The 57179-nt window shown below is 40.6% G+C and carries 64 protein-coding genes (2 of these 64 only partly in view); 15 read left to right on the forward strand and 49 right to left on the reverse strand.

Annotation, left to right across the window (positions count from 1 at the left end; genetic code table 11):
- The 5 genes from BABA_RS09340 to BABA_RS09360 form a co-directional block, all read right to left on the reverse strand.
- On the reverse strand, positions 1–734 hold the 5' portion of the coding sequence (locus BABA_RS09340; protein ID WP_007084923.1) for a superoxide dismutase. 157 nt of this gene lie to the left of the window's left edge; 734 of the gene's 891 nt are visible here — the first part of the coding sequence; it begins with the start codon at positions 732–734; its stop codon lies beyond the left edge, outside the window.
- Between the two features lie 130 nt (positions 735–864).
- A complete protein-coding gene (locus BABA_RS09345; protein ID WP_007084924.1) occupies positions 865–1353 on the reverse strand; it encodes a DUF3907 family protein in 489 nt (162 codons plus the stop codon).
- A gap of 39 nt (positions 1354–1392) precedes the next feature.
- Positions 1393–1812 carry a hypothetical protein gene (locus BABA_RS09350; protein WP_007084925.1) on the reverse strand — a complete coding sequence of 140 codons (420 nt, stop codon included), beginning with the start codon at positions 1810–1812 and terminating at the stop codon, positions 1393–1395.
- 92 nt (positions 1813–1904) lie between these two features.
- The gene (gene scpB, locus BABA_RS09355) at positions 1905–2489 is read right to left on the reverse strand and encodes an SMC-Scp complex subunit ScpB (RefSeq protein ID WP_007084926.1); all 585 of its coding nucleotides are present in this window, start codon (positions 2487–2489) and stop codon (positions 1905–1907) included.
- Positions 2476–3246, reverse strand: a complete 771-nt coding sequence (locus BABA_RS09360; RefSeq protein ID WP_007084927.1) for a segregation/condensation protein A — start codon at positions 3244–3246, stop codon at positions 2476–2478. The genes scpB and BABA_RS09360 overlap by 14 nt, the downstream gene beginning before the upstream one ends.
- Positions 3247–3455: 209 nt before the next feature.
- Here BABA_RS09360 and BABA_RS09365 point away from each other — a divergent pair, with 209 nt between their 5' ends.
- Together BABA_RS09365 and BABA_RS09370 are read left to right on the forward strand one after the other, a co-directional pair.
- Entirely contained in the window at positions 3456–3542 is an 87-nt protein-coding gene (locus tag BABA_RS09365) for a YjcZ family sporulation protein (protein WP_040345773.1), read from the forward strand.
- Between the two features lie 142 nt (positions 3543–3684).
- Complete coding sequence (locus BABA_RS09370; RefSeq protein ID WP_007084928.1) at positions 3685–4206, forward strand: DUF309 domain-containing protein; 522 nt, start codon at positions 3685–3687, stop codon at positions 4204–4206.
- Positions 4207–4236: 30 nt separating this feature from the next.
- On the opposite strand, the gene BABA_RS09375 is transcribed toward BABA_RS09370, so the two are convergent.
- On the reverse strand, positions 4237–4587 hold the full coding sequence (locus tag BABA_RS09375; RefSeq protein WP_007084929.1) for a GNAT family N-acetyltransferase: 351 nt from the start codon (positions 4585–4587) through the stop codon (positions 4237–4239).
- 473 nt (positions 4588–5060) lie between these two features.
- On the opposite strand from BABA_RS09375, the gene BABA_RS09380 reads away from it, so the two are divergent.
- On the forward strand, positions 5061–5927 hold the full coding sequence (locus BABA_RS09380) for a DUF1002 domain-containing protein (protein WP_162829838.1): 867 nt from the start codon (positions 5061–5063) through the stop codon (positions 5925–5927).
- Between the two features lie 36 nt (positions 5928–5963).
- On the opposite strand, the gene lysA is transcribed toward BABA_RS09380, so the two are convergent.
- The 18 genes from lysA to BABA_RS09470 all read right to left on the reverse strand — a co-directional run bounded on the left by lysA (position 5964) and on the right by BABA_RS09470 (position 21681).
- The gene (lysA, locus tag BABA_RS09385) at positions 5964–7268 is read right to left on the reverse strand and encodes a diaminopimelate decarboxylase (RefSeq protein ID WP_007084931.1); all 1305 of its coding nucleotides are present in this window, start codon (positions 7266–7268) and stop codon (positions 5964–5966) included.
- Between the two features lie 153 nt (positions 7269–7421).
- Positions 7422–8912 (reverse strand): spore germination protein, encoded by a 1491-nt coding sequence (locus BABA_RS09390; RefSeq protein WP_007084932.1) that lies wholly within the window; start codon positions 8910–8912, stop codon positions 7422–7424.
- Positions 8899–9474, reverse strand: coding sequence for a stage V sporulation protein SpoVABEA (spoVAEA, locus tag BABA_RS09395; RefSeq protein WP_040345828.1), 576 nt, complete (start codon positions 9472–9474; stop codon positions 8899–8901). The genes BABA_RS09390 and spoVAEA overlap by 14 nt, the downstream gene beginning before the upstream one ends.
- A 62-nt stretch (positions 9475–9536) precedes the next feature.
- Positions 9537–9962 (reverse strand): stage V sporulation protein AB, encoded by a 426-nt coding sequence (locus tag BABA_RS09400; protein ID WP_007084934.1) that lies wholly within the window; start codon positions 9960–9962, stop codon positions 9537–9539.
- Positions 9949–10572: a stage V sporulation protein AA gene (locus tag BABA_RS09405; RefSeq protein ID WP_007084935.1), complete on the reverse strand. Its 624-nt coding sequence runs from the start codon at positions 10570–10572 to the stop codon at positions 9949–9951. The genes BABA_RS09400 and BABA_RS09405 overlap by 14 nt, the downstream gene beginning before the upstream one ends.
- A gap of 91 nt (positions 10573–10663) precedes the next feature.
- Entirely contained in the window at positions 10664–11422 is a 759-nt protein-coding gene (gene sigF, locus BABA_RS09410) for an RNA polymerase sporulation sigma factor SigF (RefSeq protein ID WP_007084936.1), read from the reverse strand.
- A 12-nt stretch (positions 11423–11434) separates the two neighbouring features.
- Positions 11435–11875, reverse strand: coding sequence for an anti-sigma F factor (gene spoIIAB / locus BABA_RS09415; RefSeq protein ID WP_007084937.1), 441 nt, complete (start codon positions 11873–11875; stop codon positions 11435–11437).
- Positions 11876–12226, reverse strand: coding sequence for an anti-sigma F factor antagonist (gene spoIIAA / locus BABA_RS09420; protein ID WP_007084938.1), 351 nt, complete (start codon positions 12224–12226; stop codon positions 11876–11878).
- 141 nt (positions 12227–12367) lie between these two features.
- On the reverse strand, positions 12368–13540 hold the full coding sequence (locus BABA_RS09425; protein WP_007084939.1) for a D-alanyl-D-alanine carboxypeptidase family protein: 1173 nt from the start codon (positions 13538–13540) through the stop codon (positions 12368–12370).
- A gap of 154 nt (positions 13541–13694) precedes the next feature.
- Positions 13695–14999: a pyrimidine-nucleoside phosphorylase gene (locus BABA_RS09430; protein WP_007084940.1), complete on the reverse strand. Its 1305-nt coding sequence runs from the start codon at positions 14997–14999 to the stop codon at positions 13695–13697.
- A gap of 32 nt (positions 15000–15031) precedes the next feature.
- Positions 15032–15853 (reverse strand): purine-nucleoside phosphorylase, encoded by an 822-nt coding sequence (locus tag BABA_RS09435; protein WP_007084941.1) that lies wholly within the window; start codon positions 15851–15853, stop codon positions 15032–15034.
- A 15-nt stretch (positions 15854–15868) separates the two neighbouring features.
- Positions 15869–17053, reverse strand: a complete 1185-nt coding sequence (gene deoB, locus BABA_RS09440) for a phosphopentomutase (protein WP_007084942.1) — start codon at positions 17051–17053, stop codon at positions 15869–15871.
- Positions 17054–17311: 258 nt separating this feature from the next.
- Positions 17312–18205, reverse strand: a complete 894-nt coding sequence (gene xerD / locus BABA_RS09445) for a site-specific tyrosine recombinase XerD (RefSeq protein WP_007084943.1) — start codon at positions 18203–18205, stop codon at positions 17312–17314.
- A 5-nt stretch (positions 18206–18210) separates the two neighbouring features.
- Positions 18211–18438, reverse strand: a complete 228-nt coding sequence (locus BABA_RS09450; RefSeq protein ID WP_007084944.1) for a YqzK family protein — start codon at positions 18436–18438, stop codon at positions 18211–18213.
- Between the two features lie 170 nt (positions 18439–18608).
- Entirely contained in the window at positions 18609–19073 is a 465-nt protein-coding gene (gene fur, locus BABA_RS09455; protein WP_007084945.1) for a ferric iron uptake transcriptional regulator, read from the reverse strand.
- 111 nt (positions 19074–19184) lie between these two features.
- Positions 19185–19829, reverse strand: coding sequence for a stage II sporulation protein M (gene spoIIM / locus BABA_RS09460; RefSeq protein ID WP_007084946.1), 645 nt, complete (start codon positions 19827–19829; stop codon positions 19185–19187).
- 137 nt (positions 19830–19966) lie between these two features.
- Entirely contained in the window at positions 19967–21130 is a 1164-nt protein-coding gene (locus BABA_RS09465; RefSeq protein WP_007084947.1) for an endonuclease Q family protein, read from the reverse strand.
- The gene (locus BABA_RS09470; protein ID WP_007084948.1) at positions 21127–21681 is read right to left on the reverse strand and encodes an NUDIX hydrolase; all 555 of its coding nucleotides are present in this window, start codon (positions 21679–21681) and stop codon (positions 21127–21129) included. Before BABA_RS09470 ends, BABA_RS09465 begins: the two co-directional genes overlap by 4 nt.
- Positions 21682–21753: 72 nt before the next feature.
- Here BABA_RS09470 and mciZ point away from each other — a divergent pair, with 72 nt between their 5' ends.
- Both mciZ and BABA_RS09475 read left to right on the forward strand, forming a co-directional pair.
- On the forward strand, positions 21754–21885 hold the full coding sequence (gene mciZ / locus BABA_RS26470) for a Z-ring formation inhibitor MciZ (protein ID WP_007084949.1): 132 nt from the start codon (positions 21754–21756) through the stop codon (positions 21883–21885).
- Positions 21886–22073: 188 nt separating this feature from the next.
- Positions 22074–22985 carry an aldo/keto reductase gene (locus BABA_RS09475; RefSeq protein WP_007084950.1) on the forward strand — a complete coding sequence of 304 codons (912 nt, stop codon included), beginning with the start codon at positions 22074–22076 and terminating at the stop codon, positions 22983–22985.
- Positions 22986–23009: 24 nt separating this feature from the next.
- Here BABA_RS09475 and BABA_RS09480 read toward each other — a convergent pair whose 3' ends face one another.
- The 4 genes from BABA_RS09480 to BABA_RS09495 all read right to left on the reverse strand — a co-directional run bounded on the left by BABA_RS09480 (position 23010) and on the right by BABA_RS09495 (position 25965).
- Positions 23010–23264 (reverse strand): YqkE family protein, encoded by a 255-nt coding sequence (locus BABA_RS09480; protein ID WP_040345831.1) that lies wholly within the window; start codon positions 23262–23264, stop codon positions 23010–23012.
- A 101-nt stretch (positions 23265–23365) separates the two neighbouring features.
- Positions 23366–24034, reverse strand: a complete 669-nt coding sequence (locus BABA_RS09485) for a CoA transferase subunit B (protein WP_007084952.1) — start codon at positions 24032–24034, stop codon at positions 23366–23368.
- 23 nt (positions 24035–24057) lie between these two features.
- Positions 24058–24747, reverse strand: coding sequence for a CoA transferase subunit A (locus BABA_RS09490; RefSeq protein ID WP_007084953.1), 690 nt, complete (start codon positions 24745–24747; stop codon positions 24058–24060).
- A 30-nt stretch (positions 24748–24777) separates the two neighbouring features.
- Entirely contained in the window at positions 24778–25965 is a 1188-nt protein-coding gene (locus BABA_RS09495; RefSeq protein ID WP_007084954.1) for an acetyl-CoA C-acetyltransferase, read from the reverse strand.
- Between the two features lie 145 nt (positions 25966–26110).
- On the opposite strand from BABA_RS09495, the gene BABA_RS09500 reads away from it, so the two are divergent.
- The 3 genes from BABA_RS09500 to BABA_RS09505 all read left to right on the forward strand — a co-directional run bounded on the left by BABA_RS09500 (position 26111) and on the right by BABA_RS09505 (position 28291).
- Complete coding sequence (locus tag BABA_RS09500; protein WP_040345778.1) at positions 26111–27016, forward strand: hydroxymethylglutaryl-CoA lyase; 906 nt, start codon at positions 26111–26113, stop codon at positions 27014–27016.
- A 78-nt stretch (positions 27017–27094) separates the two neighbouring features.
- On the forward strand, positions 27095–27235 hold the full coding sequence (locus BABA_RS27685) for a hypothetical protein (protein WP_007084956.1): 141 nt from the start codon (positions 27095–27097) through the stop codon (positions 27233–27235).
- 135 nt (positions 27236–27370) lie between these two features.
- Complete coding sequence (locus tag BABA_RS09505) at positions 27371–28291, forward strand: alpha/beta hydrolase (protein WP_007084957.1); 921 nt, start codon at positions 27371–27373, stop codon at positions 28289–28291.
- A gap of 22 nt (positions 28292–28313) precedes the next feature.
- Here the strand turns inward: BABA_RS09505 and BABA_RS09510 are convergent, their stop codons facing one another.
- Positions 28314–28646: an iron-sulfur cluster biosynthesis family protein gene (locus BABA_RS09510; protein ID WP_007084958.1), complete on the reverse strand. Its 333-nt coding sequence runs from the start codon at positions 28644–28646 to the stop codon at positions 28314–28316.
- Between the two features lie 151 nt (positions 28647–28797).
- Here BABA_RS09510 and BABA_RS09515 point away from each other — a divergent pair, with 151 nt between their 5' ends.
- Positions 28798–29004 carry a CDGSH iron-sulfur domain-containing protein gene (locus BABA_RS09515; protein ID WP_007084959.1) on the forward strand — a complete coding sequence of 69 codons (207 nt, stop codon included), beginning with the start codon at positions 28798–28800 and terminating at the stop codon, positions 29002–29004.
- 37 nt (positions 29005–29041) lie between these two features.
- Here the strand turns inward: BABA_RS09515 and BABA_RS09520 are convergent, their stop codons facing one another.
- Together BABA_RS09520 and BABA_RS09525 are read right to left on the reverse strand one after the other, a co-directional pair.
- Positions 29042–29377: a YolD-like family protein gene (locus BABA_RS09520; protein WP_007084960.1), complete on the reverse strand. Its 336-nt coding sequence runs from the start codon at positions 29375–29377 to the stop codon at positions 29042–29044.
- Between the two features lie 15 nt (positions 29378–29392).
- Positions 29393–30652 carry a Y-family DNA polymerase gene (locus tag BABA_RS09525; protein WP_007084961.1) on the reverse strand — a complete coding sequence of 420 codons (1260 nt, stop codon included), beginning with the start codon at positions 30650–30652 and terminating at the stop codon, positions 29393–29395.
- Between the two features lie 148 nt (positions 30653–30800).
- Here BABA_RS09525 and BABA_RS09530 point away from each other — a divergent pair, with 148 nt between their 5' ends.
- The gene (locus BABA_RS09530; protein WP_007084962.1) at positions 30801–30992 is read left to right on the forward strand and encodes a YqzH family protein; all 192 of its coding nucleotides are present in this window, start codon (positions 30801–30803) and stop codon (positions 30990–30992) included.
- 70 nt (positions 30993–31062) lie between these two features.
- Here the strand turns inward: BABA_RS09530 and BABA_RS09535 are convergent, their stop codons facing one another.
- The 3 genes from BABA_RS09535 to BABA_RS09545 all read right to left on the reverse strand — a co-directional run bounded on the left by BABA_RS09535 (position 31063) and on the right by BABA_RS09545 (position 36147).
- A complete protein-coding gene (locus tag BABA_RS09535) occupies positions 31063–34230 on the reverse strand; it encodes a DEAD/DEAH box helicase (protein ID WP_007084963.1) in 3168 nt (1055 codons plus the stop codon).
- A 123-nt stretch (positions 34231–34353) separates the two neighbouring features.
- Entirely contained in the window at positions 34354–35151 is a 798-nt protein-coding gene (locus BABA_RS09540; protein WP_007084964.1) for an SDR family NAD(P)-dependent oxidoreductase, read from the reverse strand.
- Positions 35152–35184: 33 nt separating this feature from the next.
- A complete protein-coding gene (locus BABA_RS09545) occupies positions 35185–36147 on the reverse strand; it encodes an MBL fold metallo-hydrolase (RefSeq protein WP_007084965.1) in 963 nt (320 codons plus the stop codon).
- Between the two features lie 431 nt (positions 36148–36578).
- On the opposite strand from BABA_RS09545, the gene proC reads away from it, so the two are divergent.
- The 3 genes from proC to namA all read left to right on the forward strand — a co-directional run bounded on the left by proC (position 36579) and on the right by namA (position 39732).
- Complete coding sequence (proC, locus tag BABA_RS09550) at positions 36579–37421, forward strand: pyrroline-5-carboxylate reductase (RefSeq protein ID WP_040345834.1); 843 nt, start codon at positions 36579–36581, stop codon at positions 37419–37421.
- Positions 37422–37486: 65 nt separating this feature from the next.
- Positions 37487–38317, forward strand: coding sequence for a glycosyltransferase family 2 protein (locus tag BABA_RS09555; RefSeq protein WP_235749630.1), 831 nt, complete (start codon positions 37487–37489; stop codon positions 38315–38317).
- 395 nt (positions 38318–38712) lie between these two features.
- A complete protein-coding gene (gene namA / locus BABA_RS09560; protein ID WP_007084967.1) occupies positions 38713–39732 on the forward strand; it encodes an NADPH dehydrogenase NamA in 1020 nt (339 codons plus the stop codon).
- Between the two features lie 88 nt (positions 39733–39820).
- On the opposite strand, the gene BABA_RS09565 is transcribed toward namA, so the two are convergent.
- Complete coding sequence (locus tag BABA_RS09565) at positions 39821–40093, reverse strand: hypothetical protein (RefSeq protein ID WP_007084968.1); 273 nt, start codon at positions 40091–40093, stop codon at positions 39821–39823.
- Positions 40094–40182: 89 nt separating this feature from the next.
- Positions 40183–41106: a ribonuclease Z gene (gene rnz, locus BABA_RS09570; protein ID WP_007084969.1), complete on the reverse strand. Its 924-nt coding sequence runs from the start codon at positions 41104–41106 to the stop codon at positions 40183–40185.
- A 226-nt stretch (positions 41107–41332) separates the two neighbouring features.
- On the opposite strand from rnz, the gene zwf reads away from it, so the two are divergent.
- Positions 41333–42799: a glucose-6-phosphate dehydrogenase gene (gene zwf / locus BABA_RS09575; RefSeq protein ID WP_051186032.1), complete on the forward strand. Its 1467-nt coding sequence runs from the start codon at positions 41333–41335 to the stop codon at positions 42797–42799.
- A gap of 44 nt (positions 42800–42843) precedes the next feature.
- Here zwf and BABA_RS09580 read toward each other — a convergent pair whose 3' ends face one another.
- The 4 genes from BABA_RS09580 to mce all read right to left on the reverse strand — a co-directional run bounded on the left by BABA_RS09580 (position 42844) and on the right by mce (position 47414).
- A complete protein-coding gene (locus BABA_RS09580) occupies positions 42844–44121 on the reverse strand; it encodes a DNA polymerase IV (protein WP_040345837.1) in 1278 nt (425 codons plus the stop codon).
- An 81-nt stretch (positions 44122–44202) separates the two neighbouring features.
- Entirely contained in the window at positions 44203–45324 is a 1122-nt protein-coding gene (locus BABA_RS09585; RefSeq protein ID WP_007084972.1) for a tripeptidase T, read from the reverse strand.
- Positions 45325–45448: 124 nt separating this feature from the next.
- Positions 45449–46999, reverse strand: a complete 1551-nt coding sequence (locus tag BABA_RS09590; protein ID WP_007084973.1) for an acyl-CoA carboxylase subunit beta — start codon at positions 46997–46999, stop codon at positions 45449–45451.
- A gap of 1 nt (position 47000) precedes the next feature.
- Complete coding sequence (gene mce, locus BABA_RS09595) at positions 47001–47414, reverse strand: methylmalonyl-CoA epimerase (RefSeq protein ID WP_007084974.1); 414 nt, start codon at positions 47412–47414, stop codon at positions 47001–47003.
- 158 nt (positions 47415–47572) lie between these two features.
- On the opposite strand from mce, the gene prli42 reads away from it, so the two are divergent.
- A complete protein-coding gene (prli42, locus tag BABA_RS27270; protein ID WP_211214170.1) occupies positions 47573–47668 on the forward strand; it encodes a stressosome-associated protein Prli42 in 96 nt (31 codons plus the stop codon).
- 47 nt (positions 47669–47715) lie between these two features.
- On the opposite strand, the gene BABA_RS09600 is transcribed toward prli42, so the two are convergent.
- The 9 genes from BABA_RS09600 to BABA_RS09640 form a co-directional block, all read right to left on the reverse strand.
- Positions 47716–48228 (reverse strand): L,D-transpeptidase, encoded by a 513-nt coding sequence (locus tag BABA_RS09600; RefSeq protein ID WP_007084975.1) that lies wholly within the window; start codon positions 48226–48228, stop codon positions 47716–47718.
- Positions 48229–48333: 105 nt separating this feature from the next.
- Positions 48334–49056 carry an amino acid ABC transporter ATP-binding protein gene (locus BABA_RS09605; protein WP_007084976.1) on the reverse strand — a complete coding sequence of 241 codons (723 nt, stop codon included), beginning with the start codon at positions 49054–49056 and terminating at the stop codon, positions 48334–48336.
- Positions 49049–49708 carry an amino acid ABC transporter permease gene (locus tag BABA_RS09610; RefSeq protein WP_007084977.1) on the reverse strand — a complete coding sequence of 220 codons (660 nt, stop codon included), beginning with the start codon at positions 49706–49708 and terminating at the stop codon, positions 49049–49051. The genes BABA_RS09605 and BABA_RS09610 overlap by 8 nt, the downstream gene beginning before the upstream one ends.
- A 68-nt stretch (positions 49709–49776) precedes the next feature.
- Positions 49777–50559: a transporter substrate-binding domain-containing protein gene (locus BABA_RS09615; protein ID WP_007084978.1), complete on the reverse strand. Its 783-nt coding sequence runs from the start codon at positions 50557–50559 to the stop codon at positions 49777–49779.
- A gap of 223 nt (positions 50560–50782) precedes the next feature.
- A complete protein-coding gene (locus tag BABA_RS09620) occupies positions 50783–51220 on the reverse strand; it encodes a BrxA/BrxB family bacilliredoxin (protein WP_007084979.1) in 438 nt (145 codons plus the stop codon).
- A 99-nt stretch (positions 51221–51319) separates the two neighbouring features.
- A complete protein-coding gene (gene meaB / locus BABA_RS09625; RefSeq protein WP_007084980.1) occupies positions 51320–52438 on the reverse strand; it encodes a methylmalonyl Co-A mutase-associated GTPase MeaB in 1119 nt (372 codons plus the stop codon).
- Positions 52439–54637: a methylmalonyl-CoA mutase gene (gene scpA / locus BABA_RS09630; protein ID WP_007084981.1), complete on the reverse strand. Its 2199-nt coding sequence runs from the start codon at positions 54635–54637 to the stop codon at positions 52439–52441.
- Complete coding sequence (locus BABA_RS09635; RefSeq protein ID WP_007084982.1) at positions 54618–56483, reverse strand: methylmalonyl-CoA mutase subunit beta; 1866 nt, start codon at positions 56481–56483, stop codon at positions 54618–54620. Before BABA_RS09635 ends, scpA begins: the two co-directional genes overlap by 20 nt.
- Positions 56484–56619: 136 nt before the next feature.
- Positions 56620–57179, reverse strand: the 3' portion of a protein-coding gene (locus tag BABA_RS09640) for a dihydrolipoamide acetyltransferase family protein (RefSeq protein ID WP_007084983.1). Its footprint extends 730 nt past the window's final position; 560 of the gene's 1290 nt are visible here — the last part of the coding sequence; its start codon lies off the right edge, out of view — the gene reads right to left on this strand; its stop codon occupies positions 56620–56622.

Here is a 57179-nt window from a genome sequence, read left to right on the forward strand (position 1 = left end):
ATCGTATCCCACTGCGTCAATAACATATGCCGCTCCGATTGTAACACTTCCAAATGCCTTGCCCTTGGTGACCAGACCAATAAAGACCAGCCAGCTCCTTCCACTTGCTTGGCAGCTTCAGAGAATTGTCGTTTAAAAGCCTCAAAGCTTCCAAAATATCCATCTATTTCTTGCTTTAATATGCCTTGCGGACCACTGCTGCCATTCGGAATCATATTTCTCCAAAAAATCGTATGAAGATAATGACCAGAACCGTGAAAAGCAAGCTCACGTGACCAATGCTTAATGAATGAAAAATCATTGGTTTCCCTAGCCTTTTTAAGATTAAGTTCGGCTCGATTTAATCCATCCACATATGAACGATGGTGCTTATCGTGGTGCAATCTCATGATTTCCTCAGATATATACGGCTCTAAGCCATTATAGGGATAGGGCAGTTCCGGTAAGGTATGTCCTCCGGGAGGAAGTGTTTTTTCTACAATCCAAATATTTCCGACTTCTTGTTTCCTTCTAAAATAATGTTCCAGTTGTTCATGTATATTCTCAGCCTTTACCTGAAGACCAAGCAGCTCCTCAGACGATAATTCTCGGTTCGTGCTTTCAATTAATTCGGTAAATTCGTCAAGTTTTTCCCATAATTCCGAGTCTTCCCCCACCTTTTCCGATTGAAGAAATTGTTTCATTTGCTCATTCCAATCAAATAGCTCATTAACATATCGGCTAAATCGATCCATTAAATCCTCATTCCTCTCCAGCAATAAAACAGCTTTGTATTCAATCAATCTACCTAAATGGTATGAGGAATAAAGCTTGTTAAGAACGAGAAAGGCCGCCCTTATTAAAAGGACAGCCTTAGACCCTAGTTTATTTTGATTGAATCATTTTAGTTCGATAATCGGTTTCATAGTACTCAAGTTCTTCCCTAATTCTTTGGAAATCCCCTTCTAGATTCTTTAGGAGTTGCACAACACTTTCCGAAACGTTTCGGGAAAATTTAATCGAATTTCGTCCTGTATAGGCGGAACGGCTATCTTCAAACCAAGCATCATTCTTCGGTGAGAAAAACTCTTCAATACATTGATGGTAAATCTTATAAAGAGTTTTTTCGGCTGCTGCTTTTTGAAAAGGTTCGTTTATCAAGATAACAGAGCATGTTTCTAAACATTCTGCGCTATAAACAGCTAACTTGCGTAAATTGGCAAAGATTATTTTATTATAGCTGCGCTCTTCTTCATTTTCTACTTTCAATTCCGAAATCGTTGTTTCATTTAAAAAGTCTTCAATTATTGAAATTGACTTTGTTAAAAAATCTTTAACATCCATAAGTTGCGTTTTAACCAATGAATTCCCCATAGTTACCCCCTAATATTTACCTAAGATCAATTTACTTTATTATAGCGGCTGCAGGATGAACTCTAGTGGAGAACGAAGTTCAAAGCCCTTTTTTTGTTTAAGGGCAAGCATTATTTCAGGCAATTTAGTAAAGTTAATATCTTGGAAATAGGCAGCAAACTCCTGTTTAGAATTAATATATAGGCGTTTACGGCTGCGAAGTCCTGGATTTTTTAAGAGGCAAATAAGTGCAACAATTTCTTTGAAATAAACTTCATTTCCTTCATGAACCATTATGGGATCTTGCTGATATGGGGTAAACTCAGCAAAGATTTGATCAAAGTACCTTACATACAGAACATGCAGCGTTTTTTCTACACCATCTTCAATGAAGGTAACTTCACTTCTGTTAAAAAAGTCCTCTGAAGTATTTGATTTTTCTTTTTCTAATTCAAATCCTTTACACTCTTTAATTAGCAACTTAATCTCGCTCCTTGTCGAAATGCTTAAGCCTTGTTGGATTACTAAAAACATATATTCATTTTAGCATAAATTCGTCTTCCGATTGTGATTTAGGAGTTAATTGTTTCCTGAAATTTTTCAAAAAACAAGTCAGCTTCCTCCTGAATAAATTCTTCCTCGACTTTATCCGGAAGCTGTGGAAGTTCTTTTAAACTTTTTAATCCAAAATAGTCCAGGAATTCTTTTGTTGTCCCATATAAATAGGCCCTTCCTGTCCCTTCTGCCCGGCCAACTTCCTTTATTAATACCTTCGAGACAAGGGTATGCAGCGGTCTCTCCGTTTTCACACCGCGAATTTCCTCAATTTCAGCACGGGTAATCGGCTGTTTATAGGCAATGATCGCCAATGTCTCTAAAGCAGCCTGTGATAATGTAGAGGTATGGGGGGAATCAACTAGCTTCTTAAGATAAATTGCATTTTCCTTCTTTGTTGCCAGTTGATAGGTTCCTGCTAACTGGACAACCATAATACCCCTATTAGTTTCGGCATATTCTTGTCTTAACTTCTCAATGATTTCAATCGCCTTAAGCTCATCTACTTCTAAAACCTCTCCTAATTGCTTTAGTGAAAGACCTTCATCCCCTGCTGCAAACAATAGGCTTTCCAGAATGCTGCTCCAATTAATGATTTCCAACCACTTCTGCTCCTTTCGCTACAACTTCAACAAAGATATCACCAAAATTTTCTTTTTGCTCAACATCAATCACTTTTCTTTTTATCAATTCCAAAACAGCTAAAAAGGTCACTACTATATGATCCTTTGCCGGATTTGGAAATAATTCATTAAAGTTTTTTCTTCCTTTAAGCTGTGTTAATTCACCCATAATCTCTGCCATTCTTTTCTCAATCGATATTTCTTGGCGGGCAATTTTAGTCGCCAGGGGCCGTTGTAACTTTTTTCTTCGCAAAAGCTTTTGGAAGGCTGCCAGCATATCATACAAGGAGACATTTAAGTCAGTTTTTTCAGGTTGTTTTTCCTTTGCAAAATCAGAAAGATCACTTGGCGGCTTGGTATACATAAGACCACGTTCTTCTTCCATCGTTTTAAGGTCATGTGCAGCCTCTTTATATTTGCGATATTCAATCAAGCGCTCCACAAGCTCGTCTCTTGGGTCTTCCTCGTATGTCATTTCAGAATCTACTTCATCGAAAACCTCTTCATGCTTTGGTAAAAGCATTTTGCTCTTTATTACCAGTAATGTCGCTGCCATTACTAAAAATTCACTGGCAACATCCAGTTGAAGCTCCTTCATTGTTTTAATATATATTAAGTATTGCTCGGTAATTTCGGCAACAGGAATATCATATATATCAATTTCAAGCCGATTAATTAAATGGAGAAGCAAATCTAACGGCCCTTCAAACGCATCAATCTTCACCTGATACGGCATGTTCATTCACCAAAATTCTTCATAAATAAAATTTGTTCATCAGTCATTTCAACTATTAATAGTATAGAGGATTCACACGGTGTAATCCAATAGAAAAATCAACCTTACAGGTTCTTAATTACCAAAACATGATGTTTGCCCATAACAATGGACAAAACTCCCACATATTATGACAAGGAAAAGACAATAATTATGTAGGAGGTTTTAATATGGATGGCGCATTTGGAGGCGGCTTTGCTTTAATCGTCGTTTTATTCATTTTGTTAATCATTGTTGGTGCTGCTTGGGTTTACTAACTAGAAAAGCGTAAACCCCTAGGCGCGGGGGCTAGACAATTAGAGAAATGGAAAACCCGTCATATTGACGGGTTTTTTTCACTAAGGAAGCTGCACTGTTATGATAAACTAGATTTACATAGTTCAATAAGGGGGGGATCTCTTGTACCCAATCGAGTATATCCAATTTTTAGCCCATTTTCACGGAGATCGAGATTATTTTGAGTGCCATGAGTTACTTGAGGAATATTGGAAAAAGATAGATTCCAGGAACAAATCGTCCGTCTGGGTCGGTCTTATTTTACTGGCAGTATCCACCTATCATCACCGTAGAGGCAATTTTAATGGGGCAAAAAGAACATTGGAAAAAGCAACAATAATTTTCGACACTCACGCTGGTGAGCTATCAAAATTAGGCTTGGATCAATCACTTCTTCACCATTTATTAAAAGAACGATTGTCAATAATTGCAGATACAAAAGCGTATTATAGCTATGATTTACCAATCTCTGATCCAACCCTCCTACAAATGTGTGAAACCTATTGTGAACAAGTTGGGTTTCAATGGGGGACAGATAGTGACATCACGGAAAGCAGGCTCATACATCGACATAAATTACGGGATAGAACAAGTGTAATCGAAGAAAGACAACAGTCCTTAAAATCGCGAAAAGGCAGAGAATGAACCTAATTCTCTGCCTTTTATACAATCCCCTTAGCAAACATCGCATTTTTCAACAAATGCTGCTGTATTTTCATTTGAAATTATTTCCTTGTCAGTATACATTTCTTTTAAAGCCTTCACCATTTTTTTACCAATGCCTTGAAAACGATGGGAAGGGTTAACCGAAATATGCTGGATTACTATGGCATTTGTCTCATTCTGGAAAAGGACACCGAGCAGTCCAATAATGTCTTCTTCTTTCCAAAGAAAAAGCTGCCATGCTTCTTCGGTCTCATATTCCTTTATTGTTTGCTGCAGCTTTTTTAAATCCTTTTCAGTTGGCATAAAGGACAATAAACCCATAGCAATTTTTTCGAATGTCTTCTTATAACGAATTAACATTTTGATCCCTCATTATATGAAATAAACCGATGAATTCCTTGGTTTCACAATAGTATATTTTTTCAAAATAATTCATTACTAAACATTTATTTATTATATGTATTTGATTTGATTGTGTTGCACTAAGCACCATCATACATAAAAATAAGAAAATCATCAAATCTCAGGATAGTTCTACCGATTAGGTACAATAAAAAGCCAGTAGATCAATCCCCAGATAACAGAGATCCCGATAAGGATACCAAATAATACCCAATTTCTTTTCATGAAAAATGTTCCTCCAAAAAACTTTATTCCTAGCCACCATTCTACACCAAATAACAAAAATAAGCTATTTTATCTCGTAAATGTTGTAAGTTCACCGTTTACGTTTCAAAACTATGAAACTTCCAGATTAAATAATACGTTTATAATAGTGATTTCGGTTATATTATATAAGAGGTTTGACTAGAGTTATTACTTCAAGGAGGGAAATAATGAAAAAGATCTTGATTCTTCTACTATTAACATTTGTATTCGTCCATCCCATCCGCAGTTTTGCAGATATGGCAGAGGGAGATATGATTGTCACATTGGGTGAAAATTTGACAACAGAGCAAAAAAATAATCTATTAGCAGAAATGGGCGCACCAAAGGATGTTCAAATTGTGACCGTTTCAAATCAAGAAGAACATCAATATTTAGGTAAATACGTCGCGAAATCATTTATAGGTACAAAGGCCATATCTTCATCAGCAATCACCGTCGCACCAAAGGGTTCAGGAGTTACGGTGAAAACAAAAAATATTAACTGGGTTACCGATGAAATGTATGTCAACGCCTTGATTACAGCTGGGGTCAAAGATGCAAATATCTATATCACTGCCCCGATTGCGGTGTCCGGAACCGCTGCCCTAACAGGGATTATCAAAGCATATGAAATTTCTGCCGATAAAACCATTCCAGAAGATGTAAAGCAGGCTGCAAATCAAGAGATGGTAGAAACAGCCAAACTCGGCGATTCTATCGGTGAAAAAAATGCAGCCGCCTTAATCGCAAAAGTAAAAGAAGAGATTGCTAAAAACAAACCGAAAAATGATGAAGAATTACGGAACATTATTGAGCAGGCCGCAAAGGATTTAAATGTTACCCTTTCAGACGCCCAAATGCAAAGGCTGATTGACTTTTTTAATAAACTAAAGGATTTAAACATTGACTGGAACCAAGTCAGCGATCAGCTCAATAAAGCAAAAGACCGGATTTCAAAATTTCTTCACTCTGAAGAAGGACAAGGATTTTTAGAGAAAGTTAAACAATTTTTTATTTGGCTGATTGATGCAATAAAATCATTTTTTTCATAAAAGTTGAAAAGCTGCCGCACTTGCGACAGCTTTTTCTTATTTAAGCGGTAAATCGAGTCTTACTAAATCTTCATATGATTCTCTTTTTACAACAAGGGTTGCCTTCCCGTTTTCAACAAATACGACGGCCGGGCGCGGAATCCGGTTGTAGTTGTTTGACATCGAATACCCATAGGCACCTGTGCAAAATACAGCAAGAATATCTTCTTCACCCGCTTCTGGCAGCGGTAAATCCCAAATTAACATATCACCGGATTCACAGCATTTCCCGGCAATGGAGACCGTTTCACTTGCTTTCGCTAATGGTTTATTGGCAAGAACAGCTTCATACTTTGCCTGGTAAAGTGCCGGACGGATATTATCGCTCATTCCGCCATCAACAGCTAAATACTTCCTGACACCGGGAACTTCTTTCGATGAACCAACCTTATAAAGAGTAATCCCCGCATCCCCAACAAGTGAACGACCAGGCTCAATCCATATTTCCGGCATGGTTAATGAGCGCTGCTTAGTTAAATTTTTTACTTCTGTAATGATTTCACCTACATACTGCGATGGTGGAATTGGCTCGTCTTCTTTTGTATAGCGGATTCCAAAGCCCCCGCCAAGGTTTAACACCTTCGCTTCGAAGGATAACTCGGTTTTCCAGTATGCCATCTTTTCAACAATTTTCTGTGCCGCTAGTAAAAAACCGGTAGTTTCAAAAATTTGTGACCCGATATGGCAATGAAGTCCGAGGACATCAAAATAGTCAAATCCAATCGCCGTTTTTAATGCCTCTTCCGCCTGTCCATTTTGAAGGTCAAAGCCAAATTTCGAATCCTCTTGGCCAGTTAAAATGTAGTCATGGGTATGTGCTTCAATTCCAGGAGTAACCCTTAAGAGGATGCTGACCTTCACATTTTTCTCCTGGCAAATAGTCTGTAATAATTCCATTTCTGAAAAATTATCAACAACAATACAACCAATTCCTTGGTCTAAAGCCATTTCTAATTCTTCCCGGCTTTTATTATTACCATGAAAATGAATTCTTTCTACCGGAAACCCGGCTACAATTGCGGTATACAATTCGCCGCCCGATACGACATCAAGCGATAATCCCTCTTCCTCCGCTAATTGGATCATCGCAACCGTCGAAAATGCTTTACTGGCATATGCGACTTGAGCCTTAACATTAAGGTCTTCAAATGTTTGTTTAAAGCCCCGTGCCCTTTCTCTCATTAATGCTACATCGTATACATACAGGGGGGTCCCAAATTGCCGTGTTAACTCAACGGCATCAACCCCGCCTATTTCTAAATTCCCATTTTTATTTACATCTGTTGATCCGTAAAAATACATTCTATTCCCTCTCTCCTGCATAACTCACTATAGTTTATGTATATCATTATAATAAATAAATAGACAGAATCTCCATAAGATACTGCCTATTTTTAATCCTTTATCCCTTTATTTAATTAAAATTACTTTAGCATAACTGTAAAAAAACCGCAATTATTTCTCGTTTGCTTCTGGCGGCTGGCGGAAACGATTTCGAGGATGCACGATACTTGGTCTTAAAATGGAACCGGGGATTGCCCTACGGAAGACAATCTGCATAAATCCTTTTGGTTCGAATGGAAGAAATGGCCAGAAGTATGGTGTATTCAGTGCACGCATTTTCACTATAAATAAGAACAATAAAGTACTGCCAATTATAAAGCCTGGTGTATGGAACATAGCTACCAAAATCATCAATGCCATTCTGGCTATTTTATTGGCCACACCTAACTCATAGCTTGGAGTCGTAAATGTACCGATCCCTGCCACAGCAACATAAAGAATGACCTCCGGCACAAATAAACCAACGTCAATCGCAATTTGACCAATCAATACCGCGGCAATTAATCCCATAGCCGTTGATAATGGTGTCGGGGTATGAATGGCGGCCATCCTTAAAAATTCAATCCCAAAATCCGCTAATATTAATTGAATAACCACTGGAATATTGGTTTGTTCATTTGGTCCAATAAAGGATACCTTTTCAGGTAATAAGGACGGCTCCAGTACGAATAATAACCATAAAGGAAGTAAGGCAATCGATGCTACAACACCTAAAAACCGTGTCCACCGTACAAACGTCCCCATTGCCGGTGATTCCCGGAATTCTTCCGCATGCTGTACATGATGAAAATAAGTAGCTGGTGAAATAATGACGCTTGGAGATGTATCACAGTAAATAATGACATGGCCTTCTAGAATATGTGCCGCTGCTACATCCGCTCTTTCCGTATATCTAACCAATGGGAAAGGATTCCAGCCCTGTTTCACGATAAACTCCTCGATCGTTTTATCTGCCATTGGAATTCCATCAACATCAATAGCCTGAAGCTCTTTTCTAAGAATATTTAGTAAATCTGGGTCTGCCACATCTTCTAAATAACCTAACGCTACATCCGTTTTTGAACGTTTTCCTACCTTATGCATTTCAAAGCGCAGTCGTTCGTCGCGGATTCTTCTTCTTGTTAAAGCCGTATTGAGAACAATGTTTTCAACAAACCCATCACGCGAACCACGAACAACCTTTTCTGTATCAGGCTCTTGTGGAGATCTGCCTGGATAGCTCCTTACATCTATTACAAGAGCTATATTTTCCCCTTCCATTACAACGGCAATTAAACCAGATAATACCTGAGTGACCACCTTATCGAGTGTTTTTACTTGTTCAACTGATACATTAACAATTCGGTTATCAATAACTTTAAACAAGTCCGTTGATAATTTTTCATGATCATTGATTTCTACTAATTCTTCAATTAACTGATTAATATAAAGCGAATCACATAACCCATTTACATAATAGATATGAACATCTTTCTTTAAAATTTTTAACTTCCTGACCCCGATATCAAAGCTTACACCGAGTCCCACCCGCTGTTTCATATAATTTTCAATTTCATTTACAGATTCCGGGATTGGCCAATTTTGCTCTTTACTTCTTGCCATAAAAGCCACTCCTTTCAAGAATTAATTCCACTGCTTTTTTCGTGATCGGAGAGCCAAGTTTGTAGGAATCGCGTCTTGCCATTTTTCCAATATCACCAACACCTACAATAATGGGCACGTCCAATTCATCAAGGCAATAAACGGTATCTCCATTTATTCTCCCAATTTCAAGTTCTTGTATACCAAATTTATCTACGCCATAGGGCGTTAGCTCTCCATCGCGATCGATGCTTACATCGACCCTTGACCATTCCTCATGTCTTGATTTTGCTGCAACCGCAATTACCCCAAGAACTTCAATGTCTTTATGTGATGCAACATATTTCAATGCGGATTCTCCCGCCCCTTCCCCCACGATTCCACTGTCATCGAACATCACTAGTACAGGATCATGTGCCGCTTTTTTTATTAACTTAACGATTTCTGGACCAGTTAATGTTGTCGGATTTCCATGAGAACTGGAAATGCATCGCCCGCCAATCTCTTGTGCAACATGCTCCACAGCCCTTTTTGCATATTCATCACCGTCAGTAACGAATATGACACGCCTCCGAATACCCATACTTTGATGTCCCTTCATTAAAAAGAGTAAATGCTTTTTGGAGCCCAAAAATTCCCAAGGAATTAATGATGAACAAAATATAGCCATTGAAAAATGGCGCCAAATATTTTCCCGAATACAATGGCCATGATTAAGATGATTATTTGTCCATCCAAGCGAATCCGTTTCACTAGAATCGGCAGAACATTTAACACCTCCGTAAGAGCCGCAGCTAACATTCCGAAAAATATTCCACCAGTAAGTCCTAAAGGGATCAAAAAGTAGGAAGAAATATGTAATGTGGGATCCCTAAGACTAGCTGCTACCCCTGTTAGCGCACCGAAAACTACGCTCCATTCATACTGTTGAATCATCTTCATTGTTTTGCTAAGCTGTGTCAGTCTTGGAATTACTCCAAGTACGGTAAGAAATGCCACAAACCCAGAACCTACGGCCAACCCACTTGCTAAACCAATAAAAAGAACGGCCAAAATTTTAATCGTCGTCATTAATTCGTTTCATACTTTCTTTATTTTCATGGATAATTACATAATTATCCAAATCCAGTTGATAATTAAACATTTCTACTTCAAGTGGACTTGGTTCCTCATTTATTCTCTTCTTAAATACATGATTAAAGAAGAGAATCATTCCTAAACCTAAACCAATGGAATAAGGGATTTGAAAAAGTAATGGCTTTGCGTCTTCCTCACCTGTAATAATGGTATAGATTTTTTCATGGACACTTCTCATACTGACATCATCATGAAAATTCATTATTGCCATTGCTGACCCAAAAAATAGTAAAAACCATATTAAAAGAAAAAAAGGAATGGATACTCCCTTCTTTTTAAAGGTAACTTCTATAATAGTCTGCGCAGGACCAATCGTTTGAACTTCATAATCCTCAAACGTATCTGCAATCAATTTGATGACTTTCATCACATCAATAACGACAATATTTCGATCTTTTGCAGTTAATTGATGAATTATCATCGATTTTAAATTTGCTAGTATAGCTTCGGGGGCAATAATTTGGGCAATATCCTTTAGTAAAACTTTTTCCTCCGGTGCAGATTGGACTCGATTCCGCATGCGGATGTAAATTGTTTTTTCCAAAACATTCACTTCCCAAACAATGTTTTCCTTGTATATGTAGTATGGTTAATATACTAGTTGTTAATGTATGAAATTGAAAAAACCGTATGGATTAGAGATCCATACGGTCTTTCATTTGTTGTAAAATCTTTTTTTCTAGTCTTGATACTTGAACCTGGGAAATCCCCAGCCTTTGAGCCACTTCCGATTGGGTTTGATCCTTATAATACCTTAAATAAACAATAAGTCTTTCCCGTTCATCCAATTCCCGGATTGCTTCTTTTAAGGCAATTTTATCAAACCATTTTCCTTCATTACCGTCATCAATCTGATCAAGTAATGTAATCGGATCCCCATCGTTTTCATAAACTGTTTCATGAATGGATGAAGGTGTCCTGCTTGCTTCTTGCGCAAGAATCACATCTTCTGGCGAAAGCTCCAGATGTGCCGAAATTTCGTTAACTGTCGGTATTCTACCTAGTATCTTCGATAATTCATCCTTTGCTTTCCGGATCTTGTTACCCATTTCTTTCAATGATCTGCTTACCTTCACGGTTCCATCATCGCGAATAAATCGTTGAATTTCACCAATAATCATTGGTACTGCATAGGTGGAAAACTTGACATCATAGGAAAGATCAAACTTATCTACTGATTTTAATAGTCCGATGCAGCCAATTTGGAACAAGTCATCGGGGTCATAACCCCTATTAAGAAACCGTTGGACAACAGACCAGACAAGCCGCATATTTTTTTCAACAATTAAATCTCTTGCAGCTTGGTCTCCCTCTTGGCTCTTTTTAATAAGCTCTTTCACTTCATGATCCTTTAAATACGTTTGACTTTTTTCGTTCTTAACCTCCACATCCATTGGCAAGTCTCCTTAATTGCAAAGCATTTTGCTGGAATTTAAATGCTTCCGTAATCTAACCTCGGTTCCTCGACCTGGCTGTGTACGAACCTCTACCTCATCCATGAAATTTTCCATGATGGTGAATCCCATACCGGATCGTTCCAAATCCGGCTTCGTTGTAAATAATGGCTGACGAGCTTCCTCCACATCTTCAATACCAAAACCATCATCTTTAATGGTCATTTCAATCAGAGTATCCTCAATGGAAACATGAATGTATACCATTCCATTTGGATCATTTTCGTAACCATGAATAATCGCATTGGTTACGGCTTCTGAAACAACTGTTTTTATTTCTGTCAACTCATCCATTGTCGGATCAAGCTGGGCAATAAAGGCAGCAACAGTTACACGGGCAAACGACTCATTTTGACTTAATGCACTGAATTGAAGGTTCATTTCGTTCTTCATTCAGGCCACCCCCAATCTTTGCAATGCAAATTCCTCAGTCGGTTCCATTTTAATAATTTTAAATAGACCAGACATATCGAATAGTCTTTGTATTGCAGGGGAAATTGCACAAACCACCATTTCACCGTGCACCTGTTTAATTTGTTTGTATCTTCCTAAAATAACCCCCAATCCAGAGCTATCCATGAAAGAAAGGTGTTCTAGATTCAAGACAATATGACGAATATCGTTTTTTTCGATAACAGCTGTCGCTTGCTCGCGGAGTTCATCCGCTGTATGGTGATCTAATTCACCACTTAAGCGAATACATAAAACATCGTGTTTGGTTTCCATATCAATATTAAGACTCACTATCCCCGGCCTCCTTAATCTGGTATAGTGAGTCAATTCGCTTCGCAAACGGTAATATCCTTCTATCAATACAAAACTAGTCGTATTTCGCTAAAAATAGTAAAGTATTTTGATGATTCGACAATGTCAAATTTCCGCGTGTTATTTTCCAGCCTTAGTAAACATGCCAAATGAACGTTTATATAGTGTCCACCATCCGGCTTCCTTTATATCTTTACCAGCTACTATTGGGCTTTCAAGAATTACCTTTCCATCCTTAATGAGCTTAATAGACCCAACCTTATCACCCTTCGTTATCGGTGCATTTAGATTTTTTTGGAGGACAATTTTTTGTTTCACATCCTCGGTCTTTTCACCTTTTTTGGTCAACAATGAAAGTGGTTCACTTGTCACAGCCTCGACAGATTTTTCCCTTCCTTTACTAATTTTAGCTTGACCTATTGTTTGATTCCGCTTAAACATTGGATGTGTTTGATATTGTGCAAAGGCATAATTAAGCATTTTGGTTACTTGCGCATTTCGTTCCTTTGAGGTTGGTGCGCCAAAAACAACAGCAATGACACGCATGCCATCTTTTTGCGCCGTTGCCGTTAAGCAGTATTTTGCTTCGGCAGTAAAGCCTGTTTTTAGACCGTCTACACCTGGATAAAAACGAACTAATTTATTCGTATTGACAAGCCAGAACTTTTTGTCCGTATTTTCACGAAGGTATGCTTCATACATACCTGTAAATTTTGTAATGTCCTCATATTTGAGAAGTTCTTTTGCCATAACAGCCATATCTGCTGCCGTACTGTAATGTCCACTTACCGGAAGTCCGGTTGTATTTTTAAAGATCGTATGCTTTAATCCCAGTTCTTTTGCCTTATCGTTCATCATATCAACAAACGCTTCTTCAGAACCTGCAATTTTTTCAGCCATGGCAACAGAAGCATCATTTCCGGAACCAATCGCAATTCCTCTTAACATTTCCTTCGTTGTCATTTCTTCACCGGGCTCAAGAAATATTTGTGAGCCGCCCATTGAGGCTGCATACTCGCTTGCCCGGATTTTTTCATTCCATGTCAGCTTTCCTTGATCTAATGCCTCCATTATCAGGAGCATCGTCATAATTTTGGTCATGCTCGCAGGTGGCAGCTCCTCATTACTATTTTTCTCATAAAGAACTGTACCTGTATCGCGTTCAATTAAAATAGCGGATTTAACATTGCTGACGATATCCGTACCCTTTTTTTCCTCAGCAGCAAAAGCAGATGGACCCCATAAACTTGTAAGTAATAAAGATGTCACTAGTAAAGTAACAAATCGTTTCATTCGCATAACCCTCCATTCTATATAGCCTCCATTTTTTCCAAAAATAATTATCTTATACAATAATTTCCTCCCTAATTAATAAAAAATAGGGTGTCAGGCACCATGTGAATTTTTCACATGGTGCCTGACACCCTTTACCATTTTTCTATTGTGTTTATTGTGTTATTTCTTCGTGAATAAGGATTGGTGCTTCTATTTTGGTTGTTGATATTCTGATATTTCTATATAGTTTTTCTTTTACTTCTTCAACATTTTCAAAGTTGCTGTAAATGGTTACTATCGATTCACCTTTTTTCACTTGGTCACCGATTTTTTTTCTTAATACAAGACCTACAGCAAGGTCTATAACGGATTCTTTTGTTGCTCTCCCGGCTCCTAATAGCATGGCTGCAGTTCCAACCTCATCAGCAACGATTTCAGCTACATAGCCATCCTCTTTTGCTTCAAGTTCAACGATATATTTTGCTTGCGGCATTTTAGATGGATCATCGACAATCGAAGCATCTCCGCCTTGGGAACTTAAAAATACTTTTAGTTTTTCAAGTGCGGAACCATCCTTAATCACATTTTCCAGCATGGTACGTGCCTCTGTTAATGATTCCGCTTTTTTCGCCACGTAAACCATATGGCTTCCAAGTGTTAAACAAAGCTCTGTTAAATCTTGAGGACCTTCCCCTTTTAGGGTATCAATCGCTTCCTTCACTTCAAGTGCATTCCCAATGGCAAACCCCAGCGGCTGGCTCATATCGGAAATAACAGCCATTGTTTTTCTGCCGACATTGTTTCCAATTCGAACCATGGCTTTAGCTAATTCTCTGGAATCATCAAGAGTTTTCATAAAGGCGCCGGCACCTGTTTTTACATCCAGAACAATCGCATCCGCACCAGCAGCAATCTTTTTACTCATGATGGAGCTTGCAATAAGCGGAATACTATCGACGGTAGCCGTTACATCTCTTAATGCATAAAGCTTTTTATCAGCAGGTGTTAAATTACCGCTTTGACCAATAACGGCGATTTTGTTTTTATTAACAAGATCGATAAATTCATCATTTTCAATTTCAACGTGGAAGCCTTTAACCGCCTCTAATTTATCAATCGTTCCGCCGGTATGACCTAAGCCGCGGCCAGACATTTTGGCGATGGGAACACCAAGTGCAGCAACAAGCGGTCCAAGCACAAGAGTCGTTGTATCACCTACGCCGCCTGTAGAATGTTTGTCAACTTTAATTCCTTCAATTTGGGATAAATCAATTTGATCACCTGATTCAACCATTGCCATCGTTAAATCGGCTCTTTCCTTTTCAGTCATTCCCTTAAAGTAAATAGCCATTGTTAAGGCACTTACCTGATAATCTGGTATTGAACCATCTGTGTATCCATTTATAATAAATTTTATTTCTTCTGTTGATAGTTCCTGTCCATCTCTTTTTTTCTCAATTAGGTCAACCATTCTCATTTTTATCACCACTTCTTTAAATTATTTGCCATTTATTTCGCGATATTTTTTACAATCTCTTTTACATAAGAAAGGAAATCAGCTTTCACTCTTTCAGTTGTTTCAATTACCTCATCATGGGATAGTGGCTGATCAAGGATTCCTGCCGCCATATTCGAAATACATGAAATACCGAGAACCTTCATCCCGCTGTGGCGGGCAACCATGACCTCGGGTACGGTGGACATACCAACCGCATCTCCACCCATAGCACGAACCATTCGAATTTCCGCAGGGGTCTCATAAACAGGCCCGGGATTTCCAAAATAAACACCTTCTTTAACATTGATGTTTAAACGGCCAGCAATTTCCTTTGCCACAACCCGTAATTCTTTAGAATATGCCTCTGACATATCGGGAAAGCGAACACCGAGATTGGAATCATTCGGGCCAATTAACGGATTTGTCCCCATATTATTGATATGATCTGTTATGATCATTAAGTCTCCAGCAGAGAAGCTTTCATTTACACCACCCGCTGCATTGGTGACGATTAACATTTCAATGCCTAGTTCTTTCATAACCCGAACTGGGAAAGTCACTTTATCCATGCTGTAGCCTTCATAGAAATGAAACCGACCTTGCATGGCGACAACCTCTATACCATTTAGCATTCCAAATACGAGTTGTCCGGCATGACCTTCCACTGTTGAAACGGGAAAATCTGGAATTTCATTGTATGGTATTTTTACCGGGTTTGTAATTTCCTCAGCTAGAACACCTAATCCTGAGCCTAAAATGAGACCAATTCTTGGCGTATTTGCGTATTTTTCTTTTAAAAAGCTGGCAGCTTTTTGGATCGTTTCAAAGTTCATCCTCATTCCCCTTCCTTATTTCAATTCATTTAAAAAGCTTTTCCCGTAGTTAGGCATTTTCACCTTAAAGTTTTCAGCCACGGTTGCTCCTAAGTCAGCGAAGGTTTCCCGTAAAGGAAGTTCCTTTCCTTCAGCCATCCCTGTTGAGTAAACTAGCAATGGCACGTATTCACGTGTATGATCCGTGCCCGGAGCAATAGGATCATTTCCGTGGTCTGCTGTGATCATTAACAGGTCGTCTTCCCTCATTTTTGCAAATACTTCTGGCAGACGGGCATCATATTCCTCTAGTGCCTTTCCATAGCCTTCAGGGTCACGGCGATGGCCGTATAACGCATCAAAGTCTACCAAATTCACAAAGCTGATTCCCGTGAAATCTATATCGAAGGTTTCGACAAGTTTATCCATGCCATCCATATTCGAAACCGTTCTCAGTGATTTAGTCACGCCTTCTCCATCATAAATATCGGAAATTTTCCCGATGGCAATTACATCGAAACCAGCATCTTTTAATTCACTCATTACTGTACGATCGAATGGTTTTAAGGCATAATCGTGACGGTTTGGAGTTCGTTTAAAATTCCCCGGTTCACCTAAGAACGGACGGGCAATAATGCGGCCTACCATGTACTTCTCATCAAGAGTTAACTCCCGAGCAATTTTACAAATATTATAAAGCTCATCAAGCGGGACAATTTCTTCATGTGCCGCAATTTGAAGGACGGAGTCAGCGGAAGTATAGACGATCAACGCGCCTGTTTTCATGTGCTCTTCACCAAGCTCAACTAGAATTCCTGTTCCACTTGCTGGCTTATTGCCTATAATTTTTCGACCAGTCCTTTTTTCTAATTCAGATAAAAGTTCGTCCGGAAACCCTTCTGGGAAAACACGGAAGGGCGTTTGGATATTAAGACCCATAATTTCCCAATGACCTGTCATCGTATCCTTACCGTTAGAAGCCTCCATCATTTTTGTATAAAAAGCTAGAGGTTTTTCTGCTTTTTCAATCCCTTTAATTTCACGAATATTACTTAGACCTAACCTCGCCATGTTGGGCATGTTAAGACCGTTCATTTTTTCCGCAATATGTCCATAAGTATCGGCGCCTTTATCACCGAATTTCTCAGCATCGGGTGCCTCACCAATACCAACCGAATCCATTACAATAATAAAAATACGTTTATATGTAGTTGGAGCCATAAATTCTTCCTCCTTCTTTCGATGGAAACTGTTTGCAAACATAAAAGTAACATTGCTATGTTTCCCTTTTTTTAAAAGATTATGAAACCTATTTAATTTTATTCGTCAGAAGTCTGACATCTATATTGTACTAAATGTAATGAAAATTACAAGAAAAAAGCTGCCAATAATTTAGGCAGCTTTTTGACACTTTTGCTCCGTATAAATGGGCAGCAGCCCCCACTGATGGAATTTTCACTTTACGAAACTAGCATTCTATCAAGCGCGTGGATGAAACTTACTATATACATCCTTTAATCTTGTTTTTGTAACATTTGTATATATTTGCGTAGTGGATATATCTGCATGCCCTAACATCTCTTGAACTGCTCGTAAGTCCGCACCATTTTCCAGTAAATGTGTGGCAAACGAATGTCTTAATGTGTGAGGGGTTAGCTCTTTTTCTATTCCAGCTTCTTTTGCTAACTTCTTCAGAATTTTCCAAAACCCCTGTCTTGTTAATCGATGACCTTGATGATTTAAAAACAAGGCATCATCATGGTGTTTCATGGTAACAAAATGTGGCCTTCCATTTTCTAAATAATGCTTAATTGCTTCCGCTGCCGTTCTTCCAATTGGAATAATTCGTTCTTTATTTCCCTTTCCCATACAACGAACGAATCCCATAGTTAAATGGATATTTTCAATATCAAGTCCAATTAGCTCACTTACACGAATACCGGTTGCGTAAAGAAGCTCTAGCATAGCCTTGTCTCTTATCCCAAAGTGGTCATGTGAATCCGGTGTATCCAACAGGATCTCAACTTCTCTTAAACTTAATACCTTCGGCAGTGCCCTTTCAAGCTTTGGTGACTCAATTAGAACGGATGGGTCTTGGTCTGTTGCCTTATCCCGTAATAAAAATTGATGAAAAGCCCGAACAGAAGCAACATGCCTTGCAAGTGTTTTTGCTGACTTCCCATGATCCTTTAAAAAACTTAAAAAATGAATGATATGGACTCGTTGGATCTCATTTAAAGATTGAATCGATTCTACATCTTTTAGATAACGAAGATAACTATTTAAATCACGTTCATATGAAACAATGGTATTCTTAGCCAGTCCTTTTTCTACTATCATGTAATTCATAAAAGCTTTTACTTGTTCTTCCATCACTTTTACTCCCCATTTAAATAAAACAACATCAGCCGATCTAACAAGGAAGAACTTTTTTCATTCACTGCATTCGAAACCCTTAGTGCAGCGCCTTCCGGTTCATCATAGCGATGATAATTTTGGTATTCTTCAGATACCCACATGATACCATAATAGAAGAGAATCGTGCACCCGGTGAATAGGATAAAAACCTTTACCGTTTGCAGCGCCGTTTTAATAAAAGAAATCATCCTTCTTCCCCCATTTGCGATTATCTAGTAAAAGGTATGCCTAATTGTACAAGTTTTATACCTTTAAATCGGAAATGGAAGAATTTATTTTGTTTCAACACCCTTTTTCACTCATTAAAAAAAGGGTTGAAAAAAAGCCCTTCAACAAAAAGGACCTTTGTTTATTTATTCTATTCAGCTTTTTCTTCTTCTTTTACTTTATCTTGGCAGCGGTAACAGATTCCATGAAAGGTAAGGCGATGGTCTTTGATTTTAAAATTCCATCTTCGTTCGACAACCTCTTCTACATCTTCAAGTAAATCTTCCTGGATTTCATCAACGGCGCCACATTCAATACAAACAAGATGATGATGAAAATGGGCCGCACCCTCCTGGCGAAGATCGTAGCGGGATACCCCGTCACCAAAGTTTATTTTATCGACAATTTTTAATTCTGTTAGTAATTCTAAGGTTCGATAAACAGTTGCTAAACCAATCTCAGGCGATTTTTCTTTTACGAGGAGGTACACATCTTCTGCACTTAAATGATCCTCTTCATTTTCTAGCAAAACGCGAACAGTTGCTTCACGCTGGGGTGTTAATTTATAGCTTGCTGAATGCAGCTGTTTCTTAATTCTTTCAATTCTAGTTTCCATCTTGAAGGCCCTCCCTCGCCACTGTTAATTCACATTATAACAGATGACAAAAGAGATTCAAAATAAAATTATTATAAACAAGAGAGTATATTATCTATTACTTAATAACTATTATAAACTAGCTGAACTAATGATTGTTTTCATTAACCAAGGTGATAAATAAGCTTCAATCCCAGATGCTACAGAGATAAAAATGACAGCAGCAACAAGAGCAAAAATGTATCCTTTAAAAAACGGTATAATAGGCTGGGAGTATTTTTTCATAAACTGCTTTCTAATCATTCTTAATGAGAAGATTACTGAGAATGCAGCCATCAAAATAAACACAGGAATGATAATCAAGTTTTGCGGCAATATCGATACCAAGGCTAACATAAAGCCTTTCCAGCCCATCTGGCTAACAAGAAAGCCCACTGTAAATCCAACAACCATACCCTTAATGAATAAGAGGATAAGGATCACAGGCAGGCCGATAATTGATATCCCCAGGATCCACATAAGTCCGATAAACTTACTGTTGTGGAAAAAACTTTGCAAAAATAAGTCGTTGTCTTCTGCCACTTTACCGTCCGAAACTTGGCCAAAAAATTGTGACAGATAGTAGAATAAATCTTCCTTCTGAGTAATGCTCATGCTATTGACCACTATAGCGCCAAAGATTACCCCCATTAAAAATAAAACGACAATAAATAAAAAAATCGAGGAATGCTCACGGAAATAACTAGCGGCATCTGACTGGTATAATCGTTTTTTCATCTGCTTTTCCTCCTATTATTCTCAAGGTAAGTTATTACATTCTATGCCAGTCTAGTTTTTCTATGACCAAATTTTAATAGAGTATATAAAAACCCGGTAGCCTAAAGACTATCGGGTTCGTTTTATTATTTTCTTTTTTAATCAGCAATTTTACCGTATTTCCCACCGCCGCCGGCTGCAAGATTTACCTTGCCTTCTCTCGCTTTCATGATGAGGTCAGCAATTTTAGGCGGTACAACCTCGTTTAGCGCCTCGGAAGGGACTTCATGTAAAATGGCCATTTCACTGCCAAAATGGTTAACAAGCTTTTCCAGTAACTTGGGTCCGAGCCCAGGAATGAATTCCAGCGGCACTTGATGAACGTATGGCGGCCGGTCTTCTCGGCCTTCTTCAGCCGTCTTCAGTTCCAGAATCCTGTCTGCCACCCCTTTAATTATCTTTTTATTTCCACAAAGGGTGCAAATTTGATCATCATCAGTTGCAGGATTATGGCATTCGGCACACACTGTTTTGTGGTATTTACCGAGATACGGGTCAAGGCCATAATTGGCGATAATTTCTCGTCCATCTTCTCCCTTTAATGCCTTTTGTAATTCAAGGAATGTTGGTTCCTGCATTGCAATTACTTGATACTCACGGGCAACTTTTGCCAGCGAATGGGCATCCGAGTTGGTGACAAACGTGTAGTTGTGCAGCTCGCCAATTTGATCAGCCATGCTTGTATCTGAGCTTAGTCCAAGTTCAATCCCATCAATCAGCTCAGGGTCTAATACCTCTGTTAGTGATTTATTTACCCCCTTGCCATATAAACTTTTGAACGGTGTGAACACATGGGCAGGGATAAAAATGCCGCCTAATTCTTTTACCTTTTTTTGCAGGAAACGACCGGTAACGTAAATCCGTTGTGAGCTTAATTGAATATTCTTCAGATTTCCCGACAGCCACGTGGAGAATTCGCTCATAACAGAAAGATTCGGGAAATACATCAGTAGGTGAATCGGTCCGTTGGTTCCTTCATCGTATATTTCCAATTCCGAACCGGGGATTACCGTTAAATCTCCAAACACTAAACCACCGTCCGGATGCTCGACAATCTCACCACTTTTAATTAAGCTTTCCATCTCAAGTATGACTTCAGGTGAATGACTGTCAATAATCCCAACCATGTTGAGCCCTTTTTCATGTCGGGCATGTTCAATGATATTCGTAAACGTAAGCGACTTGGCCCCAGTGATTTTGACCGGTTTACCCGTCCATGTTCGTCCGATGTGAATATGTAAATCTACATAATAGCGATTCATTTATTTTTCAACGCCTCTTGTAATTGTAAGTATTGAACAGCAAATATCGTTTTTGCATCATAAATCTTTTGATCCTTTACATATTGTTCCGCTTCTTCAAGAGTTAATTCCTCAAGATTGACAAACTCGTCTTCGTCAAGAGCAGCAGCATTTTCTTTTTTCGTAAGTCCTTTTGCTAGATAGACATGGACGATTTCATCAGCGAATCCGGGAGAAGTATAAAAGGAAGTCAGTAGTTCAAGACTTTCACATTCATAACCCGTTTCTTCCTCTAATTCGCGGCGCGCGCAAAAGGCTGGTTCTTCGTCTTTTTCAAGTTTTCCTGCCGGAATTTCTACAATCGTTCTTTCTAACGCTTTGCGGTATTGTTCAACCATTACCACCTTGTTGTCATCGGTAATGGCTAATATGGCGACAGCACCAGGATGTTTAATAATTTCGCGTTTCGCCTGTTTACCATTTGGTAATTCGACATCCTGCAAATGAAGACTGATTATTTTTCCTGAAAAAATCTCTTCGCTTTGGAGCGTTTTTTCTTCGAGTTTCGTCATAACTGTCTCTCCTGTTCTTTCCAAATAGGTCTCATCATACATTTTATCATACTATATTTGGAGGGGTATGGGATGAAGGTTGTCGTGCATGAAAAGGGAATCATCCTTGTTGGCAAAGGATGGGAAATCTTACAGAAGCTTAAGGAATATAACAAGGAATACGTTTCCGTTTCTGATTGGATTCAGAATGTTACCCAAAAATAAGACCTGATGTTTGTAGTCTGCCCCGAACTTTACTAAAATTATAAGAAAAGCGGAAGCGCCTTGCTCAGGGGCGACTGGCATAAGCCAATCAGTCAAGAAGGCTGTTCTTTAGCCTTCTTGACTGATTGGCTTATGACCCCGAGCCCCTAGGCGCTGGAGCTAGACAAGGAAAAGGACGGGGTGATTTTTTGAAAAAGAGAAGACTGGGGAAATCCGATTTGTATGTGAGCGAATTAGGACTTGGCTGTATGTCCGTTGGTACAGAAGAGACGATTGCTCGAAGAATTATTGAGGCGGCTCTTGAAGAGGGCATCAATTATTTTGATACGGCCGATTTATATGATTTGGGTGAAAATGAAAAGATAGTTGGACAGGCGTTAAAGGATGTCCGGGAACAAATCATTATTGCGACAAAAGTCGGGAATCGCTGGAGCAAGAATCAGGCCGGCTGGTCATGGGATCCTTCCAAGGCGTATATAAAAGAAGCGGTGAAAAATAGTTTGAAGCGGCTTGGAATTGATTATATTGATCTTTATCAATTGCACGGAGGCACGATTGAAGACCCGATTGAGGAAATAATTGAGGCATTTGAAGAATTGAAGGCAGAAGGCTTTATTCGCTATTATGGGATTTCATCGATCCGCCCTAACGTGATTAGGGAGTATGTTGAGAATTCCGACATCGTGTCGGTAATGATGCAATACAGTATTCTAGATCGCCGTCCTGAGGAAGAAGCATTACCGCTGCTTCAAGAACAGGGAATTAGTGTTGTCACTCGCGGGCCGCTTGCCAAGGGGCTATTAAGTGATAAGTTGTTAGAAAAGGCCCCTGAAAAAGGGTATCTGGATTACGATTATGAAGAGTTGCGTTCTATTCTACCTTTGTTAAAGGAAAAAGTGGCCGCAGCCCGTTCGTTTACAGAAGTCGCTCTGCAATATAATCTCGCTAATTCTGCTGTCGCATCCGTTATTGCTGGTGCAAGTAGCCCGGAGCAGGTAAGGAATAATGCCGCGGCGGTTCGAAGCCAGCCGCTTTCTGTGAAAGAGATTTCTGTGATTAAAGAATTAACAAAGGCAAATATTTATAAGGAACATCGTTAAAAGGAGAGATTTTCGCTCTCCTTTTTATTTGAATTCTTTCCAGTTCATCCCGCTTTCATTTAATAGCTCTTCAAATGATTTATTTTTTTCCTTCAGTCTCCGTTCTTCCCGCTTTCTCGCTTCTTCCGCTTCTTTTCGTCTCTCTTCCTCAGCTTTTAGCTGATCCTGCTGCTCTTTTAATTGCTTCATTAAATTTGGATCAATCAAATCTTTTAGGGTTACTGCTGTCTCATCTTTTTTTGGTTTAGATTGATTTTGTTGTCTCTTTTGTTTTTTCATTCTAAACGCCTCCATAATCAAAATCTCGCTTCTATTATACCATTTCTTAATCGTCTTCATATTAAAAAGGCAGACTGTCATTGACTAGTCTGCCTCCACTATTAAAAAGCTCCTAATTTAACGTTCTCACCCACATGCAATGCTGCTTCTGTTGACGCGATAACCTCTTCAACCGTAAACCCTTGGGCCACTTCTACAAGTCTTAAACCGGAATCCGTAACATCCATGACTGCACGCTCAGTGATAATACGATTGACTACCCCTTTTCCCGTTAGCGGAAGGGTGCACTCTTTTAATATTTTTGATTCGCCTTTTTTATTTACATGCTCCATGATGACAATGATTTTCTGAGCCCCATGAACGAGATCCATGGCACCGCCCATTCCTTTAATCATTTTTCCCGGGATCATCCAGTTTGCTAGGTCTCCGGTTTCGGATACTTCCATGCCGCCAAGAATCGCCAAATTCACATGTCCACCGCGAATCATCGCAAACGATTCAGCACTATCAAAATAGGCCGCACCACTTATAGCTGTCACCGTTTCTTTCCCAGCGTTAATTAAATCAGGATCGACCTCTTCCTTGTGAGGATACGGGCCGATGCCAAGAAGCCCATTTTCCGATTGCAGGACAACCTGTTTATTTTCAGTTATATAATTGGCAACGAGGGTTGGCATACCGATGCCTAGATTTACATAAAAGCCGTTCTCTATTTCCTTCTCTGCCCTTATCGCAATTCTCTCTCTGACAGAGACTTTATCATTTATCATTGCTTTCTCTCCCTTCCCCGACTTTATTTATTGACGGTTAATCTCTCAATTCGTTTTTCCTGTACACCTTCGATAATGGCTTGAACATAGATGCTTGGGGTATGTATAAAATTAGCATCCAGTTCGCCAATTTCATAAAGTGTTTCGACTTCGGCAATCGTCACTTTTCCGGCCGCAGCAATCATTGGATTAAAGTTTCGCGCTGTTTTGTGGTAAACGAGATTTCCCATCTTATCGCCTTTCCACGCCCTAACCAAACTAAAGTCTGCCGTCAGGGCTTCCTCTAATAGATATTCTCGTCCGTTAAATATTTTCGTTTCTTTTCCCTCGGCAATCGGCGTTCCAACCCCTGCTGGTGTATAAAATGCTGGAATTCCTGCACCGCCTGCCCTGATTTTTTCTGCCAATGTGCCTTGCGGTGTCAATTCTACTTCAAGTTCCCCTGTTAAAACCTGTCTTTCAAACTCTTTATTTTCGCCGACATAAGAGCCAATCATTTTTTTTATTTGTTTATTATTTAATAGGAGCCCGAGTCCCCACTCATCAATCCCACAATTATTAGAAATAACCGTTAAATCCTTAACTCCTTTTTCCGCTAATGCTAAAATCAAGTTTTCTGGAATGCCGCACAAACCAAATCCACCAACCATTAGTGTTGCTCCATCCTGAATATCAGCAACTGCTTCCTTGAAGGATGTACAAATTTTCTTCATTTCTGCTCTTTCCCCCTCAAAATTAAGGTATTACACAAGCTCAACAATCGTTGCGACCCCTTGACCGCCGCCAATACAAAGAGTAGCCAATCCTGTTTGCGCATTCCTTCGTTTCATCTCATGAATTAAGGTTACGAGAATTCTTGCACCGCTAGCCCCAATCGGATGTCCGAGTGCGATGGCACCGCCATTTACGTTTAGGATCTCTTTATTTAAATGCAGCTCGCGGTCAACCGCTAATGATTGTGCCGCAAAGGCTTCATTTGCTTCAATTAAGTTTAGGTCCTCGATTGAAACGGATGCTTTTTCAAGCGCCTTTCTCACTGCCGGTACCGGCCCGATTCCCATGATGCTTGGATCTACCCCAGCACTTGTGTTTGCTTTAATCGTAACTAATGGTTTCAGCCCTAGTTCATCAGCTTTTTCCTTGCTCATCACAACAACAGCTGCTGCCCCGTCATTGATTCCGGAAGCATTACCTGCTGTTACACTGCCATCCTTTTTAAAAGCAGGACGTAAACCGGCCAATTTTTCTGCCGTTGTTCCTTTTTTTGGATATTCGTCTATTTCAAATACGATTGGTTCACCTTTACGCTGCGGGATGACAACTGGAACGATTTCATCTTTAAATCTACCATTCTCAATTGCTTTGACTGCTTTATCCTGGCTCCATGCAGAAAATTCGTCCTGTTCTTCTCTAGTGATTGAATATTTTTCTGCTAGATTTTCAGCAGTGATCCCCATATGGTAATCATTAAAGATGCATGTTAGTCCGTCTGATGTTAACGTATCGACTAATTTTTGGTCGCCCATTTTAAAGCCATCACGGGCATTTTTTAACAGATAGGGTGCCTGGCTCATATTTTCCATCCCGCCAGCCACAATTATTTCGGCGTCTCCTGCCAAAATAGCTTGTGTAGCAAGGTGCACAGCCTTTAAACCGGAACCGCAAACCTTATTAATCGTCATTGAGGAAGCGGTTTCAGGAATTCCCGCTTTCATAGCTGCCTGCCTAGCCGGGTTCTGTCCCAGCCCTGCTTGAAGTACATTTCCCATGATGACTTCATCGACTTGATCCGGCTTTACCCCCGCATGCTCAAGTGCTCCCTTAATCACTGTCGCTCCTAAATCCGGTGCAGATACATTTTTTAAACCGCCGTTAAAATTCCCCAGTGCCGTCCGAACCGCACCTACAATAACAACTTCTTTCTGACTCATTATGTTTCTCCCCTTCAACCTTTATTACCTTTACTACTTCTAGTAAAACAAAAGAAAATCCTCTTATTTTGTCAAAATTTCTATAATTCTTGATTTTTCGAAATTAAACCCACTACAATGAAAGTATGAAGAGTGGAGGTAGATAATGATGTTTTTTTTACCTGAAAAAGTAACGATTATCGAAGTTGGCCCGCGTGATGGGCTGCAAAATGAGAAGTTATTCGTACCAACTGAGATTAAAAAACAATTTATCGCTGAATTAAGGAAGGCGGGGCTTCGAGAGATGGAGTTAACTTCATTTGTGTCGCCTAAATGGGTTCCCCAGATGGGGGATGCTGCTGAAATCGTGGCGGCCTGTCTTGACGAGGATTCAAGAGATATTGTCTTAGCCCCGAACCGTAAAGGGATTGACCGGCTCTATTCCACTAATTGTAAAGCCGTTGCCGTGTTTGTCGGGGTCAGCAACAGCTTTAATTTAAAAAATATTAACAAGACAACATCGGACAGTATGACGGAGCTGAAGCCAATTATCCACGAACTAAAACAAAAGAATTATTTTGTCCGTGCCTGCATTTCGACAGCGTTTTATTGTCCTTATGAGGGAAAAATTGATGAAAGTGATACGTTAGCGCTTTGCCGCGAATTTGTCGAAGCAGGTGTTGATGAATTAAGCGTAGCTGATACGATCGGGATGGCGGCGCCGAATGAAGCCTATTCTTTATTTTCCAAATTAAAAGCGGAATTCCCTGACACCCTAATAACTGCTCATTTCCATGACACGAGGAAGTTGGCCCTTGCAAATATTTTGGCTTCCCTTCAGGCTGGAGTTGATCGCTTTGATACATCTGCCGGCGGGCTTGGAGGCTGTCCGTTTGCACCTGGTGCCAGCGGAAATGCCGCGACGGAAGATGTTGTTTATATGCTTGAACGGATGGGGATTGACACATCTGTTGATCTTAAAAAGCTGATGGATGCGATTGAGGTTGTTCGCCCTCATCTATCAAGGCAGATTGAAACTGGCTATTATCAGCTTCATACCCAAACCGTCTAGAATGTTTTTAGCATGAATAATCAGTCTTCTAGTAACCCATCTTATTAAATGAGACTAGCTTGAAGGGAGATTATGTTCATGAGCCAAAAGCGTGATAAAGGAAACAGTCAAAGCGGGAAAAACTATGCAGATACAGCAGGTGGAGGCAAGCGGATGATTGCCGCCGAGGAACTGGAAAAAGCACTCCACCCAACGAAGAGGCAGAATTCAGAGCAATAAAGGATCCTCTAAACTTGGAAGCCGCTCATTGGTATCAGCGGCTTTTTTTTGTTAAAATAAAAACTGTTAATTTATGACATATAAAACTCATTTACCATATCGTGATAAAATCATTTCTCTGGGAGGTGCCCTTTATTGAGGAAAGCATTTCGAGCCCTGTTTGTTTTATTATTTTTCTGGTTATCGCTCGCTTTGTATTTTACAAATCGTGTCATGTATATGAAAAAGAAGGATGAGGAATTGATTTTAAAACGGGAAAAGGATGCTGGCAGGTACAAACCCGATGAATTTGAATCCTTGCCTAAGCGGGATGTTGATATCCCTTCCCCATTTGGCTATATGATCAAAGCAGTTCTGGTGGAGCCGCACGAGACCAATCGCTATATCATTATTTCTCATGGCGTGACGGAGACGAAAATCAATTCGATTAAATATGCGAACCTTTTCATCGAGCGCGGGTTTAATACTTTAATTTATGATCATCGCCGCCACGGTGAATCTGGAGGTAAGACGACCAGCTTCGGTCACTATGAAAAATTCGATTTAAAAACGGTCGTTGACTGGCTCAAAAAAGAGAAAGGATCTGAACTTGAACTGGGTATTCACGGGGAATCAATGGGGGCCGCTACCATGCTTTTATATGCAGGGCTTCTTGAGGACGGAGCAGATTTTTACATTGCCGATTGCCCATTCTCTGATTTTAAGGAACAGCTTGCCTATCTCATCAAAAAAGATTTCAAGCTCATCCCCGGGCTTTTACTTCCGATTGGAGATGTCCTTTTACGGCTGCGGGACAAATATTCCATTCGAAACGTCTCGCCGATTTCTGTGATTGAAAACATCAAGCATCCCGTCCTATTTATCCATAGCCGGAAAGACGATTTTATTTTGCCGTCGATGTCGAAGGACTTATTTGAACAAAAAAAGGGCCCAAAGATGCTATATATCGCTGAAAACGGCCGACATGCCCAATCCTTTAACGAAAACCGTGCTGATTATGAACGGGTCATTGATGAGTTTTTACAGAAATATGTTGATCGGGCTTTACCTAGTTAAAAAACAGACTGTCCGTTTAGGATCAGTCTGTTTTTTCTTTGATGATCAGGCTCATGTATCCATTTAACATTTGCTGTGGACTTTTTAATTGGAAGCAATTGGTGCTTTGCGAAAAATCAATCTTCATTTGCTCATCAAAGAAAACCATTTTTGATTTTTCTAGATAAACAGTTCTATCATTTGTTTCGATGGCGATTTCATCGTCCGCTGTTTCCGGAACAAACCATAAGGCTACTACGCCGTTTACGGCGCAGCCACAGCCGTCTGTATCGTATTTTAGTTTTAGATACCCTTCTCTACCCTCGGTTCTAGCACTTATTTTTTTAGCTGCCGCTTCTGTAATAATGATTTCCATACGTAAAACTCCCCCTACTAGGCATATGATGATTGTATCACAGTTTTTAAGTGCCGCTTACTTTTCTGCTCCACAGCCTTTTGTTTGCATTTTCCTGTTATTCCAGTTAATCTCAAAGTTATGACGAATAATTTTAAAAGGGGTGCTCTTTATGTCAAAGATTCAAATTAAGGTAAACGATAATGGTTCGCTGCGAATTACTGGCGATGTGGAATTGTTAGATGGCGAAGGCAACGTATATACAACAAAACCTTCTTTTTCTCTTTGCCGCTGCGGTCAGTCTAAAAATAAACCGTTTTGCGATGGCTCGCATAAAGGGAATTTTGAATCCCAAGTTCGCGTCCCAAAAGAGGATTAAATGGGAGAAGAGCGACTCCAATTTTGGAGCCGCTTTTTTATACATTTGTAATCCGGATGTCGGCTATCGCATTAATCGAAATTCGGTGCACCTCTTCAAAACGGTCTATGACATGGAGCTTGTGTGTTAATTCATCCCAGTAATGAATTTTTCCCATTACGATTTCATAATTTCGATTCTGATAATGCGTAATCGTGACGAATTGATCAAACTCAATCGCCTCAGATAAGGTCTCGTTCATGAGTTCCAGCTGCTGCTCATCCATTTCCCGTTTCTGTTCATATCCATCTTCTTTTACCCAATCCCTGAGCAGTTTCACATGTTCAGGAAGCATCATTGACGTCCATTTGATTCTTCCGCGGTCGCGAATCATAGTGTTTCTACCTCCCTACCTTTTATGTCCGCCAACTAGCGTTGCCCGGTGCTTGGCTGTTCCTGCAGCCGTATAGGATACAGCACGCAGGAGTGAACCCGAGCCGAAACGCTTGCGAACAGAATCCACTACATAACCAAGCTCCCGCCTCTTATAGGCACCCATGTCAAACAGGTCAAGCTGAAGCTCGTGGTCATCAATAATATTGCTGATAGCGAGCGAAATCTGCCGTACCGTTTTTCCGGTATAATGTTCACGAAACAATTCGAGGCAGACGCGGTACAGCTCCATTGTCACATTTGTAGGGTGCTGGATGGTTCTGGAGCGGTGAAAGCCGCCGCCAAATTCATCTTGGCTGTAACCGACTCCGAGGCTGATCGTTCTCCCCGCTTTACGATGCGTCCGGGCTCTTCGGGCGACTTCTTCACACATTTCTAAAATCACCGCCTTAATTTCTGATTCCTCTTTATAATCCCTTAATAAAATTTGACTTTTTCCAAAGCTGATCTGTCCTTGAATGAGCGGTGCACCCAAATCGGAAAGATCGACTCCCCAGGCATGATAATAAAGCTGGTTCCCCATAATGCCGAATTTCTTTTCCAGCTTTTCTAAATCATAACGAGCCAGCTGACCAACCGTGAAAATGCCCATGCCATTTAATGTTTTTTCGACACGTCTGCCAATTCCCCACATTTCCCGGAGCGGCGATACATTCCATAGTTTTGTCTGCACATCTTCGTACGTCCATTCCTCCACACCCTTTTTCTTAGCATCGAGATCAAGGCAAAGCTTCGCCAGTAACATATTGGGGCCAATTCCGACGGCACACGGGAGCTGAAACTCCCGCTCAATGTCATTTTTTATTTTTTGAGCAATCGTGTGGGCATCGCCCCATAAATGAATGGCACCATCGACTTTAATAAAGCTTTCATCGACACTATAGACATGGATGGCTTCTTTTGGCACATAGCGGTTAAATACACGGGAAATTTCTGTTGCAATCCGCAAATATGTTGCCATTTTGGGCTCTTCGATGTGAATACGCGGATCCTTGGGAATCTCAAAAAGCCTAGAGCCGGTTTTGATGCCAAATTCTTTTTTTAGCCGCGGTGAGGCGGCAAGCACGACACTCCCCTGCCGTTCCTTATTACCAGCAACTGCTAAATAGCAATTCAAAGGGTCGAGTCCGAGTATGACAGCGGCACAGCTTGCATAGAAGCTCTTCATGTCGACGCATAAAATTTTACTTTTCGGTAATGCGTTGTAATCGACCATGACCTTTCCCCCATAACTATAGTTTAGAACATTTGTTCTTAATTAGTATATACATTATCATAAGCGAATATGCGTTCGTGTTCAATGGAAATTTTTCGCAGGATTCCGATTATCAAAAGCGATATAATGTTTGGAGAGGTGTGTGTCGATGGAGAAAAAGCTTGTGGTCAAAATGATTAGGAATTGTTTTAAACAGTATTATGAGGGTGATGCAATGCCGATTGGCGAGCAGGATTTAGAGGAGCTGACCAGAAGGGTTTTTCAAATAAAAGAGGAAGAACCTACTGCGGATTTATTCGAGGTTGTAAATGATGCGGTGTATGAGTTTTTGGCGGATTAACTGTTATCATAATGGTATCATGAGGACAAAGATTGATATAAAATTAAACAAACTGTCCTCATGAATATTTTTAAGATAAGATTTCCATAATATCATCTTCCGTCAAAGCAGAACTACTTCGCTCCTCGGAATCAATAATTTCCTCAATCAAATGCCTCTTTTTGTCTTGGAGTTCGCTGATTTTCTCTTCAATGGTACCGCGGGTGATCAGCTTGATAACCTGGACGACATTTTTCTGGCCGATGCGGTGCGCCCGATCAGCAGCCTGCTCCTCAACGGCAGGATTCCACCAGATGTCATACAAAATCACCGTATCCGCTCCCGTCAAATTAAGCCCTGTCCCTCCAGCCTTTAAAGAGATCAAGAAAAAGTCACGTTCTCCTTCATTAAATCGCTGACAAATCTCCAATCGTTTCTCAGAAGGAGTCCCGCCATCCAGATAGAAGAATGGAAGCCCTTTTAGCGCTAAATTTCTCCCAATCAGCTCAAGCATTTTCGTAAACTGGGAAAAAATCAGCACCCTCCGTCCGGAAAGCCTGGATTCCTCTATGATTCTTAGCAGCATGTCAAATTTTGCGGAGCCGCCTTTGTACCCCTCCACAAACAATACCGGATGACAACAAATTTGCCGTAACCTTGTCAAACCAGCAAGGATTTTGATCCTATTTTTCCGAATCGTATCTTTATCTAGGTGCTTCAGTGTATCTTCCCTGAGCTTAGCCAAATAAGCAGCGTACAGCCTCTTTTGCTCCGGAAGCAGCTCAGCTATCTCGACAAATTCCAATTTTTCCGGAAGCTCGGAAGCCACATCCTTCTTCATCCTCCGCAGCAAGAAGGGGCGGACTCTTCGTGCAATCTTCTTCCTTGTAAGATTGCTAAATTCCTTTAATCCCTTAAATAGTTCGGGAAATACAACGTGAAAAATAGACCAGAGCTCTTCCGAAGAATTCTCCACAGGCGTCCCTGTAAGCGCGAAGCGGAAATCGGCTTTAAGTCTTTTTACTGCCCGGGCGGTTTGTGTCAATGGGTTTTTAAAGGCTTGTGCCTCATCAAAAAAGACCGTGTGAAAGGTTTGTTTCTCATACCACTTAATATCTCGCCGTAGTAACGGATAAGAGGTGATGATCACATCCATCCCCATGGCCTCTTTCTGGATCTGAACCCGTTCATCATGATTGCCATCCACAACAACAGCTTCAATTTCCGGGGCAAATTTCATTATTTCACTTAGCCAGTTATAAGATAAAGAGGACGGACAGACAACTAGAACTGGCTGCTTCTTTTCGCGGATGACAGCAAGCTCTGATAAAATAAACGCAATACTCTGCAGTGTCTTCCCTAGCCCCATGTCATCAGCAAGAATGCCGCCAAACCCGTAGTGAGCCAGTGTCTTCAGCCATTGATAACCGCGTTTTTGATAATCACGCAAAACGGACTCCAAACTTACCGGCACCTCAAACTGCAAACTCTCCGGATGGCGGAGATTATCAAGAAATTGCCGGAATGAGTCCTCCACTATAAGCACGTGACTTTCATCAAGTGAATCAAGCAACGGAAGCCCCTGTAAAATCGAGATCTCGAAGCCATTTTCTAGATTTTTATTTTCCACTGAAATCCCATTTAGAAAACGTTGGATTTCTCCAAACTCTTTGGATTCTAACGAGAGGAGCGAGCCGTTCCGCAGACGATAATATTTTCGCTTTTCCTCAAGTGCCGCTAGAACCTCTTTGATTTGCTGCTGTGGAATCCCATCAAGTTCGAACTTAAATTCCAGCCAATTCGTCCGTTCCCTTTTTAGTCTCACTCTAAATGACGGAGGGGTATTTCCGCGGAAAATTCGGTTACGCACCGCTGTCGTCGCATAAATTTGCACCAGCTTTTGCAGCTTCGGGACAACATGGGTTAGAAATTCATATTCCAATTCCTCATTGTGTAAAAAATAGCCGCCTTCGGTTTTGGTGAACGAACTTTCCTCCATCAGCTGCAGAATTTCGTTTTCCTTCTCTTCATCTCTAATAATCCTAGCGCCTACAATAATACCTCGATCCTCCAAAGGGTTGACGATAATATTTTCATAATGAAACTCCAGACCGGCAAGCAATCGATTTTTGACCCGATCCAAGTAAAGTTTGGCTATCAGCGGTGTTCTCATAAATTCTCTTGCAAGTGTATTGGATAATTGGACGTATCCCAATTTTTTTAAACCCGGAATCACTTTTTCAAAAAAATGCTGGATCTGCTCTTGGGGAATGAAAATTTGATTCGTTCCTGAAGCATCAAGCATCTGTTTAACATCCGCCAACCGCTGACAATCCTCGGTTTTCATTCTGATGATTTTTCCAGCTGATAATACAGAATCATATGAATCTAATAAAATCATCCGGGATAGCCCTTTAACTTTTAACAAATAGCCGTTACTTTCCGCCTCAGTAAAATCAAATTGTAGAGGTGGCAGCTCATCTGTTATAGACAGTCCGTCAACCATATGACCGTCAAATTCCAGCTTCACCAATGGTACCTTAGTAAGCAAAGCCTGAAGTTGTTTCCAGGAAGACGGAGGAATCAGTAGCAGCTCCGTATCGGTGGAATCTGATGGATTCTGATCATCATGAACCACCTGAATAAGATGCTGAATCACGGTATCAGCCTCTTTTTGGAAGCAGTGAAGGCTTGGATCGTACAAAACGTCGCTTGAATGCCCCTGGTTCACAGCCTCTAGAAAACGCCTGATGTTTTCCACCTTCGTTTGTCCGATGCATAATTCGATTCCAAACATGCTGGATTCTAGAACGGGTTTGATGATAAACTCCGCATCAAGCACTTGCCTATTTTCAAAATGAAGCTGATGCCCGCTTGAGCGTTTTAGCTGATTATTGAAGATGTTTAGCAAACCTCCAGCCAAATCCGGCTCATCGTTTATAGTGCTAGAACTGGCGCCCGGTGGAATCGTTCCTTTTCGTTGATAATCGTCAATTGCTAACAAAACCGCGGCAATATGCTGACAGTCCTTTTGAAATGAAGCAAGCTTAGGGCAACTGCACCTGGATTGAAATCCATCTTCACCCTTCCTTTCGATCACTACCTGGAAATCCTCTGTTCCCGATACTATTGCTTCACATCGATTAGGATTGTATTTTTCAAAGGTTACTTTATTCGCACGGTAAAATGCCTCACCTCGTTTGAAGGAGACAGTCCCGCACAATTCTTTAATCATTTTTTGATTTAATCTGATATTCAAATGACTGGCTCCCTTTCCGAGGATGCTATCGCACCGTTCATGTCACTTATTTTGGAATAATCAATTATACCATTTTTATCGAACACCCATACAAAAAGCTGCCATGACCAGGCAGCTTTCCATTTACTTAGAATTAAGCATCCGTTTGCCAATTCGCTCAAATAACCGTGGAAAAAGAACGTAAACGACGCTTCCCATGTTCATCCAGCGCGGCAGATTGATTTCCCGCGTTTTTGTCAGCATGCTGTCGACAACCTTACCTGCGACAAATTCCGGCTGGAGCATGAACCGCTGCACACTTTTGACATACGTACCTTTTTCATCGGCAATGTTGAAAAAATTAGTCGCAATCGGCCCGGGATTCACGGAAGTCACCTGCACATTGTAATCACTAAGCTCCATTCGCAGTGCATTTGAATACCCTAGAACGGCATGCTTCGTTGCAGAATAAACACTCGATTTTGGCGTAGCAATCTTTCCAGCCTGTGAGGCAATATTGATAATATGGCCAAAACGACGAGAACGCATCTTGGGTAAAACCATGCTGGTACATGCCATCAGCCCTACCACATTGACTTCAAACATCCCTTTTATTTCATCGATTGAAGCTTCATGGGCTTCACGAAATACACCAAAGCCAGCATTATTTACAAGGATATCAATGTCTCCGATTGTATCAAAAATCTGCTGAAAAACCACCTGTACCTGATTAGTATCTGAAACATCCAGCTTAAAAACATCCACCTTCACCTGATACTTTTGCTGCAGCTCAGATTGCAGCTGTTCAAGCTTATCGAAGCTTCGGGCCAGCAGAATCAGATTAGCCCCGCTTGCCGCACAAAGCTTGGCAATTTCCGCCCCGATTCCGCCGGATGCCCCGGTAATCACAATATTTTTCCCTTTTAATTGTTCCCTTACCATCCTAACACCTCATCAGAGCCTGTGCCCGCACGATTACAATTTAGCTTGAAAGAGAACGGGCTGACTATTACTACTACTAATTTCCCCGATAGAGGCTAAATAGTCAAGCTGGGCAACTGTTTCTGAAATGGTCAACATTGGCTCACGCTGATAAACCGTAGGAAAAAGACGTTTGCAAATTTCAAATACGGTAAGCTGCTCTTCTTTCAGCCATTTATTAACCGTCATTGCCCGCTCATGCTGCCGCGAAAGTCTTTTTTTAATCAGTTCCTCTAACTGATAAACCTCCTCACCATGCCCGGTATAGACACATTGAATCGGATAAAACAAAAGTTTCCTCATTGAATCATTAAGCTGTAACTGTGATTTGGGTCTTTCTGTTTCACCGGGTGCCGGAGGCTCTATCAACGGATTCGGTGAAATATGTGCAAGGATGAGATCGCCGCCAATTAAGACCCCGTCCTTTTTTCGGAAAAGCGCAATATGACCTTGGGCATGACCCGGTGTTTCAATTACTTGCCAGTCGCTCAACCCTGGGGGCCTCATCCCCTCAAGGAGATGTCCGGTCAATGAGCGATTACACGTATATTTCAGTGTTTTTCTGAGCTTAGAAAGTAATGGAATAAATTCCGCAGGCAGTCCAAACTCCTGAAAGTTCACTTTAAAAAATTCTTCTTGTATTTGAAAGAATTCCTCTGTGGGATGAATCCAGCGTTCATTCAGCGGATGGCCGTACACTTCTACTGAATCCGGAAAAAAGTCAAGCATCCCAGCGTGATCAGGATGGTGATGGGTAAGCACCACTTGTTCAATATCATTTGGTGTTAATTGTAATTCAGCCATCTGCCCTACAAGTGAATTCCAGCATTCATCCGTTTTCACTCCCGCATCTACAAGCGTTAAGCGCTCCCCTTTAATCAAAAAGGCATTTACATCACCAACTGCAAAAGGCGTCGGTAAAGTAATCTTAGCAATTCCGTCTTTCCATTCTGCCATATCAAAACTCCTTACCTATTAAAAATCCAAGTAAATATAGTGTAGCGATTTTTTCACCAAATGTCATTATTCTCGCATAACTTTTTGGAAAAAATAAAAAATTCATACTATTTACTACTTGACAGACAGGCTGTCTTTCAAGGATAATCACTAGTAAAATTTGATTCGTTAAAAAGCGATGAGTAAGGCCAGTAAATGAGACATGGCGAAAGAGAGTGGAGTTCGACGGCTGAAAGACTTCACCGCCCTCTTAATCATTGAACCTACCTTATGAGCACTTAGGAAAACCTAACGTCATCCCACGTTATCGGGAAACGAGTGAACCCTTATTGAACATTCAACTAGGGTAAATGAAGGTGGTACCGCGGAAGCTAGACCTTTCGTCCTTTATGGATGAAGGGTCTTTTTGTATGGAAAAGGGAGGAAATGTAATGAAAAAAATTGCAATTGTTGGCGCAGGTTCGATGGCTGAAGCACTTATTTCCGGTATTCTTGAAGATCATTTAATTGATCGAAAAAATATTTGGGTGACCAATAATTCAAATGAAAAAAGGTTGGAGAGTCTTAAAGAGCGATATGGCATTAGCAGTACCTATGATTTAGATACGCTTTTTGACGATGCTGATGTGGTTATGTTGGCGATGAAACCAAAAGATGCGGACAGAGCAATCATGACCATTCGTCATCACTTAACCGAGCAAATGCTAGTGGTTTCCGTTTTAGCGGGGGTTTCAATGAATACAATTGAATCACTGGCGGAAAAATCACTATCAATTGCCAGGGCAATGCCTAATACCTCGGCAGCGGTTGGAAAATCGGCGACCGCTATTGCCATAAATAGCCGCGTCACTGATAAGCAGCACGAAACAACGAAACAGCTCTTTGCAACCGTGGGATTAGCAAGGTTTGTTGAGGAGGAACAGCTTGATGCAGTTACAGGGCTGTCTGGAAGCGGGCCAGCCTATATTTATTATCTAATTGAGGCGATGGAAAATAGTGCCGCCGAAATTGGCCTTGAAAAGGAAATGGCACAAGAACTCATTGTCCAAACTTTAATTGGTGCCGCAGAAATGGTGAAACACTCCTCCAAATCACCTGAACAATTACGTCGGGAAGTGACAAGCCCTGGTGGAACAACGGAAGCAGGGGTCAAGGTTCTGGAGGAACACGGGGTGCAGCAAGCATTTATTTCTTGTATTCAAGCAGCTACGGCTCAATCGAAAAAGATGGGAAATGCCCTTTGTTCGCAACTTAAGGTTGGAAAACCATCATAAAGCTGGTATGTTTGTTCCACTTTACCTTACACTAGACATATGATGTCAATAAAAGGGCTGGGTACATGGAAAACATTCTAATTATATTATTCTCATTAGGCATTCTTGTATGGCTTGTTCTTCTCACTGATGCACTGCTTGGTTTTCGGAATTTAGACATTCTTGAAAAAGAAGCGGAACTCAAGCCAGGGCCCTTGCTATCGGTAATCGTGGCAGCACGAAATGAAGAAAAGCAAATCAAAACAAGTGTGCTTAGTCAATTAAAGCAAACCTATCAACATGTCGAATGGATCCTTGTTAATGACCGTTCCAGTGATGACACCGGAAAAATAATGAACGAATTACAGGAAAGAGATCCGCGCATAAATGTACTTCATATCAATGAGTTACCAGAAGGATGGCTTGGTAAGAATCACGCCTTATATAAGGGAAGTCTTCACGCTTCAGGAAAATGGTTATTGTTTACCGATGCCGATGTAAGATTTGAAAAGGAGGCATTCGCAAAGGCGCTGCATTACTTTGAAAAACACCAGCTCGACCTTTTAACGGCAGCCCCCAATTTAAATGCCAACCGTTTTTGGCTGAAGTCATTTGTTGCTTTTTTTCTTTTTGGATTTTCCTATTTTAAGCGTCCGTGGATGGCAAACAATCCAAAATCAAAGATTGGAACAGGGATTGGAGCGTTCAATCTTGTTTCGAAAGCAGCGTATGAATCGTTTGGCACACATGAAAAAATTAAAATGAGGCCTGATGATGATTTGCAGCTCGGGATGAAAATGAAAAGGGCTGGCTTCCAGCAGCGAATTGTCACCGCACTTCATTTAATCGAAGTGGAATGGTACGGAAGCTTGAAAGAGGCCTTTGTCGGGCTTGAAAAAATACATTTGCAGGATTAAATTATCGGATCAGTATGATATTCTTTTCTATTTTCGGTGTCTTTGTCACGAATGTCCTTCCGTTTCTGACCATTTTTTCCGGAAATAAAATGATTGTCCTCTTAAGCCTGGGGAATATCGTTACCAGCGGTATTCTTTACTGTCTAATTATCAAGCGAATGACAGTTTTCTCCCCTGCGCTTTTTCTTGTTTTACCAATTACAGCGCTACTATTTATTTATTCCATTATTAGGGCAAGTTTCCTTACCTTTAAGCGCGGTGGAATTGTCTGGAGGGGCACCACTTACCGTTTAAGTGAGCTGCGAGACAAAGAGGAGTAAAGCAGTACATCACATTATTTTTCCGCCATTTGCTATACTAATAGTGGTTTATGAATGAAAAGGAGGGATTCTCAAATGGCAGCAAAATTATTTACTCCCTATACCATTAAGGGGGTTACCTTTAAAAACAGAATCGTGATGGCACCCATGTGCATGTATTCAAGCCATAATAAAGACGGACACATCCAAAACTGGCATCGTACCCATTACACAACGAGAGCAGTCGGTCAGGTCGGCTTGATTATTGTTGAGGCAACAGCGGTAACACCACAAGGCCGAATTTCACCTCAGGATTTAGGCATTTGGAGTGATGAACATATTGAAGGCTTGAAAGAGATCGTGAATCTGATGAAGGAGCATGGTGCCAAGACAGGGATTCAACTCGCCCACGCCGGCCGGAAAGCCGTTTTAGAAGGTGAAATTATTGCCCCAACTGCTATTGCCTTTAATGAAAAATCTAAAACACCTAAAGAAATGACAAAAGCAGATATCGCTGAAACAGTCCAGGCCTTTAGAAAAGGCGCCGAACGTGCTGCCAAAGCTGATTTTGATGTAATAGAGCTTCACGGTGCACATGGATATTTGCTGAACGAATTTCTTTCACCACTATCCAATAAAAGAAGCGATGAATACGGTGGAAGCAAAGAAAATCGTTACCGGATCCTCCGTGAGATCATTGATGCGGTAAAAACGGTTTGGGACGGCCCATTATTTGTCAGGGTTTCTGCCCATGATTATCATGAAGAAGGATTAACCCCAGAAGATTACATAGTATTTGCCAAGTGGATGAAAGAGCAAGGAGTCGATTTAATTGATGTCAGCTCAGGATCGGTTGTCCCGGCTAGTATTCATGTTTATCCGGGATATCAGGTAAAATATTCGGAAACGCTTAAGAATGGTGCTACCATTGCAACAGGTGCTGTAGGGTTAATTACTTCTCCCATCCAGGCTGAGGAAATTTTACAAAATGACAGAGCGGATCTAGTCTTTTTAGCTCGTGAATTGTTGCGTGATCCCTATTGGCCAAGGATAGCAGCAAAAGAACTTGGTGTTAACATCGAAGCACCAAAGCAATATGAGCGCGGCTGGATATAATCATATGTGAATATTGCAAACGGATAAAAAGCTGCTTTTATGTGGCTTTTTATTTTTCCAAGAAAAGAAAAAAGAAGCCCTTTATTTCTTAGACTTCTAATTGTTTGCTAATTCTATTAATTTTTAAATCCTGCTTAGCTTGTTTTTCATTGATAAAATCAATATCATACTTGAATGTCATAAGTATTTCAGTTTGAACTTCAACCTTTTTATCTAATCCTTCAATATCTTTCCTTACCTCTTTTTCTATTCGATCAAGATCTTTCCTTACCTCTTTCAACTCTGAATATAAGCTGTCAGTATCTTTTCTTACCTCTTTCAACTCTGAAAATATGCCTTCCAATAGTTCTCTATCGGTCACCTGCGCATCATCTCCTTTATGAAATTATAGCATATAACAAGTTGTAAAAATCCTGCACAATTGTTACCAAAATCCGACAACTTCATTTCCTATTTAAGAGGAATAGTAATTTCTTTAAAATCCTCCGCGATTTCTGTATTCGAAAATATCTCCTTTGCTTCCTTAACCAATTCACGCCAGTCATTTCGATCGTAGCGGGAACTTATATGGGTTAAACACAGTTGCTTACTTCCGGCACGTAAAGCAATGTCTGCAGCCTGATGGGTGGTCGAATGAAAATAATCGTACGCCAGCTTTTCTTCTCCTTTGGAGAAGGTAGCTTCATGGATCAAAAGATCAGCATTTTTCGCCAACAGCAGCGCATTTTCGCAATATCTTGTATCCCCCAGAATCGTAATAATCCGTCCCTTTTGCACAGGTCCCAAAAACTCACCTGGTTCAATCACCCGACCATCTTCAAGTGTAACTGTTTCTCCATTTTTTATTTTGCGAAAAATCGGCCCCGGCTGTACTCCAGCCTCCATAAGCTTATCAGCAAGCAATGTCCCCGGGCGATCCTTTTCAACAATTCGATAACCATACGAAGGGATGCCATGTTCTAGCAGGCGAGTTTCCACAATAAACTGCTCATCTTCAAAAATAATACCCTCTTCTATTTCAATGACCGTCAACTGATATTTTAAATAAGTCTGACTCAAAGAAAGACTTACGTGAATATATTCCTTAATCCCTTTTGGCCCATATACCGTTACCTCTGATTCACCGCCTTGAAAAGAACGGCTTGATAAAAGACCGGGCAGACCATAAATATGATCACCGTGCAAATGGGTTATAAAAATCTTTTCAATCCGCCGTGGTTTGATGGATGTATGTAAAATTTGATGCTGGGTAGCCTCTCCGGCATCAACTAGCCAAACAGCCCCCCGCTCCTCCAGCAATTTAAGCGCAATTGATGTCACATTGCGAAGCTTTGCTGGCATTCCCGCTCCCGTTCCTAAGAAGAAAATATCCACAATAGGTAGCTCCTTTCATTTCCGCACCATTATTCAATAGTGTTAATATATCACAAACCACGCTCAGAATCTCTTTAATACAAATAAATGGTTACATGCAAAACAAACTATTTGCGAATCCTAGACGAAAGAGATAAATTTAATACTTGATGAAACTATTTACTGAGTAATCAGGCTTTAAGAAGAGGGGTTCAAATACGTGGAGCAAAACATGACTTCGTTAATTATGATTTTTGGGGCAACCGGTGATTTAGCAAAACGAAAGTTATTTCCTTCCCTTTACCGTTTATTTTCGAAAAACAAGCTAGATAAATTTGCGGTGATTGGTGTGGCAAGAAGAACTCTTACGAATGAAGAGTTCCAACAATCAGTCAGGGAATCGGTTGTATCTGCTTTAGGGAATAAGGATAATCTTGATGAATTTGTTTCCCATTTTTATTATCAATCACATGATGTAGCGGATTCTAGCTCATACATAACTTTAAGAAAATTTGCTGACAAGATTGATGATAATTATCAGCTTGAGGGAAACCGTATCTTTTATCTAGCAATGGCGCCAGAATTTTTTGGTCCGATTGCCTTACATCTAAAATCGGACGGATTAACCGATGTAAAAGGCTATAAACGACTTGTGATTGAAAAACCATTTGGGCACGATTTAGAGTCTGCCAAAGAATTAAACAAGCAAATTAGAAGTGCTTTTTTAGAAAAAGAAGTTTACCGAATTGACCATTATTTGGGGAAAGAAATGGTTCGAAACATTGAAGTCATTCGTTTTGCCAATGCCATTTTCGAACCGCTTTGGAATAACCGGTATATCTCGAATATCCAAATTACCTCCAGTGAAACTCTCGGAGTCGAAGAACGCGGAAGGTATTACGAAACGAGCGGTGCCTTACGAGATATGCTGCAAAATCATATGATGCAAATGGTGGCGCTGCTTGCGATGGAACCGCCCATCAAACTGACAACCGATGAAATTCGTTCTGAAAAAGTAAGAGTGTTTCGGGCTTTACGAATGGTTGAAGGTGATGATGTAAATAACTATTTCGTTCGTGGGCAATATGGCGAGGGAACAATCGATGAAAAGCAAGTACCGAAGTACCGTGATGAAATAATGGTGGACAAAGAATCGAATACCGAAACCTTCGTTGCCGGCAAAATCATGATCGATAATTTCCGCTGGGCTGGTGTTCCTTTTTATATCCGTACCGGAAAAAGAATGGCTGCAAAATCGACAAAAATTGTTGTTCAATTTAAAGATATCCCGATGAATTTATATTATCAAACGGACAAATTGCTTAATCCGAACCTGCTCGTGATTCATATTCAACCGGAGGAAGGAATTACCCTGCATCTGAATGCCAAAAAGGCAGGAGGACATTTAGATGCTCAAGAGGTGAAATTAAGCTTCGCTAATACAGGGGTTCATGCGATGAACACACCTGAGGGATATGAAAAGCTGCTCTACGATTGCATGCGCGGCGATGCCACCAATTTCACCCATTGGGAGGAAGTCGCCTATTCTTGGGCTTTTGTCGATAAAATCTCGGAAGCATGGAAAAATGCAAAAGCAGACTTTCCTAATTATGAGGCCGGGTCAATGGGACCTAAGGAAGCAGATGAGCTGTTAGAAAAAGACGGCAGATTCTGGTGGCCTGTAACAGGTTTAGAAGTAGATATTTGTAAGTAGTATGGCGAAAGCTCCACTTTGTTCGTATAGCAAAGTGGAGCTTTTTAGTCATTATCTTTATGTTTATCAGGAAATGTGCGCAGAAAATCTTTATTAAAACTCGTCCCGGTTCCAATTTTATGATTAGGATCAACATTATGGGATCCTGCATTATCAATAATATTTTTCCCATACTTATCTCGAAGGCTGGAGAGCGTCTTAAGCAACGGTTCTTTTTTTGCATCCTTCTCGTAAGAAAACAAATCTAACTGTTTGTATGCATGATCCTGATCAACTAAATCATTTCCAGTAATCCCCAATAACCGAATTGAGTCGCCATTCCAGGATTTTAGAAAAAGCTGTTTGGCAAACGCGGCAACATCTTCTTTGTGATGAATAGGATTCGGAAGTTTTTTACTTCTGGTGAGCGTCTTCCGATCTTTATAACGGATGGTAATGGCCAACGCAGATGCCAGAACATTTTTCCGCTTCAGCCTTACTGAAACCGTTTCTGCCAATGATTCCAGTACATGAAAAAGTTCTTGTTGATTGCTAATATCTCTTGGCAGGGTTGTGGAATTGCCTATACTTTTAAACTCCTCAATCGATTCAGGGTCAACTGGCCGGTGATCAACCCCATTCGCCCGTTCTTTTATCCGAATTCCATTTATACCGAGGAGAGACTTAAGCTGGATATCATTTCCTTTTGCTAAATCACCTATTGTATGAATGCCTATCGTTGTCAATTTCTCCGCAGTCTTTTTTCCAACCCCATGCATTTCATTCGTGTTCAATGGCCAAAGCTGATTTGGGATATCTCGCTTACGGAGGATGGTAATCCCCATTGGCTTCTTCATATCAGACGCCATTTTAGCTAAAAATTTATTGGGGGCAATACCGATGCTGCAAGGAAGATCAAGCTGCTCAAAAACTCGCTTTTGAATACTTTCGGCGATTTCAATCGGACTGCCAAATTCAAAGCTTTCAGTAATATCCAGATAGCCCTCATCAATTGAAACAGGTTCAACGAGCGCGGTATAGTTTCTAAGAATTTCAAACATGCCCATCGATGCCGACCTGTATCGTTCAAAATTAGGACTTTTCACAATTAACTGGGGACAAAGCTTTTTCGCTTCCCACAGTGGCATCGTTGTTTTGACACCAAACTTCCTTGCTTCATAGCTGCAGGTAACGATAATCCCTCTCCGCTCTTCAACATTCCCAGCAATGGCCAGCGGTTTGCCCTTCAGTGTCGGGTCATAAGCCATTTCAACTGAAGCATAAAAACTATTCATATCCACATGTAAAATGACTCGTCCGTTCTTCGGATACATTTCCTTCACGCCGAACACATCCTTAAAACATTTATTCCCCATAATTATAACAAAAAGGAGAACCAATGGCTCTCCCTCTTCAAGCTGCAATTATTGATTAGTCACTTCGTCGATAACCGCAATGGTCATTTCTGCGAGTTTGTATAATTCTTCAAGCGGCATGCGTTCGTTTGTCGTGTGGATTTCTTCATAGCCGACTGCAAGGTTTACAGTTGGGATGTTAAAACCATTAAATACATTGGCGTCACTGCCGCCGCCGCTATGCTGTAATTCACAACTGCGGCCAATTTTGGCTGCTGCTTTGCGGGCAACTTCAACTACATGGTCGCCCTCGCCAAATTTAAAGCCTGGATACATGATTTCCACATCTACTTCGGCACGACCGCCCATTTCTGCCGCAACCGTCTCAAATGCTTCTTTCATTTTGCTGACCTGTGCATCCATTTTTTCTGGAATAAGTGAACGTGCTTCAGCTAAAATATCGACGCGGTCGCACACGATATTAGTAGCCTGCCCACCTGCGAATCTGCCAATATTTGCAGTCGTCTCATGGTCAATTCTGCCGAGCGGCATCCTTGCGATGGATTTAGCTGCAATCGTAATGGCTGAAACGCCTTTTTCAGGTGCAACACCCGCATGGGCTGTTTTGCCGTAAATAACAGCTGCAACCTTCGCTTGTGTTGGAGCAGCAACAACCACATTACCAACTAAACCATCACTATCAAGGGCATAACCATATTTCGCTTTCAGTAATGATGGATCCATCGCTTTTGCACCATGCAAACCGGACTCTTCACCTACAGAGATTACAAATTGAATTAAGCCGTGCGGAAGATTGTTTTCTTTTAAAAGACGGATGGTTTCAAGCATAACCGAAATACCTGTCTTATCATCTGCACCTAAAATCGTTGTACCATCGGTCACAACATAGCCGTCTTTAATTGACGGTTTAACTCCTTTTGCTGGTGTTACGGTATCCATATGGCAGGAAAAATAAATTGGATCTACTCCCTCTTTCGTTGCAGGAAGTGTACAAACTAAGTTTCCAGCTCCATGGCCGGTAATAGCCGTTGTATCATCTTCAAAAACATCGAGACCTAAATCGGTAAATTTTTGCTTTAATACCTTGGCAATTTCAGTCTCATATTTCGTTTCTGAGTCAATTTGCACAAGTTCTAAAAATTCATTCAAAAGACGTTCTTGATTCACCATTTGATTGACCCTCCAATTTATGTATAACTATTGTCTAGCGGAAGCGCCAAGGCGCTTCCGCTTTCCTATATCAGTATACCTCTTTCTATTTGAACTCATCAAATGAAAGACATGGGGATTCAATTTAAAGCGGGATATTTCCGTGCTTTTTATAAGGTCTTATTTCTTTTTTATTCCGCAGCATTTCCAATGCTTGAATAATTTTAATTCTTGTTTCCCGCGGATCAATTACATCATCGACCATGCCTCTGCTTGCTGCCACATAGGGATTCGCAAACTTTTCCCGGTATTCATCAATTTTCTGCTGCCTTGTCTGTTCAGGATTTTCACTATTGTTAATTTCCTTTGCAAATATAATATTCGCTGCCCCTTGCGGCCCCATAACAGCAATTTCCGCATTTGGCCAAGCAAACACTAGGTCGGCACCAATCGACTTACTATTCAGGGCTACATATGCACCCCCATAGGCCTTTCGTAAAATAACCGTTAGCTTCGGCACCGTTGCTTCTGAGTAAGCGAATAAAATCTTCGCCCCATGGCGGATGATTCCCCCATGTTCCTGCTTAATACCTGGAAAGAATCCGGTTACATCTTCAAATGTGATAATTGGGATATTAAAAGAATCACAAGTACGGATAAATCTAGCTGCCTTATCGGATGAATCAATATCCAATCCGCCCGCCATTACCTTTGGCTGATTACACACAAGCCCAACTGTTTCACCTTTCATTCTCGCAAAACCAACAACAATATTCTTCGCAAAATTCTTTTGAATTTCCATAAATGAGTCAGCATCTGTTACCTGTTCAATTACTTTTCGCACATCATACGGTCTAACTGCATCAAATGGGATCACATCTGTTAAATCCGGACGATAATCATTTTCGTCTTCAACCTTATGTCTTGGCGGCTTTTCTTCATTATTTTGCGGCAGATAGCTTAAAAGCCTGCGAACATTTTCTAAAACCTCGGCCTCTGATTCTGCTTGGAAATGGGCATTTCCGCTAATGGAGTTATGGACGTTTGCCCCGCCCAGATCTTCAGCCGAAATCTTTTCCCCTGTCACAGTTTCAATCACTTTTGGGCCGGTAATAAACATTTGGCTTGTTTTTTCGACCATAAACACAAAATCGGTAATCGCCGGTGAATAAACGGCTCCCCCGGCACACGGACCCATAATGACTGATATTTGCGGAATCACACCGGAATAAATGGCATTTCGGTAAAAAATATGACCGTAGCCATCAAGGGAAACAACCCCTTCTTGAATCCGGGCTCCGCCTGAGTCATTTAGGCCGACAAATGGCTTGCCATTTTTTGCTGCTAAATCCATAACATTGGCGATTTTCTTTGCATGCATTTCCCCTAATGCCCCACCAAAAACAGTAAAGTCCTGCGAGAATAAATAGATAGGCCGGCCATTTACTTTCCCGTACCCTGTTACAACCCCATCTCCGGGTCCCTTTTGTTCATCAAGACCAAAATCATTCGTCCGGTGTTCAATAAACGGATTCAATTCAACAAACGTGCCTTTGTCCACTAACAGTTCGATTCTCTCTCTTGCCGTCAGTTTTCCTTTATCATGCTGTTTCTCGATTCGCTCATCTCCGCCGCCGAGTTCCACTTCTCTGCGCTTATCATATAATTCATTTAATTTTTCATAGATGTCTATCATTTTACCCCTTCATCCCTTTCTTCTCACAAAGCTCGAATAATACACCAGATGCTGATTTTGGATGCATGAAAGCAATAGCTGCCCCTCCTGCACCGGGTCTTGGCTGTTCATCAATCATACGGATTCCATTTTCTTTCATTTCCGCGATTCTATCTCCAATCGATGTAACCCCAAGGGCCACGTGGTGGATCCCCTCGCCACGTTTTTCAATAAATGCGGCAATTGTACTTTCCGCTGATGTCGGCTCTAGTAGTTCTAGCTTCGTTTCACCTGCTTGCAAAAAAGCAACCTTTACCTTTTGGCTAGCAACCTCTTCAATCCCCAATAACGTCAGCTTTAACACATCAGTATAAAAAGGAAGTGTTTCCTCCAACGATCTCACTGCAATTCCAATATGGTCGACCTTTTTAATCATGTATACCCCTCTGTTCCATTATTAAAATTTATTCGACAATTATTGTATTCGGTAAAAAGTTCATAAATCCTTCCCAAAATTGCTAAGTAGTTCCGTTGTCCATTTGGGCTTTTCCTAGTACAATGTATGTAAAGCCTATAGTCAGGGAGGTTCTATTTTTGAAAAATAAGAAAACGAGAAAAATTATTGTTTATTTAATGCTGGTCGCCATGCTTGCTTCAACTCTCCTAATTGGAATTGGGTCATTATTATAGCAAACATATAATAAGGGACTGTTCAACTGTGAACAGTCCCTTTTCCATTATTTAATCGCTCCATTTTCGTGTGCTAAATTCTCAAATGATTTTTTTGATGAAATGACTAATATTTTTGTCCCTAAAGGGATTAATGGAAAGAGAGAGGAAATTACTTCATTTTGGCTGCGAATACATCCCTGTGAGACATATCTTCCAATCGATGCCGGCTGATTTGTCCCGTGAATCCCATAGGTTCTGCCATCAGTCCCCAATGCATCAAAGCCAATCCACCTGGCTCCTAACGGATTTTTTGGGTCTCCTCCAGGAATGTTTCCTCTGCGAAAATAGGGATCTTTTGCTTTTACTGTAATCGTAAAGAGTCCTTCCGGAGTTAATTCTTGCGTTTTACCCGTACCAACACTCACGACGGTTTGAACTTTATTTTCATTAATAAAGGCCAGTTCATTTTTCGTTTTGTTGATAATGACAAATGGATCACCAGGCATAGGATTCAGCCCTAAAGGCCAAAGGGGTGAAATAAAAAAAGAAATCAGGATCGGCGATAGAAGTTTGATCAATGGAGCCACCACCCTTTTTTACCATAGTTTTCATCACTTACCAGGCTTTTATTCCTAATGGTATAAAAAAAAGATGATCATAAGACCATCTTCATCAAATTACTATTAAAGCATTTTTTGCAGGAAATCCTGGGCACGCTGGCTTTTTGGATTGGCAAAGAATTGACTTGGCGGTGCATCTTCAACCAGTACCCCGCCATCAAGAAACAAGACCCTGTCAGCAACTTCTCTCGCAAAGCCCATTTCATGTGTCACAATCGCCATCGTCATCCCTGTATGGGCAAGTGATTTCATTACCTCTAAAACCTCTTTTACCATTTCCGGATCAAGTGCAGAGGTTGGTTCGTCGAAAAGCATAACTTTAGGTTCCATCGCTAATGCCCGGGCAATCGCCACCCGCTGCTTTTGTCCTCCAGACAATCTGGTTGGATATTCATTCGCTTTTTCTAACAGCCCAACTTGTTCTAATAATTTGAAGGCAATCTTTTCTGCTTGATCCTTCGACAAGCCTTTTACCTTCATTGGTGCATAGGTTAGATTCTGTAACACCGTTTTGTGGGGAAACAAATGAAAGTGTTGAAATACCATACCCACACTTTGCCTCACCTTAAGGATGTTTGTTTTTTTATCTGTTACATCGTTATCGCCTATCCAAATCTTCCCGTTTGTCGGTTCTTCAAGCAGGTTCAGACAACGCAGGAAAGTAGATTTCCCCGAGCCTGAAGGGCCAATGATCGCTACAACCTCTCCCGTTTTAATAGAAGTGGATATTCCCTTTAAAACTTCAAGCTTGCCATAATTCTTATATAAGTTCTCAATCTTAATCACTGCGTCTCATTCTCCCTTCAAGCGCTTTTCCTAAGAAGGTTAAGGTAATGACCATTAGATAATAGATTAATCCGGCTATTAATAATGGTTCAAAAAAGGAGTAATTTTCTGCCCCAACTTGATAAGACCGGCGCATGATATCCATAACCCCAATGGTTGTGACAATGGCAGATTCTTTTGTTAACGTGATGAATTCGTTCATCAAGGCAGGAAGGATGTTTTTTAGTGCCTGAGGCAGGATAATATCCCACATCATTTTTCCATATGGCACTCCTAATGCCATTGCTGCTTCCTGCTGTCCTTTATCAACGGCAAGAATTCCGGCACGAATAATTTCAGAAATATAGGCTCCGGAGTTTAGCGCAAACGATAATATGGCCGCTGTATATGGTTCAATTTGATAACCAAGCACCTGTGGTGAGCCATAATAAATCAGCATTAATTGCAAAACAAGCGGTGTTCCGCGAAAAATAGAGGTATACACATCTGCAAACCAACTAAGAATTTTTATCGAGCTAATTTTAAATAATGATAAAATAATTCCAAGCGCAAACCCTAATATCCCTGCTAATAGCACAATTTGAAGGGTAACTAAAATACCTTTTAAAATATATGGCATGGAGGGAATGAATTGAGTAAAATCTAAGTTCATTCATCGTCCGTCCTCTCTATCAAAAATGGAGAGACGTTCAAAATCGAACGTCTCTAGTAAATCTAGATCTATTGTTCCCCGCCGAACCACTTTACAACCAATTTTTGCAGCTCACCGTTTTCCTTCATTTTCTTTAACTCTTTGTTAAACTTCGCTGTTAAATCACTATTTTTTTGGAAAGCAATCGCAGAGCCTGCTTCTTCTGGGTCATCACTTAATGTAAAACCTTTAAATTCCTTTTCTTTTTCAAAATAACCTTTGGCAACCGTATCCTCAATAATAGCTGCATCAAAGCGGCCTGATTTAATTTCTTGGATTAGGTCTGGAATACGGTTGCGGTTTTCAATTTTAATGGGAACTTGTTTATTGATTTCCTCAGCCTTTCCTTCTTGAATCGAACCAAGCTGTACGCCAACCGTTTTACCTTTTAAATCTTCAATCGTTTCAATCCCGCTGTCCTTTTTAGAAACAACTAAATGCTGGGCTGTATAATAGATATCACTGAAATCAACATTTTTCTTTCTTTTTTCCGTTGGTGTCATTCCCGCTAATACAAAATCCGCTTGTCCTGATTTCAACGATTGTACTAAGCCGCCGAAATCCATATCTTTTACAGTCACCTTGTATCCTAATTTACTAGCGATTGTTTTAGCTAGATCCACATCAAAACCAATAATTTCATCACTTTTTCCTGTTTCCACATATTCAAATGGCGGGTAGTCGGCAGATGTTGCCATCACTAATTCCTTCTTATCTCCGCTTTTCTTATTTGCCTTTTCACCTGTACCGCATGCCGCAAGGATGCCTACGGTCATCATCATTGTTACTAATAAAATAATTGCCTTTTTCATTTGTTTTCCTCCTATAACTTATCTGAAAATTAAAATACTTCATTAATATTAAAATTTTCAAGAATAATAGATTGTTTTATTAATAATTATTCAATGTAATGTATTTTAACACATACTAATAATTATGCAAATATATTTTTAAAAACTCATTTATATTTTTTAAATGTAATTTTTTCCATAATAAAAGGTCAATCTCCGTTGGGAGATTGACCCTTTGCTACAATTAAAATTCTTCGCAGTGTTCATCAAATTCCTTTTGCAGTTTTGAAACGACTGTCGCAGGATCAAAGCCTTCGATTTGATGTCTTTCCACCATGGAGCAAATTTTGCCGTCCTTTAATAGGGCAAAGGAAGGAGAGGATGGCGGATAACCGGTGAAATAGCTTCGCGCTGTTTCCGTTGCTTCTTTATCCTGTCCGGCAAAAACGGTAACTAGATGATCAGGTCGTTTATCATAATGAACGGCATGTGCTGCCGCAGGTCTTGCCACACCGCCGGCGCAGCCGCAAACAGAATTAATCATGACTAATGTGGTTCCTTTTTGAGACAATGCCTCTTCTACGTCTGTAGGTGTTTTCAGTTCTTTATACCCAGCTGACGCAATTTCTTGACGTGCCTGGTTAACCACATCATTCATGAAAAAATTAAAATCCATGCTCATAAAAAATCACTCCTTCATCTTATGTATATAACGATATAACTACATCATAACAGTAAAAATGCGTTTTTTCCAATCTAAAAAACTGCCGATAACGGCAGCTCATTCGTTTAAAAAAGTTTGGAATAATGTTTCAACAGCAGTCGCAACAGTGGTATTGCCCGCGATTACCTCATTTTCCAATTTTGGCAGTTCATGTTTAACACCCTTATGATGATAAAAATAGAATTGAAGCTGATCAGTAATCATTGAATATAGCCATTCCCGCGACTGGGCTTTTCTTCTATTTTCAAATACCCCTGACCTTTTACCCGTTTGTTCGAACGATTGGATGACATCCCAAATTTCACTGATTCCTTCATGTGTCATGGATGAGCAGGTATACGCCTTTGTTGCCCAGCCTTTTGTTGCGGGCAGTAAAAAATGGAGGATTCGATTATACTCTTTCCTAGTCTGCTCTGCTTTTGGCTTATTCTCTCCATCTGCTTTATGAACGAGAATGGCATCAGCTAATTCCATAATACCTTTTTTCATCCCCTGGAGCTCATCACCGGCACCTGTCAGTACTAGCAGCATGAAAAAATCTACCATATCACGAATAATAACCTCACTCTGGCCAACGCCAACCGTTTCGATTAGAATCACATCAAAACCGGCTGCCTCGCAAAGTAACATAGCCTCTTTTGTTTTACGATGAACCCCGCCAAGTTTTCCCGCTGTTGGAGAAGGACGAATAAAGGCTCTTGGGTTTCTTGACAAGTGTTCCATCCTGGTTTTATCCCCAAGAATACTGCCGCCGCTTATACTGGAGCTTGGATCTATGGCTAACACGGCCACTTGATGTCCTAAGCTGCAAAGATAGGTACCAAACTCCTCAATAAAGGTGCTTTTACCGGCTCCAGGTACTCCGGTGATGCCTATCCGAATCGAATTTCCACTATTGTGAAGGAGCTTTTGCAGCAATTGTTGCGCCTTTTGAAAATGCTGCTCGGCATTGCTCTCGACTAGCGTAATCGCCCTTGCCAGAATTCCCCTATCCCCTTTTATGACCCCCGCATAGAGTTCTTCAACAGTAGGCTCAACAGACCTGCGTTTTTGAAAGCGGATATTTTTTTGAATGGCAGCCGCTTGCCCCTCAAGCTCCTTTCCCTTTCTTACACTGCTCGAACAGCTTCCAGGGTTATTTGGGTCGCTCCATTCCGGTTTATGATCCGTGTTCATCTATTGTGCCACTTCCTCATAACCAAGTTGTTTATAAATTTCCTTGATTACTTTTTGTGCAGATACGGGAATAATCGTTCCCGGGCCAAAGATGGCTGAGGCACCTTGCTCATACAAAAATTGATAATCCTGGGCCGGAATAACACCACCGATAACAACCAAAATATCTTCCCGTCCTAATTTTTTTAATTCACCCACAAGCTGCGGCAATAATGTTTTATGTCCCGCCGCAAGCGAACTAAACCCAATTACATGGACATCGTTTTCAATTGCCTGCCTTGCAGTTTCTTCCGGTGTCTGGAACAACGGGCCGATATCCACATCAAACCCAAGATCAGCGAAAGCAGTGGCAATTATCTTTGCCCCGCGATCATGACCATCCTGCCCCATTTTCGCTATCAGAATCCGCGGCCTTCTTCCTTCATTTTCCAGAAATTCATCCGTCATTTTTTGCACTGCTAAGATCTCTTCTTCATTGCTAAAGGAGGTACTATAAACACCGCTAATCGAACGGATAACCGCTTTATGTCTGCTGGCAACATGCTCAATTGCATCAGAAATTTCTCCTAGCGTTGCCCTTACTCTTGCAGCTTGAACCGCTAGCTCTAATAAATTTTGCTCCCCTGTTTCCGCCGCTTTCGTTAATGCACTAAGCGCCTCTTCTACTTTTCCATCATCGCGGGCGGTCTTTAATTCGTTTAGGTTTTCAATTTGTTTTAAACGGACAGCAGTATTATCAATATCTAAAATATCTATCGCTTCTTCTTTTTCAAGACGATAACGATTAACACCGATAATCGTTTCCTTCCCGGAATCAATTTGGGCCTGTCTTCTTGCGGCCGCCTCTTCAATCCTCATTTTCGGCAGGCCTGTTTCAATTGCCTTTGCCATTCCCCCAAGACCCTCAATTTCTTCAATATGTGTCCATGCTCTTTGAACTAATTCATCCGTCAGCTTTTCTACATAATAGGAGCCTGCCCATGGGTCAATAACGTTGGTGATTCCCGTTTCTTCTTGTAAAAATAACTGTGTGTTTCGAGCAATTCGTGCCGAAAAGTCTGTCGGCAGTGCAATCGCTTCATCTAATGCATTTGTATGCAGGGATTGTGTATGACCCATTGCTGCCGCATGTGCCTCGATAAGTGTCCTTGTGACATTATTAAATGGATCCTGTTCCGTTAAACTCCAGCCAGATGTTTGTGAATGAGTGCGTAAGGCCAATGACTTTTCGTTCTTAGGATTGAATGTCTTCATCATTTTAGCCCAAATCAATCGTGCCGCCCGCATTTTGGCGACTTCCATAAAGTAATTCATCCCAATCGCCCAGAAAAACGACAGCCTTGGCGCGAAGGAATCAATTTCAATTCCCGCTTTAAGGCCAGTCCTTACATATTCCAACCCATCAGCTAAGGTATAAGCCAATTCTATATCAGCAGGTGCGCCAGCCTCCTGCATATGATAGCCGGAAATACTAATGCTATTAAACTTTGGCATGTATTTGGAAGTGTATTCAAAGATATCAGCAATAATCTTCATCGACATTTCCGGCGGATAAATGTAGGTATTACGCACCATATATTCTTTTAAAATATCATTTTGGATGGTTCCAGATAATTTCTCTTGACTTACACCTTGTTCCTCAGCCGTCACGATAAAGAATGCCAGGATTGGCAAAACAGCTCCGTTCATGGTCATTGAAACGGACATTTTGTCTAAGGGAATCCCATTAAAAAGTGTCTTCATATCAAGGATTGAGTCAATCGCAACACCTGCTTTACCAACATCCCCAACCACCCGTGGATGATCGGAGTCATAGCCGCGATGGGTAGCCAAATCAAAGGCAACCGATAATCCCTTTTGCCCCATTGCTAGATTGCGGCGGTAAAAGGCATTGCTTTCCTCAGCAGTTGAAAACCCAGCATACTGCCTTACCGTCCATGGACGATTCACATACATGGTTGGATATGGCCCTCTTGTAAAAGGAGGTAGCCCAGGAAGATTATCAAGATGCTCAAGTCCATCCCGGTCTTCTTTTGAATAAAGCGGTTTCAAATAAATTTGCTCATTTGTTTCAAACAGTAAGTCATCAATAGACGTATCAATTTCCTGTTTTACTTTTTCCTGCCATTCTTCCTTAGTAATGAATTTCTGCTCATCAAATAAAGATATGTTTTGAAAATCAGGCTTTTGTTTTTTCAATGGTGTTCACCTCCAGGTCGGCTAAGATTGTCGAAATAGTCTCATAGCAGTTACTTTTAATATGAATAAACTGCTTAATGCCTTCATTTGTCAAACGGATTTGTTTTTCTTTTTCAGGTAGTCCAGCTAAGTAAAAAATCTGCTCATGAAATTCTGACGTCAATCCCTTTAGGATTTCATGACCAATTGTTTCATATTGGTCATTGGTACCGCATAGACAAAGGTATTTAACAGGTTGTTGTGCAATAAATTGTCTAGCATCTTCTACTGATAAAATAGGGTTGCTTTCTATAGTTTTAATTCCGCCTGAAGCGAAAAAGCCCTTCATAAAATCAAGTCTTGATTTATGTTGTTTTAATTCTCCTAGACAAATCATGCCGACAGCTGGCGCAGAACCCAATTTTTCTTCCAGAATCTTTGCTTTACTGCGCAATTCCTCAAATGGTTCAGCCAATCTTCTTGCGGAAATGGCATCAATTTTTTCTCCACCAGAAAAAAGGGATTTTTCCTTCAAAAGTAGTTTATGGGGTAACGTTTCATCTAAATTCGCATAGACATTTGTGCCGACAATGCTTTGCTTTCTTGTCTGTATGTCAAGATTCCTTTTTTCATAGACATCGGTAATTTCCTGCTGCAGCCAATTGGAATTTAACACTTCAATCATACCGCCCCTGGCTTCGATTTGTTGAAAGAATGACCACGCCTTTTCAGCTAGCTGGTTTGTAAGTTCTTCTATATACCAAGAACCGCCTGCAGGGTCGATTACCTTTTTCAAATGCGCTTCCTCTTTTAAAAGAAGTTGGATATTTCTTGCAATCCTCTCCGATAACGGCGTTGTACCAGTTTGTTCATCGAAAGGACTTACATGTAAATATTGGACGCCTCCAATTACAGCAGCAAATGCTTCATTCCCCGCTCGAAGTAAGTTTACATGCGGGTCATGTACAGTCTTAGTGAAAGTAGAGGTTTCTGCGGCAATCATCATTCCCCGTACTTCATCTTTCGCACCAAAAAGTTCGGTAATTCGGTTCCACAGTACTCTTGCTGCGCGTAATTTGGCTATCTCCATGAAATAGTTGCTGCCAATAGAGAATTGGAAGACCATTTTCGCTAAAATTTCATCCAGTTCCATGTCGGTTTCCCGAAGCTTTTCAAGATAATATACCCCTTCGGCTATGGATATTCCTAGCTCTTGAACAGCATTTGCCCCTCCATTATGATAAGGAACTGTATCAATTAGAACTGTCCGTAAGTTTGGGAATTTTCCACTAGTCTTTTGAATGTTCTTAACCCATTCATTGAAGAATTCTTTAGAAATAAGACCTTGTTCAGTAAACAGAGCAATTGGATCGGCACCGATATATCCACTCATTTGGTTATGCTTTTCCAATCTATCTGCTGCCGTAAGAAATGCCGTTTGTAATTCTTTGGCGTTGATAGCAAATGGGTATTCCCGATAGGAATCCCCCAGTATGTTTACAAGGATTTCTTCCCCTTTAAACAAGACCTTCTTCACATCAAAAGAAATAGCAGATTGACCTTTTTCAAACGATTGATGGAGTTTCTCTGTCAATTCTTCAGTCGATTGGTAGGAAATACGCTGTGCTGCCTTCCATTCATTTGTCCGATAACCAAGCGGTGAAATCCCTCTTCGAAAATCGGAACCACATGGAAATTCTGCGGCCGGCTGCTCATCTGCTTTGGTATAAAGCGGTTTCAAAACAACCTTTTCATATGTAGTAGTTTGTAATGATTCAACCGTTTTTCCTTTAAGAGAAGCCTCAGCTTTTTCCTTCCATTCATCTATTGTTTTTAAAGCAAACGACTGACTTTTTATTTTTTCCATACTTCTCATCCCCCTTTCACTTGCCTAATTGAATTAAAATTCAATTAATTCTACTAAATACTATTTTATGGTATTTACATAAGACTAGCAATCAATTTAACAAAACAACCGCTGCACCGGATGCAGCGGTTGTTTTTTAATAAATCGAGGTTGTTGATTTTGATGTGTTTTCTAGGATTTCTTTCACACGCTGTAAGAAGCGACCGCTAACAAGCCCGTCTAGGACTCTGTGATCAAGTGACATACATAGATTCACCATGTCGCGAACAGCAATCATGCCATTATTCACCACCACTGGACGCTTAACGATGGATTCCACTTGGAGAATCGCTGCCTGCGGGTAATTGATGATTCCCATTGATTGAACAGAGCCGAAAGAGCCTGTATTGTTCACGGTGAATGTTCCGCCCTGCATATCATCAGACTTCAGCTTCCCTGTTCTCACTTTCACGGCAAGCTCAGATATTTCGCGGGCAATTCCCTTAATCGTCTTTTCATCCGCATTCTTTATGACTGGGACAAATAGAGCATCATCGGTTGCAACCGCGATTGAAATATTGATATCCTTCTTTTGAATAATTTTTTCTCCAGCCCACATCGAATTAATCTGCGGAAATTCTTTTAAAGCCTGGGCAACAGCTTTCACAAAGAAAGCAAAGAAAGTTAAATTAAAGCCTTCCTTTTTCTTGAACTCAT

This window comes from Neobacillus bataviensis LMG 21833 (genome assembly GCF_000307875.1).
Lineage (GTDB): Bacteria > Bacillota > Bacilli > Bacillales > Cytobacillaceae > Neobacillus > Neobacillus bataviensis.

What these genes read in the sequence shown, in the direction of transcription:
- BABA_RS09345 (WP_007084924.1), bottom strand. Translation starts at nt 1,353, where the DNA reads ATGGGGAATTCATTGGTTAAAACGCAACTTATGGATGTTAAAGATTTT.
- BABA_RS09360 (WP_007084927.1), bottom strand. Translation starts at nt 3,246, where the DNA reads ATGCCGTATCAGGTGAAGATTGATGCGTTTGAAGGGCCGTTAGATTTG.
- BABA_RS09365 (WP_040345773.1), top strand. Translation starts at nt 3,456, where the DNA reads ATGGATGGCGCATTTGGAGGCGGCTTTGCTTTAATCGTCGTTTTATTC.
- BABA_RS09375 (WP_007084929.1), bottom strand. Translation starts at nt 4,587, where the DNA reads ATGTTAATTCGTTATAAGAAGACATTCGAAAAAATTGCTATGGGTTTA.
- lysA (WP_007084931.1), bottom strand. Translation starts at nt 7,268, where the DNA reads ATGTATTTTTACGGATCAACAGATGTAAATAAAAATGGGAATTTAGAA.
- BABA_RS09390 (WP_007084932.1), bottom strand. Translation starts at nt 8,912, where the DNA reads ATGGCAAGAAGTAAAGAGCAAAATTGGCCAATCCCGGAATCTGTAAAT.
- spoVAEA (WP_040345828.1), bottom strand. Translation starts at nt 9,474, where the DNA reads ATGGGTATTCGGAGGCGTGTCATATTCGTTACTGACGGTGATGAATAT.
- BABA_RS09400 (WP_007084934.1), bottom strand. Translation starts at nt 9,962, where the DNA reads ATGACGACGATTAAAATTTTGGCCGTTCTTTTTATTGGTTTAGCAAGT.
- sigF (WP_007084936.1), bottom strand. Translation starts at nt 11,422, where the DNA reads ATGGATGTGGAGGTTAAGAACGAAAAAAGTCAAACGTATTTAAAGGAT.
- spoIIAB (WP_007084937.1), bottom strand. Translation starts at nt 11,875, where the DNA reads ATGAAGAACGAAATGAACCTTCAATTCAGTGCATTAAGTCAAAATGAG.
- BABA_RS09425 (WP_007084939.1), bottom strand. Translation starts at nt 13,540, where the DNA reads ATGAAACGATTTGTTACTTTACTAGTGACATCTTTATTACTTACAAGT.
- BABA_RS09430 (WP_007084940.1), bottom strand. Translation starts at nt 14,999, where the DNA reads ATGAGAATGGTTGACCTAATTGAGAAAAAAAGAGATGGACAGGAACTA.
- BABA_RS09435 (WP_007084941.1), bottom strand. Translation starts at nt 15,853, where the DNA reads ATGAACTTTGAAACGATCCAAAAAGCTGCCAGCTTTTTAAAAGAAAAA.
- deoB (WP_007084942.1), bottom strand. Translation starts at nt 17,053, where the DNA reads ATGGCTCCAACTACATATAAACGTATTTTTATTATTGTAATGGATTCG.
- xerD (WP_007084943.1), bottom strand. Translation starts at nt 18,205, where the DNA reads ATGGAAGAACAAGTAAAAGCTTTTATGAATTACATGATAGTAGAAAAA.
- BABA_RS09450 (WP_007084944.1), bottom strand. Translation starts at nt 18,438, where the DNA reads ATGATTTCTTTTATTAAAACGGCGCTGCAAACGGTAAAGGTTTTTATC.
- fur (WP_007084945.1), bottom strand. Translation starts at nt 19,073, where the DNA reads ATGGAAACTAGAATTGAAAGAATTAAGAAACAGCTGCATTCAGCAAGC.
- spoIIM (WP_007084946.1), bottom strand. Translation starts at nt 19,829, where the DNA reads ATGAAAAAACGATTATACCAGTCAGATGCCGCTAGTTATTTCCGTGAG.
- BABA_RS09465 (WP_007084947.1), bottom strand. Translation starts at nt 21,130, where the DNA reads ATGAATCGCTATTATGTAGATTTACATATTCACATCGGACGAACATGG.
- BABA_RS09470 (WP_007084948.1), bottom strand. Translation starts at nt 21,681, where the DNA reads ATGACGAAACTCGAAGAAAAAACGCTCCAAAGCGAAGAGATTTTTTCA.
- mciZ (WP_007084949.1), top strand. Translation starts at nt 21,754, where the DNA reads ATGAAGGTTGTCGTGCATGAAAAGGGAATCATCCTTGTTGGCAAAGGA.
- BABA_RS09480 (WP_040345831.1), bottom strand. Translation starts at nt 23,264, where the DNA reads ATGAAAAAACAAAAGAGACAACAAAATCAATCTAAACCAAAAAAAGAT.
- BABA_RS09485 (WP_007084952.1), bottom strand. Translation starts at nt 24,034, where the DNA reads ATGATAAATGATAAAGTCTCTGTCAGAGAGAGAATTGCGATAAGGGCA.
- BABA_RS09490 (WP_007084953.1), bottom strand. Translation starts at nt 24,747, where the DNA reads ATGAAGAAAATTTGTACATCCTTCAAGGAAGCAGTTGCTGATATTCAG.
- BABA_RS09495 (WP_007084954.1), bottom strand. Translation starts at nt 25,965, where the DNA reads ATGAGTCAGAAAGAAGTTGTTATTGTAGGTGCGGTTCGGACGGCACTG.
- BABA_RS09500 (WP_040345778.1), top strand. Translation starts at nt 26,111, where the DNA reads ATGATGTTTTTTTTACCTGAAAAAGTAACGATTATCGAAGTTGGCCCG.
- BABA_RS27685 (WP_007084956.1), top strand. Translation starts at nt 27,095, where the DNA reads ATGAGCCAAAAGCGTGATAAAGGAAACAGTCAAAGCGGGAAAAACTAT.
- BABA_RS09510 (WP_007084958.1), bottom strand. Translation starts at nt 28,646, where the DNA reads ATGGAAATCATTATTACAGAAGCGGCAGCTAAAAAAATAAGTGCTAGA.
- BABA_RS09515 (WP_007084959.1), top strand. Translation starts at nt 28,798, where the DNA reads ATGTCAAAGATTCAAATTAAGGTAAACGATAATGGTTCGCTGCGAATT.
- BABA_RS09520 (WP_007084960.1), bottom strand. Translation starts at nt 29,377, where the DNA reads ATGATTCGCGACCGCGGAAGAATCAAATGGACGTCAATGATGCTTCCT.
- BABA_RS09525 (WP_007084961.1), bottom strand. Translation starts at nt 30,652, where the DNA reads ATGGTCGATTACAACGCATTACCGAAAAGTAAAATTTTATGCGTCGAC.
- BABA_RS09530 (WP_007084962.1), top strand. Translation starts at nt 30,801, where the DNA reads ATGGAGAAAAAGCTTGTGGTCAAAATGATTAGGAATTGTTTTAAACAG.
- BABA_RS09540 (WP_007084964.1), bottom strand. Translation starts at nt 35,151, where the DNA reads ATGGTAAGGGAACAATTAAAAGGGAAAAATATTGTGATTACCGGGGCA.
- BABA_RS09545 (WP_007084965.1), bottom strand. Translation starts at nt 36,147, where the DNA reads ATGGCAGAATGGAAAGACGGAATTGCTAAGATTACTTTACCGACGCCT.
- proC (WP_040345834.1), top strand. Translation starts at nt 36,579, where the DNA reads ATGAAAAAAATTGCAATTGTTGGCGCAGGTTCGATGGCTGAAGCACTT.
- BABA_RS09555 (WP_235749630.1), top strand. Translation starts at nt 37,487, where the DNA reads ATGGAAAACATTCTAATTATATTATTCTCATTAGGCATTCTTGTATGG.
- namA (WP_007084967.1), top strand. Translation starts at nt 38,713, where the DNA reads ATGGCAGCAAAATTATTTACTCCCTATACCATTAAGGGGGTTACCTTT.
- zwf (WP_051186032.1), top strand. Translation starts at nt 41,333, where the DNA reads ATGATTTTTGGGGCAACCGGTGATTTAGCAAAACGAAAGTTATTTCCT.
- BABA_RS09585 (WP_007084972.1), bottom strand. Translation starts at nt 45,324, where the DNA reads ATGGTGAATCAAGAACGTCTTTTGAATGAATTTTTAGAACTTGTGCAA.
- BABA_RS09590 (WP_007084973.1), bottom strand. Translation starts at nt 46,999, where the DNA reads ATGATAGACATCTATGAAAAATTAAATGAATTATATGATAAGCGCAGA.
- mce (WP_007084974.1), bottom strand. Translation starts at nt 47,414, where the DNA reads ATGATTAAAAAGGTCGACCATATTGGAATTGCAGTGAGATCGTTGGAG.
- BABA_RS09610 (WP_007084977.1), bottom strand. Translation starts at nt 49,708, where the DNA reads ATGAACTTAGATTTTACTCAATTCATTCCCTCCATGCCATATATTTTA.
- BABA_RS09615 (WP_007084978.1), bottom strand. Translation starts at nt 50,559, where the DNA reads ATGAAAAAGGCAATTATTTTATTAGTAACAATGATGATGACCGTAGGC.
- BABA_RS09620 (WP_007084979.1), bottom strand. Translation starts at nt 51,220, where the DNA reads ATGAGCATGGATTTTAATTTTTTCATGAATGATGTGGTTAACCAGGCA.
- meaB (WP_007084980.1), bottom strand. Translation starts at nt 52,438, where the DNA reads ATGAACACGGATCATAAACCGGAATGGAGCGACCCAAATAACCCTGGA.
- BABA_RS09635 (WP_007084982.1), bottom strand. Translation starts at nt 56,483, where the DNA reads ATGGAAAAAATAAAAAGTCAGTCGTTTGCTTTAAAAACAATAGATGAA.